The sequence below is a fragment of the Gilliamella sp. LMG 34360 genome (assembly GCF_984568995.1).
In genome coordinates, this window is sequence record NZ_OZ474900.1 from 519,045 (window position 1) to 576,715 (window position 57,671).

The following is a 57,671-nucleotide window of genomic DNA, read 5'->3' on the forward strand; positions in this document are numbered from 1 at the left end:
CCTTGGCGAGTTTCCCATTCTAAGATCGTTAAATAATGTTTGCCATCATCATCGTGAAATAATGCAGGGTCAAAACCAATGGAAGTAAAATAAATAGGATCTGACCAAGGACCTTTTATGTTATCTGCATGAACTGCATAAGCATCAGCATTAAATTCTCTTCCAGCCATGCTAACCATGTGAGAATAAATTAACCAATATTTTTTATTGATCGGATCATAAGATAAATGAGGAGCCCAAATACCCGCAGGTGTATTGGTTCCAGAAAGTTTGATTTCACCATTTTTAAAAATATAATCAATTAGTTTCCAATTTGATAAATCATTAGATTGAAAAATTTGTATTGAAGGGTGCCAATGGAAAGTTGATGTAGCAATATAGTAAGTATCATTGACCCGTATAATAGATGGATCAGGTGACATGCCAGGTATAATAGGATTTTTTATTTTAGGCATTTTTTAAAACTCCTTGCATTATGTTATTGATAAGAGAAAATCTTTATGTTTCTGATTGAACTATAATTTATCTGTTAAAACTTTTTTATTATCAAATTTGGTTTTCAGATTACGATATTTTGTTAATGAGAGATTGATCACATTCCTAGCGTTATGAACATAAATAGGTGGTGAGTTAATTTTAAATTATTAAATATTTTGTCAATTTTTCTAAAAATTGAACGCTGTAGTTAGAATTCTGCATGTTTTTTTCAAGCCGGGTTGATGGGTTTGAATTATTGGTAATAGTGGTAATAACGTTTGACTAAATATCATTTAACTGGTGAAGATGTTTGGTTAGCAGCAGAAAATCATATAAATATGAACTTCTGCTGATTAAATATTAAGGCATTAATGGTTTTAGCTGTTGATAAATTTTTCTAAAAATTGAACGCTGTTGTTGGAATTGTGCATATTTTTTCATGTCAGGTTGATGGGTTTGAATCAGCGGTAATGGCGGTAACAAGGCCTCTAACTGAGTATTTGGATTACACGCAATTTGTGCCAGTTTTGCTGCACCTAAAGCAGGTCCAACTTCGCTTCCTTCACAATATTCAATAGGGTAGCCAGAAATATCACTGATTAATTGTCGCCAATAGCCACTACGAGCCCCGCCGCCAATAATCAAAATTTTATCGGGTGAAATACCTGTTTGATGAACAACATCAATGCCATCGGCAAGCGCATAGCTGACGCCCAATAATACTGCTTTTGCTAGATCTATCTTGTTATGTTGATAAGTTAGACCAAAAAATACGCCTTTTGCTTCAGGATTATTATGTGGCGTTCTTTCTCCTGATAGATAAGGTAAAAAATACACCGGTGGTTTATCGTTAGCTTGTTGTTCTTCAATTGAAGATAATAATGTCGCCACATCTTTAATTTCTAATAATTGGCAGGCCCAATCAAGGCATGAAGCGCAACTCAACATAACCGACATAAGATGCCACCGATTAGGTAGCGCATGGCAGAAACTATGGATTGCTTGTTCTGGCTTGCTGATAAAACGATCCGTAACGGCAAAATAAACACCTGAGGTTCCAAGTGATAACATGGCTTGACCAGATTGATACAAACCGACCCCTACTGCGCCAGCTGAATTATCTCCGCCACCAGCTATCACCGCAATGGTATTAATTCCCCAATCATTGGCAATTTCATCTGTGACATAACCAGTGACTTGAGTACCTTCAAACAGAGTTGGCATATGTTTTCGACTTAAACCACAAACATCTAATAGTAAATCACTCCAATCGCGCTTCTCAACATCTAACCACATTGTACCGGCAGCATCAGCCATATCGGATGCAAATTGATTGGTGATTTTAAAACGTAAATAGTCTTTGGGTAATAGTACTTTGTCAATCTTGGCGAATATTTCTGGTTCATGATTTTGTACCCATTTGATTTTGGGTGCAGTGAAGCCCGCCATCATCAAGTTTCCTGTGATTTGTCTTGACGCCGGTACTTGTTGTTCTAATTGATGACACTCGGCATCACAACGTCCGTCATTCCAAAGTATTGCTGGTCTTAATATTTGTGCTTGTTGATCTAAAAGTACAGCACCATGCATTTGCCCACTTAGACCAATGGCTTTTACAGTTTTTAAATTATGTTGTTGACTAAGTTCACGCATAGCCATATCGGTTGCATGCCACCATTGTAAAGGATCTTGTTCAGACCATAATGGATGAGGGCGTGATACAGTTAGTGGTTTTGTAATAGTGGCAACGATGTGTTGTTGTTCATCCATCAAAATTACTTTGATCCCTGAAGTACCTAAATCAATACCAATGTACATAGTTTTCTCCATTGTGTTGCCATCAGAGCTATCGTTATTACCGAATAATGGTAACTATATAGTAGCTCTGACTTTATTATATTCAACAATATTGCTAGCCAAAAATAAACTTATTAACGAGATTTTCTAATTTCTCTTGTTCTCCACTGTATGGTTTTGGTTGTAAATTGTGGGAAAGACTATATTGAGCAATATCTTGTAGCGTCATATTGCCTTGTAATATCTCTTTACCTAAGTTGTTACTCCAACCTGCATAACGGTCAGTAACTTTTTGATTCAGTGCATTATCCTCAATCATTCTTGCTGCACATTTCAATGACAATGCCATGGTATCCATTGCGCCAATATGTCCATAAAATGCATCATATTTATCAACACTTTGACGGCGGATTTTCGCGTCAAAATTCAATCCTCCCGTTGTAAATCCGCCATTTTTAAGAATTTCATACATGACAAGGGTATTTTCTTCCACACTGTTTGGAAATTGATCGGTATCCCAGCCTAGTTGTGGATCGCCACGGTTAGCATCAAGTGATCCAAATATATCTAAAGCAAAGGCAGAGGCTACTTCATGCTGGAATGAATGGCCGGCAAGTGTCGCATGATTGGCTTCGATGTTTACTTTAATCTCTTTTTCTAAGCCAAATTGTTTTAAAAATCCATAAATGGTTGCGACATCATAATCATATTGGTGCTTAGTTGGTTCTTGTGGTTTAGGTTCAATAAGTAACGTGCCGTTAAAACCAATTTTATGTTTGTTTTCAACGACTAGTTGCATAAATTTACCGACTTGTTCTCGCTCTTTACGTAAATCAGTATTTAACAATGTTTCGTATCCTTCTCGTCCCCCCCATAGTACATAATTTTGTCCACCTAGTTTATGAGTTGCATTCATGGCATGTACAACTTGTGTTGCTGCACAAGCAAAGACTTCCGGATCTGGATTTGTCGCTGCACCAGCTGCATATTTCGGATTGGTGAAACAATTAGCTGTACCCCAGAGTAAGTTAACGCCTGTTTGTTGTTGTTTTTCTAGTAAGATATCGGTCATTATTGATAAATTATTGATATATTCTTGAATCGAATTGCCTTCAGGTGCAACATCCACATCATGAAATGCATAAAAAGGTACGTTCATTTTATAAAAAAACTCAAAGGCAACATCCGCTTTAGCTTTTGCGTTACTTAATGGATCTGCATTAGATTGCCATGGATAGTTAAACGATCCTGAACCAAACATATCCGTTCCAGCCCAACAAAAAGTATGCCAGTAACAGATTGAAAAGCGTAAATGTTCAGCCATGGTTTTACCTAAAATGATTTGGCTTGGATTATAATGCCGAAAGGCGAAAGGATTATCAGTTTGTGCTCCTTCGTAATTAATGCGTTCTATTTTGTCATAGTAATGTTTCATAGTGTTCTCCTTAATATTGTTTTTAAATTAGATTTTGATTTATTTATTCCAGAACTTTTCAAGTTCTTCTAAAGATTTTTCTTTTGTTTCAGGAAGCCATTTCCAGATAAAAATAGCAGCCATTATGCTAATTGCACCGTATAGCCAATAGGCAAAACCGTTATTAAAATGAGATATAAGATAGGTATTTTTATCCATGATTGGAAAAGTCCAAGATACTAGGTAATTTGTGATCCACTGTGCTGCTACAGCAATGGATAAAGCTTTACTTCGGATAGAGTTGGGGAATATTTCTGATAATAATACCCAGCATACAGGCCCCCAGGAGATAGCAAAAGAAGCGATATAAAACAACATTGCAGCAAGAGCAATACTGGCTGATATCTGTAAATAAAATGTTGTGCCTAATGTGATCATGCCTATTGCCATGCCAATGGCACCAATTATTTGTAATGGTTTTCGACCAAATTTATCAACGGTAAAAATAGCAATGGTAGTAAAAGATAGATTGATAATACCAACTACAATGGTTTGTAATAATGCTGAATCAGTACTAGCACCTAATGTTTTAAACACTTCTGGTGCATAATAAAGAACAACATTAATTCCCATTAATTGTTGAAATGCAGATAATAAAATTCCAATGATAATAACCCCTATACCATATTTTAATAATGAGCTACTTTTTTTATCACAGTTGGATGATAGGGAATCGATAATGCTTTTTAATGCTTGATCGGCTTTTTGATTTCCTAAAATGTTAGAAAGAATGTGTTGAGCTTTGTTTGTTTTATTTTGTGCGGTTAACCAACGAGGGCTTTCTGGGACTGTGAATAATAATCCAAAAAATAGTAATGCTGGAATGGCTAAAGATAAAAACATATATCTCCAACCAACTATATTTAACCAAACTTGATCGCCTGAACTTGCTATACCGTAGTTAACACAATAAACTAAAAGTTGTCCAAAAATAATAGCAAATTGGTTAAACGATACTAGCTTACCCCGGATTTCTGCTGGTGCCACTTCAGCTATGTACATAGGTGATAACATAGAAGCTAAGCCAACACCGATACCACCGATGATGCGATAAAACACAAAGTGAGGGACATATTGAGCTAAATAATAAGGTATTTGTTGAGATTCTATTGTACGAAATCCTAGTTCAGGCCAAGCGGATCCAATTGCAGCAATAAAGAATAAAAATGCGGCAATTAGTAATGAATTTCGACGTCCAAAACGATTACTTAAATAACCTCCCATTAAACCGCCAATAATACAACCAATTAAAGCACTTGCTACACAGAAACCTAATAAGGAATTTGCAGCAGTCTCACTTAAATGTTGTGGTTCAACAAAAACTTTAAATATGGATTCAACTGTTCCAGAGATAACGGCTGTATCATAACCAAATAATAGACCTCCTAAAGTTGCAACTAAGGTAATTCGGAAAACATATAGAGAATTATAATGTGTACTCATATTCATACCTGCTTGTTTATCAAATTAGGTTTCAATTAGATCTGAAACTGTTTAATCAATATGCAGGAATATTAAGCACAACAACAATTACTAAATTTTGTACTATTTTTATGTTTTTTAGTTTTTGTGATGCAGATCAAATTAGTTAAAGGAGTGTTTGTTGAATAGGTGAGTTATTGATAATTTGACGTATCCAATTTAATTTAAATGATAACTTCAGATTAAATCATGAAAAACACGTTAATAAATTTTGTGTGTAGCAAGCTTGATGAGGATTAACTGATAGGTTTATTTCTACCGTTATAAAACGGTAGAAATAAAATTGAATTAGTGATGATCAATAAAGATAAATTTTAAAGCAAATAATAGAGCAAAAGTAATAACGCAAAGGTTGAGTTCTTTAAATTTACCTGTACAGGTTTTTAATACGACATAAGAGATAAAACCAAGCGCAACCCCTTCTGTAATCGCGAAAGCAAATGGCATCATTAATGCGGTGATAAATGCTGGTGTTGCATCAGTTAAATCTGACCAATTGACTTTAACTAAGCTTGAAACCATTAAAATTCCAACAAAAATAAGCGCACCAGAGGTAGCATACTTTGGTACAAGGTGAGCTAATGGTGATAAAAAGGTCATCATTAAAAATAATAATCCAACAACCACAGCCGTTAAGCCTGTACGACCACCAACAGAGATACCTGCAGAGCTTTCAATATAGGTTAATACAGATGATGTACCAAATAAGCCACCAAGAGATGAGCTAAAACTATCAATTAATAACGCTTGACGCATTTTTGGAAAGCGACCTTTTTCATCACAAATACCCGCTTTATCGGTTAATGCCAGAATTGTTCCAGATGAATCAAATAAGCTGACAATCATAACTGAGAAGATTACACCCATAATACCGATGTTGAATGAACCGGCAAGGTCAACGTGACCGACAACAGGAGTTACACTTGGTGGGATAGATGCAATACCTTGATAATTAATATCGGGATCTAACCAAAGCGCAAGCAGCGTTACAACAAAAATCGAAACAAGCACTGCTGCATGAAAGTTACGCGCAGCTAAAATTATAATAATAAAAAAGCCCAGTGAACCGAGTAATACTTTTAGCGATAAAATATTCCCCATGGTTAATAGTGTTGCCGGCGAAGAAACGACAATACCCATATTTTGAAAGCCCATAAAAGCAATAAATAAGCCAATCCCGGCACTAATACCGACGCGTAAACATTGTGGAATGTGTTCAATTAACCAATGGCGAACTTTCAATAATGATAATAAAAAAAATACGAGCGATCCCCAAAATATCGCTCCCATACCTATTTGCCATGAGTAACCCATTGCACCACATATTCCATAAGCAAAAAAGACGTTAAGTCCCATTGCTGGGGCTAAAGCAATGGGTAAATTGGCAAATAAACCCATTAAAATAGTGGCAAAGGCTGTAACAACGCAAGTTAACACAAATACAGCTGAAGTATCCATACCCGTTGCAGATAAAATGGAAGGATTGACGAAGATTATATAGACCATTGTAAGAAAAGTGGTACAACCAGCGATAATTTCAGTACCGACAGTTGTTTTTTTTTCTTTCAATTGAAATATTTTTTCAAATATTGAATTCATAAATTAAAGCCCAATTTTGGTTGTCAAGAATGAACGTATTTAACGTTTTGCTATTTATTTTTTACCAAAAGTAAAAAATAAAAAAGATGAGGGCTGTTACTCCACATCTTTTAAAAAAGAAATTTTACTGCATAATTATTGCTTGTTATTTATTTAGGTCAAGCGTTATTCTAGTTTGTGCAGTGCACTCGGCACAGTACTACTCAGATACAGCATCAAGTTTGTTCAAAATAATTTTGACTTTAAGAATACGGTGGCTTTCTATCTCGGCAATTTCGAATAGATAATCACCAATTTGTATCGTCTCACCGATATTAAGCAAATGTTGAGCTTTTTCCATTAGCAATCCTGCCAGAGTATGATATTCACGTTTATCATCAATGGGTATAGGGACAAAACGAATTAATTCTTCAACAGGAATATAGCCATTAGCAATCCAACTATTATCATCTATACATTGAATATCATGTTTAGCATCAATTTCCTCTTCTTCTGTTGGAAAATCCCCCGCAATGGTTTCAATAATGTCTGTTACCGAGACAACGCCTTGCATTGAGCCAAATTCATCAACGACAAAAGCAAAGTGGGTTTTAGCCTTTTTAAATTGCTCGAGTGCAACCAATAAAGATACCGTCTCTGGGAAGATAAGAGGCTGTTTAATCAATGAATTAATATCAATCGATTTTTTGCTTTGGATCATATCTTTTAAAAGATCGTTGACTTGAATGATACCTAGCGGTTCATCAATTGAGGCATTATCCGTGACAACTAAACGTGAATGAGGATTATCAAAAATTTCTTTTAGTATGACTTGATGATCATCATTAATATTAACCATATCAACATCTAATCGTGATGTCATAACACTACTGACTGAACGCTGGGCAAGTCCAAGTACCCGTTCGACCATGCTTAATTCTTGGTGATTAAATACAGAGACTTTTTTATTAGTATCTGATACTACATCAATCGTGTGAGTTTCAGGATCTTCTTCTGCATCACCTTTAAGTAAATGCAAAACAGCTTCGGCGGTACGTTCACGTAATGGTTTTTTGTTTAATATTTTACGACGATTGAAAATAGCCAATTGATTGAAAAATTCAATCATAATTGAGAAGCCTATCGCTGCATATAAATAACCTTTAGGAATAATAAACCCAAATCCTTCTGCAACTAAACTAAAGCCAATCATCAGTAAGAAGCTTAAACAAAGAATGACAATGGTTGGATGTGAGTTAACAAAATGAGCTAAAGGTCCACTGGCAACCATCATAATGGCAATGGCAATACAAACAGCAATAATCATCACTGGAATATGTTCAACCATACCCACAGCGGTAATTACTGAGTCTAAAGAAAATACTGCATCAAGTACCACGATTTGGGCGACCACTGTCCAAAAATGTGAGGTTTTTTTCGGTTTTCCCTCTTCATGGGCAGAGCCTTCAAGGCGTTCATTGAGCTCCATCGTTGCTTTGAAAAGCAAAAATAGCCCTCCAATAAACATAATTAATTGGCGCGCATTGAATGTAATACCAAATTTTGAAAATAGTGGTGTATTAAGCGTAACTAACCAACCAGTTATCATTAATAATAAAACTCGGGTAATTAATGCAAATGCAAGACCGGTTATACGGGCTTTATCTCGTTGGTGAGGTGGAAGTTTCTCGGCAAGAATGGCTATAAAAACAATATTATCAATACCAAGGACGATTTCAAGTACAACCAGAGTGGATAAACCAATCCAGATTGTAGGATCCATGATCCATTCCATATGTCAGGTGATTACCTCTAATGATCACAGCACATGCTGCCGTGTAATTCTGGCTGTAATTGACCAAATAATCAATAAAATATTTATAAAAATTGTTTATTTTGTTAAAAAGTTTCAGGTTAACTATACGTTTCAGTATAAAATCAGCTTCGCCAGAAAGTTGGTGTAAATAAAACAAGTAAAGTAAATATTTCTAACCGACCAAATAACATATCAACTATCATGACCCATTTAACCATGTCACTTACACTAGCAAAATTATCACTTACACTTCCAAGGCCAACACCTAAGTTATTGAGTGATGATGCCACAATGTAGAAAGAATCAGAAGCTGTGACGCCTGTTGCCATAATGATAAATAGGCTGACTAAAAAGACTAAGGCATAGGCCGAGAAAAATCCCCAAACAGCTTCAATAATTCGTTCAGGTACGACACGATTGTTTAGTTTCAATGTATAGATAGCATTGGGGTGAATAAGGCGTTTTAGCTCTCGTGAACCTTGCATAAATAGTAATAGTACTCGAACGACTTTCAAACCCCCGCCCGTTGAACCAGCACATCCACCAATAAACGATGCACATAGTAAAAACAGGGGAAGTAATGACGGCCAGGTATTGATATCATCAATGGTAAATCCTGCTGTTGCTGCGACAGAGACAACTTGCAATATTATTTTGTCTATACTTAATTTGTGTTTTACCTGATAAAAGTAAACTCCACATGCACAAATCACAATTAAAATAAGCAAAATAAAGATAAACGTTCTAAACTCTTGGTCTCGCCAATATACCTTAAATGATAATCCGTTTAATGAGGCAAAATGTAACGCAAAATTGCAACCCGATAAAATTAGAAAAATAGTGATAATATAGTTGATGGTCGCGCTGTTAAAATAAGCAAGATTATCATCGTGAGTAGAAAATCCGCCCATCGATATAGTTGAAAAACTGTGTGAAACAGCGTCAAAAATATTCATTCCGGCAGCCCATAAGCAAATTGCACAGAGCGTTGTGAGTAAAATATAAATTGACCACAGTGTTTTTGCCGTTTCGGCAATACGTGGACGCATTTTGCTGTCTTTTTGTGGACCAGGGATTTCAGCACGATAAAGCTGCATGCCCCCAACACCTAATAACGGTAAGATTGCAACCGCTAAAACGATAATACCCATACCTCCCAACCATTGTAATAATTGCCGATAAAAAAGTAGGGCTTTAGGTAGGTGATCGAGATGTACAATCGTTGTTGCACCTGTTGTCGTTAAGCTGGAAAACGATTCGAAAAATGCTGTGGTTAAATTTAAATTGATATGGGTGTCGAAAATAAAGGGAAATGCTCCAATTGTACCGAGTACAACCCAAAATAATACGACGATAAAGAAACCTTCTCGAGTACTAAGTTCATGGCGTTGGTGACGATTGGGTAACCATAGCAAACAGCCTAATATTAATGCAGCGAAGAAAGAGCGAACAAATATAGCACCTGCACCATCACGATAGATGAGAGCAATCAGTGCCGGTAGTAACATAAATATCGACAAGAGTGCTATTAATAGACCTATAATTCTAAGAATTGAGCGCCAGTGCATCATATTGATCGTCTCTATTTAAAACCACGAGAGGCTTTGATTAGATCATAAGCCGCTTGAATTTCTTGTGCTCGTTTTTTAGCGGCTTCAAGCATCTCTTTTGGTAATCCTTTAGATACTAACTTGTCAGGATGATGTTCATTCATTAATTTACGATAAGCTCTTTTTATTGTCGCAATATCATCAGATGGTTCAACGCCAAGAATTTTATAGGCATTTTGTAAATTTAGTTGTGAAGAGTTGTTTTGATAACTACCATAGCTATTATTACTGTGTCGATATTGATTATATTGTTCCTCTTGGTAGTTATAATTTTGTTGATGGAAATGGTAACTCCCCATCATCATTTGAATGTAAATCGCCATTTGATGCCGTGGAATATTGAATTCCTCGGCAACAATAAAGAGTATTTCTGACTCTTTATCATCTAAACGACCATCGATTAATGCTGCTTGGATAAGCTGCTCACAGAAAATATTTAAAACATTACGTCTAGAACGATATTGATTATATAACTCTCTTAAACGTGCCCTGAGTGGGTAATCACTTGCCTTACCGCGATTAAAGGAGTCTTGAGCAAGTTGACGACTATTGCTATCAAGCTGCAATTGGGTCATAAATCTACGAGCCAGATTAATATCATCTTGCGTTACAACGCCTTTAGATTTACCTAAATGACCCAGTACTTCAAAAACGACGGTTAAGTAGAGTCTTGGGTTTCCTTTGGGGCTTTGGTCAGTTAATTTATTACAAAATGCATGGTAGAGTTTTGGACCAATAAATAGCCCAAGTAAAAACCCCCAATTTGATTTTAATATAATGCTTAAAACAAAGCCTGTAATTATTGCCCAAATAAAAGACATATTATTAAATTACCTCAATTCGATCTATTTTTTGTAATCCACGTGGTAAAGACGTTCCTTTACGCGCGCGTTCCGCCTTAAATTTTTCTAAATCAGCCGGATTGAGCGTAAGTTTGCGTTTACCAACATATAAGGTTAAGGATGTTTCTGGTGTGATTAATCGTATATAAGCAAGGCTGTCTTCTGCACCTGATAATGATATGATTTTATTACCTTTACCTTTTGCAAGCTCTGGTAAATCTTTTACAGGGAAGACGAGCATTCGTCCTGCTTGAGTAATGGATAATAATAAGCTATCTTCAGATAGAATCTCAATTGGCGTTAGCACTTTAGCACCGTTTGGTAAATTGATTATTGCTTTACCATTACGATTACGAGTAACTAAATCATTGAATTGACAAATAAAGCCATAACCAGCACTAGAGGCTAACAAGAACTTTTGATTTTCATTCGCTGACATTAACATGTGCTCAATTGTGGCTCCAGCAGGAAGTGCTAGTTTACCCGTTATTGGTTCACCTTGTCCGCGCGCTGATGGTAGTGTATTTGGCTCAATAGCATAACTTCGACCAGTTGAATCAATGAATACAACTGGTTGATTGCTTTTACCTTTGGCTGCAACTTTAAAACTATCGCCAGCTTTATAACTTAAACCAACAGGATCGATATCATGGCCTTTTGCTGATCTCACCCAGCCCATTTCAGATAACACAACAGTGACAGGTTCTGATGGTGTGAGTTCTTGTTCTGTAATAGCTTTAGCTTCACTACGCTCAACAATCGGTGAACGACGCTCGTCACCATATTTTTCGGCATCTTGTTGTAGCTCTTTTTTAATTAAATTATTTAATTTTCGTGGCGAAGCCAATAACGCTTGTAACTGATCTCGTTCTTTAGCAAGTTCGTTTTGTTCACCTTTAATTCGCATCTCTTCCAATTTGGCTAAATGACGAAGTTTTAACTCTAAAATAGCTTCTGCTTGAATTTCGGTCAGAGCAAAGCGACGAATTAACTCAGCTTTTGGATCTTCCTCATTACGGATAATTTCAATCACTTCGTCAATATTTAAGAAAGCAATTAATAGACCGTCTAAAATATGTAGTCGCTTTAACACTTTGTCTAAACGATAATTTATGCGACGTATGACAGTTGCTCGACGGTATTCTAGCCATTCAGTAAGAATTTCAACCAAACCTTTTACTGATGGGCGATTGTCTAGCCCAATCATATTCATATTTACCCGATAGCTTTTTTCAAGATCGGTGGTGGCAAAAAGGTGATTCATTACTTGTTCTAAATCAACACGATTAGAACGAGGTACGATAACCAATCGAGTAGGATTTTCGTGATCAGACTCATCGCGTAAATCTTCAATCAATGGTAATTTTTTAGCCCGCATTTGCGATGCAATTTGCTCTAAAATTTTTGCACCAGAGACTTGATGTGGTAGATCGGTAATAACAATATCACCGTCTTCTTTTTTCCAAACTGCACGCATGCGAATCGAACCGCGACCTGTTTTATATATTTTAGCAATATCCTCTGGTGAGGTAATAATTTCGGCCTCGGTTGGAAAATCCGGCCCTTGAATGTGAGCCATCACTTCACTTAAAGTTGCATTAGGGTTATCAGCCAACATAATGGCAGCATTTGCTACTTCACGGATATTATGCGGTGGAATATCTGTCGCCATACCAACAGCAATACCCGTAGTACCATTTAATAAAATATTTGGTAATCGAGCTGGTAGCATTTTAGGCTCTTGCAATGTACCATCAAAGTTAGGTGTATAATCAACGGTACCTTGCCCTAATTCACCCAATAATAATTCCGCATATTTTGATAAACGTGATTCGGTGTAACGCATAGCAGCAAATGATTTAGGATCATCTGGTGCCCCCCAGTTGCCTTGACCATCAACTAGTGGGTAACGGTAAGAAAATGGCTGTGCCATTAACACCATCGCTTCATAACATGCACTATCACCATGCGGGTGATATTTACCGAGCACATCACCAACAGTACGTGCTGATTTTTTAAATTTTGCTTGAGCATTTAGCCCTAATTCGGACATGGCATAAACAATACGTCGTTGTACGGGTTTTAGACCGTCACCAATAAAAGGTAATGCCCGATCCATAATGACGTACATTGAGTAGTTTAAATAAGCACTTTCTGTAAATGTACGTAGTGACTGGATTTCTACTCCGTCATGAGTTATTTCACTCATTATTGTTCCTCTAAATCATTCTTTATGTTAGACATCAAGTTCGACTTGATCACCTTTTTCTTGTAACCATTCACGGCGATCTTCTGAACGTTTTTTGGCTAGTAGCATATCCATTAATGCCATGGTTTCTTCTGTATTATCAAGTGATAACTGAACTAATCGGCGGGTATTAGGATCCATTGTTGTTTCACGTAGTTGTAATGGGTTCATTTCACCCAGTCCTTTGAAACGTTGGACATTCGGTTTACCTTTTTTACGTTTTAGTTGATCTAAAATACCTTCTTTTTCTTCTTCATCTAAAGCGTAATGTACTTCTTTGCCTAGATCGATGCGATAAAGAGGTGGCATTGCCACAAAGACATGTCCTTGTTCAACCATAACACGAAAATGACGAACAAATAGCGCACAAAGCAAAGTGGCAATATGCAATCCGTCTGAGTCAGCATCAGCTAAAATACAGATTTTACCATAACGTAATTGGCTTAGGTCATCACTATCAGGGTCGATGCCAATGGCTACTGAAATATCATGAATCTCTTGTGAACCTAAGACCTCGTCAGATGAAACTTCCCAAGTATTTAATATTTTACCTTTTAAAGGCATGATCGCTTGATATTCACGATCTCGTGCCTGTTTAGCGGATCCTCCCGCTGAATCCCCTTCGACTAAAAACAGTTCTGTACGACTTAAATCTTGTGAGGAACAATCTGCCAATTTACCTGGCAGAGCTGGGCCACTCGTGAGCTTTTTACGAATAACTTTCTTTGATGCTCTTAAACGTTTTTGTGCACTGCTAATGACCATTTCTGCCAATGATTCAGCGATCTGTACATTTTGGTTTAACCATAAACTAAATGCATCTTTAACAATCCCAGATACAAATGCTGCACTTTGTCTTGATGATAGGCGTTCTTTGGTTTGCCCAGCAAACTGTGGTTCTTGCATTTTTACTGATAATACATATGCACAACGTTCCCAAATATCATCCGCAGTAAGTTTTAAACCGCGCGGTAATAAATTTCGAAATTCACAAAATTCCCGCATAGCATCAAGCAATCCTTGGCGCAAACCATTAACATGTGTGCCACCTTGTATGGTTGGAATTAAGTTAACATAACTTTCTGTTAAAAGTTCGCCACCTTCTGGTAACCAAAGTAAAGCCCATTCGACAGCTTCAGTTTCACCCGTGTGGCTACCTGTAAATGGCTCTTCAGGTAATAGTGTGTAACCACTAACAGACTCCATTAAATAATCTTTTAAGCCATCTTGATAACACCAGCGTTGTTCCGTATTGTTAATTTTGTCTTTGAAAATAATTTCCAGACCTGGACAGAGTACCGCTTTCGCTTTAAGCAAATGAGTTAAGCGGGGCACTGAAAATCGAGGTGAATCAAAATACTTTTCATCTGGCCAAAAACGTACTTTAGTACCCGTGTTACGACGACCACATGTACCTATTACATGTAAATCTTCAACTTTATCACCATTTTCAAAAGCGATTTGATAAACTTGACCATCGCGATTAACAGTAACTTCTACCCGTTTGGATAAAGCATTAACCACGGAAATACCTACACCATGCAAACCACCAGAGAACTGATAATTTTTGTTCGAGAATTTACCTCCGGCATGTAAACGGCAAAGTAGTAGCTCAATGGCTGGCACCCTTTCTTCAGGATGAATATCAACCGGCATTCCTCGTCCATCATCAATGACCTCAAGAGAATTATCTTCATAAAGGGTGACTTTCACTTGACGAGCATGTCCCGCAATAGCTTCATCGATACTGTTATCAATGACTTCTTGCCCTAAATGATTCGGGCGAGCCGTGTCAGTATACATTCCAGGGCGATGTCGAACTGGATCGAGCCCCTTTAAGACTTCAATATCAACGGCATTATAAGTAGATTGTGACATAGCGTTTCTATTTCATTTAAATAAATGGGATGTATTATACCAATCTTTCTTTAAGATGCATGATATTAAATTTATAATGAAATACAAATAGCGTTTTAAGATAGTGCATTAGTTGATAATAATTATTATTTAGTTAATTTATTTGAAATTAATCATGCTTTATACTGCTTTTTTAGTTTTAATATTCCATTAATAGTAATATGATAAATAAATCCCATATAAAAAGTAAGGGAATGCAATGAGTAAGTCAAAAAACAATAAAATTAGTCGACGTGATTTTTTACAAAAATCGATAGCAATCGGAAGTATTGCAGCATTAACAAGTAATATGCAAATGCCTTTTGCTTATGCGGAATCGGATAAAAATACCAGTAGTAATGAAATTCCTAATCCTACTAACCAAGAAAAAATCTTTTATAGCGCCTGTTTAGTCAACTGTGGAAGCCGTTGCCCACTAAAAGTTCATGTTAAAAACGATATCATTACTAAAATTTCTGCTGAAGATGGTATTAACGATCCTGTTTTTGGACTGCATCAAATTCGCCCTTGTTTGCGTGGACGATCTGTCCGCTGGCGAACTTATGATCCTGATCGTTTAAAATATCCAATGCTGCGAGTTGGTAAACGGGGTGAAGGTAAATTTAAGCGAATTTCATGGGAAGAGGCGATTAATTTATTAGCTGATAAACTCAAATATACTATTGATAAGTATGGTAATGAGGCTATTTATTATCAATATGGTACAGGTACTACTGGCGCAAATATCCCCGGACGTAATGCCTGTAAGCGGTTTTTAAATACGATTGGTGGTTTTTTGAATTATCATGGTGATTATTCAAGTGGGCAAATAACAGCGATTCAACCTTATATTTATGGTAATGCCAAAGAATCTTTGTTAGACCAAATAAAACATTCTGATTTGGTTGTGATGTTTGGTCAAAATATTGCCGAAACTCGAATGTCAGGTGGTGGACAAGTTACGGAGTTATTTAATGCTTTATCACAAAGTAAGGCAAGGGTCATCATTATCGATCCTCGACGTAGTGAAAGCGTAGTTGGTTATGATGCTGAATGGATCCCCATCATTCCCGGTACTGATGCCGCTTTGGTTGCCGCAATTGGATATGCTTTACTTGAAGAAGATCGCATTGATGATGAAATGCTCAATCGATACTGCGTGGGTTGGAATGCTGACTCACTGCCTGATACTGCACCGCCTTTTAGCGATTTTAAATCTTATATTCTTGGTTTGGGGGATGATAGAACCCCAAAAACACCTGAATGGGCAGCTCAAAAAACTGGCATTCCAGCAAATCAAATTCGAAAATTGGCGATCGACATAGTCAATGCTAAGGCTGCATGGATTTCCCAAGGTTGGGGGCCTCAACGTTGGCAAAATGGTGAACATACCACAAGAGCGATCATGATATTACCAATCATCACAGGTCAGTTTGGTAAGCGTGGAACCAATATAGGAACTTGGGGGGGCAGTGTGACTTATTCTGTTCCAAGTTTAAGTCTAGTTAACCCAATTAAAACCAGTATTCCTTTCTTTTTATGGACTAAAGCCATTGATGAACCATTTAGCATGACTGCCAAAAATTCTTATATAAAAGGTAAAGATAGATTAGATGTTGGTATTAAATTTATCTGGAGTTATGCAAGTAATGTTATTGGTAATCAGCATGCAGATCTCAATCGAACTCACCAAATTTTACAAGATGAATCAAAATGCGAATTTATTTTAGTTTGGGACACTCATATGACCGCGTCGGCTAAATATGCCGATTTATTATTACCAGATGTATCATCGGTGGAAAGTAATGATCTGATTAACAATTCTTATGCATCAGGTGCTTATCATTATATTATTCGTATGCAACGAGCAATTAAGCCTCTTTGGGAAAATCGTTCGTCATACGATGTGTTAACTGATTTATCTGAAAAGATGGGGGTAAAAGATAAATTCACACAAGGTCGTACTCAAGATGAGTGGATAGAGTATTGCTATGAAAAACTCCGCAAACAAGAGCCTAATTTACCAAGCTTTGATGAAACTGATGGTATGGGAGTCATTGATCGTAAGTTAGCTAATAGTGATAACCACGTTGCTTTACAAACTTTCAGAGATGATCCTTTTAAAAATCCATTAAATACGCCATCAGGAAAAATTGAACTTTATTCTGAAGCATTGGCTAAAATTGCCAATGAATGGGAGTTTGATGAAGATGATAAACTTTATCCTATTCCAGCTTATTTACCTGCTATTGAAGGCAGTGAAGATAAACAACAGAAACAAAAATATCCATTACAATTAATTGGTTTTCATATTAAAGGTCATTGTCATTCAAGTTACAGTAATCTACCGCAATTACGAGAAGCTGTGGCGAGCAGTATCTGGATTAATCCATTTGATGCAGAGCCAAGACAGATTAAGCATGGACAGTTAGTTGAGGTTTATAACGATCGTGGTCGATTGTATATACCTGCTAAAGTCACACCACGTATATTGCCTGGTGTTATTGCAATTCCTCAAGGTTTGTGGGCAAAAATTAATGAAGCAGGGATTGATATTGGTGGTTGTGTCAATCGCCTAACTTCAATGCGCCCATCCGTTCTGGCTAAATCCAATCCACAACATACAAATTTGGTTGAAATTAAACCATTGTCAGCTATGTCAACGGCATCGTAATTACAGGGAGATGATAAAAATGCAATATGGATTCTATATTAACTCTTCTAAATGTACGGGCTGTAAAACTTGCCAATTGAGTTGCAAAGATGAGAAAGATAACTCTTTAGGTATCCATTTTCGTCGTGTTTATGAATATGGCGGTGGTGATTGGCAACAAGTTGATGGTCTTTGGCAAAATAATACTTTTACTTACTATTTGTCGATTTCTTGCAATCATTGTGAACAACCGACTTGCGTTCAAGGATGTCCAACTGGTGCAATGCATAAACGTGAGCAAGATGGCTTAGTTGTTGTGAATCAAGATGTTTGTATTGGTTGTCGATACTGCGAAATGCGTTGTCCTTATGGCGCACCACAATATGATCAGCAAAAAAAAGTTATGTCTAAATGTGATGGATGTTATGAGCGTGTAGCGGAAGGATTAAAGCCTGTATGTGTGGAATCATGCCCACAACACGCTTTAGATTTTGATGAGATTGGTAAGTTACGTGAGCAATATGGTGATGAACGCAATATTGCACCATTACCAAATTCACAATTGACTAAACCCAATATTGTTATAAAACCACATGCACAGGCCAAAGCATCCGGTGATACACTTGGTAAAGTGCTTAATCCGGAGGAGGTCTAAAATGCATGAATTACCACTGGTATTTTTTACTATATTTGGGCAACTATCTGCGGGGATGGTGCTTTTAGGCAGTCTAAATTATTTATTTAATCGATCAACTCATAATACGCTGATTATCGAAAAAATTAATTTGGTTGCTTTAATTTTCATGGCATTAGGTATGTTACTGGCTTCATTTCACTTAGGTAAACCTTTCCGTGCTTTGAATGTGATTTTCGGTATTGGCCGTTCACCAATGAGTAATGAGATTTTTACCTTTGGGGTATTATTTGGTGTGACATTTGGTTGTGTCATACTTGCTTACTTTTCGCACCTTAACAATTCAAATCGATGGGGCTTTATTAACACTTTATGCCAGCGCATTAATCAAATTCCACATATCGGTAAAATGCTTGCTCTATTGTTGGTGATCTTAAGTTTAGTTTTTGTGTGGACAATTGTATTAACTTATATGTTGCCGACGGTTAAAACTTGGGGTACTTACTACACGGCAATTCAAATGTACACCACAATGTTGGTATTGGGTGGGATTATGGTTGCAATGTTAGGATTCTATCGGACGGGTAGTATTGCCTTTTTTATTGGTGCTTTATTGATACTGTTATTAAAGTTCCCCTATATTAACTTAATGATCGAAATCGCTCCCCAGTTGGCTTATGATCAGTATCATTGGGTTGCAATACAGTGTGGGTTATTGCTGGTAGCATTGATTTTGATTGCCTTAAATAGTTGGCTTAGCAAAAAAATAATGATGATTTATTTGCTTGGTTTTGTATGCACTTTAGTAGCTGAACTTTGTGGGCGCATTGCCTTTTATAATTTATGGACGATACCGTTATAATAATCGTAAATATTACTAATTAGCGATAATATATAAATAAGAGATTAAGTAATTTGGATAACTTAACTTCAGTCACATTAGCAAAATTATTGGGTGCATTTTTCTATTATTCACCCAATAGCGAAACAGTTAAACCATTGATTGATGGGCTACTGCATATCGATGAGTTAGCAAGCTGGACAGATAATAAATTAATTAATAAGCAGTGCCAAATATTAGCCGATCAAATACAAAACCCTGATCTTGATTTTCAGTTTTCACTGTTATTTGAAGGGCAAGGTAGTATGCCTGTCCCTCCTTGGGGTTCGGTATATCTTGATCAAGAAAAGTTATTAATGGGAGAATCCCAAGAGCGTTACCGTCAATTTTTACAACAAAATGGTTTAATGCTTAATAGTGGTATGAATGAACCAGAGGATCAGTTTGGGTTAATGCTAATGGCTTTTGCTCTATTAGCAGAAAAAAAACAATTAGTGGCAGCAAAGCAACTCATTACTGATCATCTATCAATTTGGAGTTCGACCTATTTAAATCGCTTGAAACACAATGAGATTAGTTTTTTTTACCAAGCTTTAGCTGTGATTACGGAACAGTATTTACAGATATTATTAACCAATATTGAATTAGATCTATTATAACTATTTAAAAAATTAAATTCTTGTTCAAACAGATATTTTTATACCTTATACCTAGCATTGCAGCTTTTAGGATAAACGGTATAATTCTCCAATAATTTATCAGGATAAACTCTATTTATGCTAGCTTATTTACAACTAATGCGACTCGATCGTCCAATTGGCTCATTGCTATTATTATGGCCAACATTTTGGGCTATTTGGCTTGCGACCCATTATCCTCCGGTTTATATCATTGTTGTATTTACTTTAGGGGTACTGGTCATGCGTTCAGCTGGATGTGTTGTGAATGATTATGCTGATAGGCATTTGGATGGTCATGTTGATCGTACTAAGGATCGTCCATTGGCTCGCGGGGCATTAACTGAAAAAAATGCATTGTGGACGCTATTAATACTGTTAGTTGTAGCATTAGGTCTTTTGTTAATCTTAAACAAACTATCATGGTTTATAGCCTGCTTAGCATTGTTAACGGCAATGGTTTATCCTTTTATGAAACGTTACACCCATTTTCCTCAAGTTATCTTAGGTGTCGCCTTTAGTTGGAGCATTCCTATGGCATATGCAGCAACAGTAGAACAATTCCCATTAACGTGTTGGTTACTTTGTGTTGCAAATATTTGTTGGACAGTTGCTTATGATACGGAGTATGCCATGGTTGATCGTAATGACGATGTAAAAATTGGTATTAAGTCGACCGCCATTTTATTTGGTCACTATGACAAGCTAATTATTGGAATGCTACAGGCAATTATGCTTATTAGCTTATTGGCTATTGGTAAAATCAATCAGTTATCTGCTTTTTATTATTTTGGTCTACTATTGACGGTATTGCTGTTTATTTATCAACAATGGTTAATTAAAGATCGTGACAGAACAAATTGTTTTAAAGCTTTTATGAATAATAATTATGTCGGTTTGGTTGTATTTATTGGGATATTTGCGGCATAAATATTTATTAAAAGTAATGTTGTTATCGATTTTTACTTCAAAATGAGTAGTAAAATAAATAATTACAATAAGATAAGAAGTTAGTGAAAGTAATGATATCTATCTAACGTCATTTATCTAATTATTTTTTCATTGTCTATTGATTTCTTTATTAAAAAGACCAGAATTAATTTCAATCCTGTTTCTTTTTTAATAAGTTTGATTCAAATAGTATACAATATTGGCAGATAGAATAAGTAGTATGAACAAATTCTAATATAGGCATAAATATTTTAGATTGAATAATATTAGCCATTCTAAACTTGAGTATAGTTAATCATAAAAACTATTATGATATAACAATAAAATTTTAATTTATCGAACTTGATAGAAATTAAAAAAAGATATCAATAGGTAATATTATTCACTTTTCAATTCATTTTGGTTTTAATTTAATCTTGTTCAGCTAAGGTTGCTTGCACAATTCGCAGTGCATCAAAAGTTTCTTTAACATCATGAACACGAATAATTTGTGCCCCTTGCATAGCTGCAATTACGGCACAAGATACACTACCAATCATACGTTCTTGAGGGGCAACATTTAAGACTTGTCCTATCATTGATTTCCGTGACATACCGACTAATAACGGTAAACCAAAATGGTGAAAGTTGTTTAATTTAGCTAATAATCGATAGTTGTGTTGTAGAGTTTTACCAAAACCAAATCCCGGATCGAGTATGATTTTTTCACGCTCTATTCCTGCATTTACACAACGGTTAATATGTTGAGTAAAAAATTGATCCACTTCTTGATATATGTCTTGTTGATAATGTGGCGCATTTTGCATGGTTTTTGGATCACCTTGCATATGCATAATACAAACCGGTAATTGTGTCTTTGCTGCGGCTTCAATGGCACCAGGCTCGGTTAGTGCTCGAATATCATTAATTAAGTGAGCACCGGCTTTTGCTGACTCTGTCATTACTTGTGGTTTAGAGGTATCGACTGAAATCCAAACATCGAAATAACGTGCAATTTTATCAACCAAAGGTATAACACGATCCAATTCTTCTTCAACCGATACTTCAGCCGCACCTGGACGAGTTGATTCACCACCCACATCAATGAATGTTGCACCTGATTGAATCATACTGTCAACTCGGCGCATAGCATCATCAAGATTATTGTAATTGCCCCCATCAGAAAATGAATCGGGTGTCATATTAACAATGCCCATTACTTGTGGAAATGAAAGGTCCATTATCTGATTTTTAAATCGAATTTCCATAATTGTGCCTTATTTAATTGAATCTTGATAATAATTTTTTTTAACTATAGTGTTATAAAATTTTTAACTATGAAAAACGCGCCGTAGCGCGTTATGTTTATATCTTATGAGCAAATTAACTTTCTGGTTGAGGTGGGGTTGTACTGCCCTCATTTGGAATTTTGTTTGCTGCTTTTTCATCACCTTCTGTCCAATCATCTGGGATAGAAACTGGACGGCGTGCAATTAAATCTGCAACTTGTTTTGAACCAATAGTTTCATATTTCATTAATGCATCTTTCATTGCATGAAGTACATCAATATTATCCGTTAATATTTGGCGAGCTCGTTGGTAATTACGATCGATTATCGCTTTGACTTCTTCATCAATGATTCGAGCTGTTTCATCTGAAATATCTTTAGGACGCCCATAGGCTGAATTTTCATCCATTTCATAAAATAATGGTCCTAAACGCTCAGAAAAGCCCCACTGTGTTACCATTGCCCTCGCATACTGAGTTGCAACTTTAATATCATTTGATGCGCCTGTCGATACTTTATCTGTACCATAGATTAACTCTTCTGCAAGTCGACCACCATAAAGTGTTGCAATATCACCCTCTAATTTTTCTCGACTTTCACTTACTCGGTCACCTTCTGGTAAAAAGAAAGTCACACCTAAGGCGCGTCCACGAGGAATAATGGTCACTTTGTGGATTGGATCGTGATCAGGCATTAAATAGCCAATAATCGCATGTCCAGCTTCGTGATAAGCCGTTGAGACAAGTTGTTCTTGGGTCATGGTTAATGAACGTCTTTCTGTACCCATATTGATTTTGTCTTTGGCTTCTTCAAATTCATCCATGGTGACAAGACGTTTATTACGTCGAGCAGCAAATAAAGCAGCTTCATTAACTAAATTGGCTAGTTCTGCACCTGAATAACCTGGTGTACCTCGCGCTAATACCGATAAATCAACATCAGACCCTAGTGGAATTTTACGCACATGTACGGCTAAAATTTGTTCGCGTCCTTTCATGTCAGGTAAACCAATTTGTACTTGTCGGTCAAAACGACCAGGACGGAGTAAAGCTGGATCAAGTATATCCACCCGGTTAGTTGCAGCGATAATGATAATGCCACTATTGGTTTCAAACCCATCCATTTCAACCAACATTTGGTTTAATGTTTGTTCTCGTTCATCGTGGCCACCCATTGAACCTGCACCACGTTTGCGTCCAACGGCATCGATTTCGTCGATAAAAATAATACAAGGAGCGTGTTTACGAGCTTGATCAAAGAGATCTCTTACACGGGATGCTCCTACACCGACAAACATTTCAACAAAATCAGAACCTGAAATACTGAAGAATGGTACATTGGCTTCGCCAGCTATCGCTTTTGCCAGTAAGGTTTTACCTGTACCTGGAGGCCCAACCATTAGAATTCCTTTTGGAATTCGCCCCCCTAATTTTTGATATTTACCAGGATCTCGTAAGAAATCAACGACCTCAGTTACCTCTTGCTTAGCTTCTTCGCTGCCAGCAACATCAGTGAATTTGGTTTTGACCTGATCGGGAGTTAACATGCGGGCTTTACTTTTGCCGATCGCCATTGGCCCACCTTTACCGCCCCCATTCATTTGGCGAATGACAAAGAACCAAAGACCAATAAATACTGCCATTGGAAACCAAGAAATTAATACATTGGCTAATAAGCTTGGTCTTTCATCAGGTTGGCCATATACAGCAACTTTATTGAGCACCAAATCATCCATTAATTTATCATCATAATAAGGGATATAGGTAACATAATTTTCATTACCGTTGGTTGTAGCAGTAATCTCACGTCCATTGATATGCACTTCTTTGAGCTTTTTGTTGGCAATATCAGAATTAAATTGAGTATAATTAACTTGAGGGAGACCATTAGATATAGCGCTAAATTGGTTAAATACAGCGATTAACACTATAGCAATTACTCCCCAAATCAGTAAATTCTTTACCATGTCGTTCAAAAGAAAAACCTCTCATAAAAATAATAGTTACGACCAAAATTAACGAAGTATGGTACTACAAATTTATTAAACTGGCTACTTCATACCCATTGCAACAATATAAACTTCTCGAGATCTTGCACGAGAAGCTTCAGGTTTACGAATTTTGACTGTTTTAAACATAGCGCGTACTTGTTTTAAATATTCTTCAAATCCTTCTCCTTGAAAGACTTTCACGATGAAATTGCCATTATGTGCAAGCACATCTCTACACATATCAAGTGCAAGTTCAACTAAGTACATTGCTCTAGGTATATCAACAGCTGGTTGACCACTCATATTTGGTGCCATATCAGACATAACAACTTGGACTTTTTCTTCTCCAACTCGTTCTAATAATGCTTTCAAAACGAGTTCATCTCTAAAGTCACCCTGTAAAAAATCAACACCAACGATAGGATCCATAGGAAGTAGATCACATGCAATAATGCGCCCTTTATTACCAATCAATGAGGCAACATATTGTGACCAACCACCGGGCGCTGCACCTAAATCAACTACAGTAATACCTGGTTTGAATAATTTATCACTTTTTTGAATTTCTTCTAATTTAAACCATGCTCTTGAGCGTAGTCCTTTTTTTTGTGCCTGTTGCACAAAGCGGTCATTAAAATGTTCATTGAGCCAACGCGTTGAACTTGCTGAGCGTTTTTTGTTACTCACAGATAATAAATCCTTAGTATAAGATGGTTACTTCAATTGATTACTCATATATATAAGGGTAAAATAACCAAATTACAACTTAATGTGATAAAAAATTAATGAATTTATCGAATAAACAAAAACAGTATTTAAAAAGTGAAGCTCATCACCTTAAACCTATTGTGATGATTGGTGCTAATGGATTTACCGAGGGCGTTTTAGCCGAAATTGAAAATGCCCTGAATTTCCATGAATTAATCAAAATTAAGATATCTGCAGAAGACCGTGAAACTAAAAAGTTAATTTGTGAAGCCATTATTCGCGAAACAGATGCGCTAGCTGTTCAACAAGTTGGATCGATTTTCACTATTTTTAGACCAAGTGAAGAGAAGAAAATCTCATTACCTAAATAATTGTAACAGGGCGTGTAAGCCCTGTACATTTTTTAATTTAAATATATTCAACTTTAACAATATCAAATTCGACATCACCGCCAGGTGTTTTTATTTGTACTGTATCACCATCTTCTTTGCCTATTAGTCCTCTTGCAATCGGAGAGTTGACCGAAATAAGATTTTGTCTATAATCAGCTTCATCATCACCAACGATTCGATAGGTGGTTTCTTCATCCGTATCTACATTTATTACTGTAACCGTTGCACCGAAAATTATTCTTCCAGTATTTTTCACTTTAGTAATGTCGATAATTTGCGCTTGTGATAATTTACCTTCGATTTCTTGAATACGCCCTTCGCAAAAACCTTGTTGTTCTCTTGCTGCATGATATTCGGCATTTTCTTTTAAATCCCCGTGTGCTCTAGCTTCGGCAATGGCGGCTGTAATTTGCGGTCGTTTAACGTTTTTCAGCTCTTCCAATTCCGCACGTAATAATTCTGCTCCCTTTACCGTCATTGGGATTTGTTTCATCTCTGTTTCTCCCGTTTTACTTTTTAACAAATAAAAAATAGCAAGCCTACCTCTTTATATACAGTAGAAAAGTTATTTATTTTATTTTAAATACACTCATTTTTATATATTAACTTTAAAACTGACTTAATCACAAATCATTTGTATCGAAATCAGATGCTATTTTGATTAAAATGAGGTATCGTAATGTAATTATTAAATAATTTATTTTAGTGATTAGTCTATTTATGCGACGATTAAAACTTTTTATAATTATTTTATCGACAATTGTTTGTTTTTTGATTTTTTTACCTTATTTTTTTCTACAGACTTCATTTGGCGCAAAATTAGCCAGTCAACAATTGTCAAAATTAAGTTCTTATACTATATCAATTGATAATATGCATCATTCATTTGCAAATTTATATGAATTATCATTTGATAATGTAATTATTAGTGATGAAAAACAGGAAATAGTTAGAATTCCTAAATTAGTTATTGGATTAGATAAAAATAATCTTTGGCAATTGAACCATTTTAAGTATATTACTGTTATAAATGGTGTAATTAATTATGATCCAGATATTAAGCATGATAATTTTACAGCAGATACGTTAAAACTCATTGATTCTACCGTTAATACCTCCTTTAATAATGGGCAAATAAATTTATCTTTTCAACAATTAAATGGTGGTATTAAACCATTTAGTTCATCCGGTGATGGAAAGTATCAGTTTGATCTGACTTCACAATATGTTTCCCTTAACCAGCTACCAATGAATAAAGTTCTTATTCAAGGATTTCATCGCGATAATATTACATCTATTACTAATTTAGGTGGGAATTTTGATAAAGGCTTTTTTGTGAGTAAATTAAAAATATTATCAGATAATAGTTTGGATATTGATCAATTAAAAGTAAGCAATATTCATTTCCAAACAACGGATGATAATTATTTTGATGAATATTTATCAGCATTACCAAAATTAACGCTTCGCCAGTTGTCTATTTTTGAAAGCAGTATACAGTTGCCGTCTTTAATTATTGATAAAGGTAATCTTGAAACAGCTAACCTACGATATGATGATCGATGGCATGTTGAGGATGGTTCTATTATTTTTAATGCTGATAGTGTTGTCTGGCATAATAATACGTTTTCATCCGTATTGCTTCAATTAGCTTTAAATGATCAACAGGTAGATATCCAAAAAGCAATGGCAACTTGGAATAATGGCAATGTGAATTTTTCGGGTATATGGAAGAATAACTCATTATATTTAAGTAAGTTATTATTAGCGGGCGTTGATTGTAAAATAACCGAAAAATTAGAGCAATTTTTATTGCCAGACATTTTTAGTCAAGTTGTAATCAATGAATTAACAGTGTTACCAAGCATGTTAATTAATACTAATCGAACTTATCCATTTACTTTAATTAATTTCGAAGTTTCTGGCTCTGATGTAATTTTAGTCAAAGATAAAAAATTGGGCTTATATTTTGGAACTTTATTTTTAAAAGCCGAAAAAGGTTCGATTAATGGGATCGATGTTAACTATCCTGATCTGGTAGTAAAATTTGATCCACAGTATAATACCTTATTGAATTTTAGTTCATTAGTAAGTGGTGGAATGGTTGAGGCTGTTGCCAAAGTTAATCCATTGCAAACTGAGTTTTTATCATTGCACATCTCAGCATACGGTATAAGCAGTTTACTTCTTGACGAATGGAAGTTAGTTAAAGAACCCCCTAACGCTTTCAATTATAATGCCGATTTACATGGCGACATTTCACCATTTGGTTTATCTGGTACATTTTTAACAAATGGTAATGAGTTTATTGTTAACCCACAACATTGATTTTAAAAAAAGCAATCTTATATAATTTGTAACAAACTATTTTATTGGTTGTATCAATTTTAATATCAAACTGGCTTTGATAATAAAATTACATGAGGTGGTGATGGAGTTAGTAAGATTAGATAAATGGCTGTGGGCTGCAAGGTTTTATAAAACCCGTTCTTTAGCCAGAGAAATGATTGATGGTGGTAAAGTTCACTACAATGGGCAACGTGCTAAACCAAGTAAAATTGTTGAAGTTGGGGCAATGTTGACACTTCGTCAGGGTTCTGAACAAAAAACGATTCAAATTTTGGCTATTAGCAGTCAAAGAAGAACTGCCGCTGAAGCCCAATTTCTTTATCGAGAAACTCTCGATAGTATTGCTAAGCGCGATAAAATGGCAGAAGCACGCAAGCTTAATGCATTAACTATGCCGCATCCTAATAGAAGACCAGATAAAAAAGAGCGACGAAATTTGCTTAAATTTAAATATGATAGACAAAAAGGTGACAACAACTAATATGGATACTCTAAATCGATTTTTATTTGATAATCATCCTATTCGCGGTGAAATTACCCATCTTGAACAGACATACCAAGCTATTTTAGATAATCATAATTATCCAATAGCAGTACAAAAGTTATTAGGCGAATTATTAGTTGCAACCAGCTTATTAACTGCCACTTTAAAATTTGAAGGTGATATTGCTGTACAATTACAGGGTGATGGACCTCTCACTTTAGCTGTAGTTAATGGTAATAATCAGCAAGAGTTGCGTGGTGTTGCTCGAATTAATAGTAGTATCGCTGATAATGCTTCACTTAAAGATATGGTAGGTAATGGCTATATAGTTATCACAATTACACCTAAAAATGGCGAACGCTATCAAGGCATAGTTGGTTTGGAAAAAGATTCATTAATAGGCTGTATAGAAAACTATTTTATGCAGTCAGAACAGTTACCAACTAGGCTGTTTGTTAAAACAGGTTTATTTGAGGGTAAGTTAATGGCTTCAGGAATTTTACTGCAAGTTTTACCTAGTAATGAAAATGCAACCGATTCATTTGAGCATCTTAGCGCTTTGACTGAAACAATTACTAGTGATGAGTTATTTGGGCTATCAACTGATGAAATTTTATATCGTCTTTACAATCAAGAAGAAGTTAGGCTTTTTGAAACTCATAATATTATTTTTAAATGTGGATGCTCTCGTCAACGTTGTGAAGATAGTTTAATGACTTTACCCGCTAACGAAATTGATGAAATTCTAAATGAAGATGATGGAAAGATTGATATTCATTGTGATTATTGTGGAAAGCATTACATCTTTGATGCAATTGATATCACTCAAATGAGAAATAAACAAAATCCTCAATACCATTAATATTTCATTTAAAAGAACCACTAAAATTTATGAAATTTTAGTGGTTAAGGGAAATATAGGGAAATTAAACCCATATTTAATGTATCAAAGTTATGTAAATATACCAGTCTTTTTTGTTTATTTAGATGATATTTTTGTAAATCATCTTTACAAATAAATTTTTAGTTAAGTATCTTAAAACAAGGTATTAATTTGAAAATTTTTCACAAAAGTTAATACTTTATTATTTAATAGGCTATTATATTTATCGCCAATTATTAAAAGTTATTCAAAGCTGATACCTTTGTTCTTTATCAATAAAAAGTGACAAGTTTTAACTATTTCTTCTTATCTATAGTGATATTTTCAACAATTGCGTGTTGGTTACTGATTTTGCATTTTATATTAAATTGATAAAGTGTCAGTCCATATTCTCGTTGCTCAATATTATTTTGTTTATATGCAGGTCTTGGATCTTGAGAAATAACCTGCGTAATTAATTCTGTAAGGTGTGGGTAAGTTGATAGGTGTGAAGTTAGAATCAATTGCGCTTGCGGTGAAAATTCAACTGTGATTTTTCTCTCTGGTTCTGATTGAGCATAACCAGCAATAGCTGTAGGATAACTATCACAATAAGGTAAGTAAGGTTTAATATCGATAATTGGCGTGCCATCAACTAAATCAATACTGCCTAATTTCAAAATAATTTGCTTATTTTTAATGACAATATCTTTTAATTCGACCGCTGAAAGTCCAATATGATTGGGGCGAAAAGGTGATCTGGTGGCAAATACACCTAATGTTTTATTACCGCCTAAGCGCGGTGGACGCACAGCTAAACGCCACTTTTCTGGCTCAATATGATGAAACTGAAATAATAGCCATAAATGTGAAAATTGTTCTAATCCTTTAACACTAACAGGATTATTATATGGTGCTAATAGATGAAGTTCGCCTTGGCCTGCGGTAACTAAATTGGGTTGTCGAGGGACCGCAAATTTTTCGCTGTAGGGGGAGTGAATAATACCGATAGGTTTGATTTGATATGTCATTATTTAAGATTTTTATTCATTGATGGCAAAATTTAAATAGTTTTATTGATTCTTTATTATCTTTCCGCTGATTTATTGGTCAGCGGAAAGATATTTATAGTTGATAATTCATAAATCATTACCAACCGCGAATTGCACCGCCATTGAAAATTTGATCGGCTTTTTGTGCTACTGCATCGGTTTGATAGGCTTTAACAAAGTTTTTGACGTTCTCATTATCTTTGTCAGCTTCTCGGGCTACAATAATATTAACATAAGGTGATTCTTTATCTTCAACAAATATACCATCTTTGCTTGGTGTTAAATTTGCTTGTCCTGCAAAGGCATTATTGATAATAGCAAGATCAATCTGTGCATCATCTAATGAACGCGGTAGCATTGGTGCTTCAAGCTCAACAATTTTGTAATTATAAGGATTACTTGTGATATCAAGAACGGTTGGTAGTAAACCTTTGGTTTCATCAACAGTAATCATTCCTTCGTGTTGTAGTAAGAGTAATGCACGACCTAAATTGGTTGGATCATTTGGAATAGCAATAGTTGAATTAGCAGCAATAAAGAAAGTTTCACCACGAGGTGAAGTTACTTTTACACCTTCACCTGTTTCAGTTGTGTTATCAATTGGTTTTAATTTATGGGAATAGCTAGCAATAGGGTAAACAAATGAGTTACCGACAACAGCGAGTTTATAGCCGCGTTCTTTTATTTGTTCATCTAAATAAGGTTTATGTTGAAAAGCATTAATATCGATTAAGCCATCATTTAATGCTTGGTTTGGTGTAACATAATCATTAAAAATAACCAGTTCAACATCTAGGTTATAAAGATCTTTGGCTTGTTGCTTAACAACTTCTGCAACTTCTTGTTCAGGACCAGAAATCACACCTACTTTAACCATGCTAACTTTAGTCGGTTCTTCTGATTTATTATCTGAAACTGTTGATTGCTTATTATCGCAACCAGTTAAAAAAAATGAACTTACCAATGTGGTAATAAGTGCTAACTTTTTAATAGACATAAATTCCTCCAAAATTAGTGATGCGTAACGCGTTTGACAATCCTATTGCCGATAAATTGTATAATAAAAACAATAACAATTAATATAATTAAAACCGTATTCATTATAGCAGGCTTATAGCCATTGTAACCATATTGAATCGCAAGTTGACCTAAACCACCGGCACCAACGGCTCCAGCCATAGCAATATATCCAGTAAGAGTAATTAATGTGATTGTCATGCTGTTGACTATTACCGGTAATGATTCAGGTAATAGAACTTTATATATAATTTGTAATGGGGTTGCGCCCATTGAGCGAGCCGCCTCAATTAGTCCTTTAGGTACATCCAATAACGCATTTTCAATCATACGTGCAATTAATGGAGAAACACCAATACTTAATGGAACCACCGCTGCTTGTTTACCGATAAAAGTTCCCATTAAAATTGTAGTAAATGGAATAATCCAAACAATTAATATAATAAAAGGTATGGAACGAAACACATTAGTAATAAATGAAAGCGTGCTATTGGCTGTATAACAATCTAAAATTTGTCCTTTACGGGTGGTATAAAGTAATATACCAATAGGTAAACCTATTACTGCCCCCCAAAAACCGGACAGAATAACCATATATAATGTTTCATCGGTTGCTTGTGCCATTTTGAATAGCATAGCTTCATTAAATCCATTAAATGAAGAACAAAATGCCACAAAGTTTGCCCAAAAGTCGTGTCCTGCTAAATATCTAAATAATGACTCAAAAGGCTTAAATGATGGAATAAAATTAAACATAGCCAAGCACCTCTACTTTAGTGTTATTTTTTTCTAAAAATTGAATTGCTGATGCTGTGCTTTTGGGGTTTCCTCTTATTTCAGCTAACATTAATCCGAATTTAACACCTCCTGCATAATCCATTTGTGCACTAATAATATTGCTATCAATATCAAACTCTTTAGAAATTTGTGATAATAACGGTAAATCAACTGAAACACCGGTAAACTCAAAACTAACCAAAGGATTAAGTCCTTCTTTATATTCAGACGATAGTTTTACTAAATAATCTTCAGGAATATTAAGGTGTAAAGTTGATTGAATAAATTGACGCGCAATATCTGTTTTTGCATGTGAAAACATTTCTCCGACCGATGATTGCTCAACTAATTCTCCATTACTAATAACGGCAACTTGGTCACAAATTTGTTTAACAACATCCATCTCGTGGGTAATTAATAAAATGGTTAAACCTAATTTTTGGTTGATATCTTTTAATAATGCCAAAATAGAACGCGTTGTTTCAGGGTCAAGTGCACTGGTTGCTTCATCACACAATAAAACTTTGGGATCACTAGCTAACGCTCTTGCTATAGCAACACGTTGCTTTTGACCACCCGATAAATTAGCTGGATAGGCATTAGTCTTTTCAGTTAATCCAACTAAATCAATAAGTTCACTAACTTTTTGTTTAATTATGGCTTTAGGTGTTTTATTCAGCTCAAGGGGAAATGCAATATTATCAAATACTGTGCGTGAAGAAAGCAGATTGAAATGCTGAAAAATCATGCTAATTTTTCGACGTACTTCTATAAGCTTACGATTTGATAAATGAGTTATCTCTTGATTATCAAAAAATATTTTACCACTGGTCGGTCTTTCTAAAAGATTGACACAGCGAATAAGCGTGCTTTTTCCTGCACCCGACTTACCAATAACACCATAAATTTTGCCTTTGGGTACATGAATTGTAATGTCCTTTAATGCATGAATTGGCGAATTATTATGTTCAAATATTTTCGAAATATGTTGTAGTTGTATCATAATATATAAAGACAATGTGTGAATAGGTGAATATTAAGACGTCTAGACATCTAAGTCAATCAATAATATGCTATGTAAATTCGCGGAATATCTAAGCAAAAGGGAAAAAAGTTAACATGAAACCAGCTATTTTTTTAGATCGAGATGGAACCATTAATATTGATTATAATTATGTGCATACAATTGATAAATTTCATTTTATTGATGGTGTCATTGATGCAATGCAAGAACTGAAAAAAATGGGCTTTTTATTGGTTATTACAACTAACCAATCTGGGATTGCAAGAAATAAATTCACAGAAGAACAATTTAATGTCCTAACAGAATGGATGGATTGGTCATTACAAGATCGAGGTGTAGATTTAGACGGTATCTATTATTGTCCGCATGATCCTTTATTAGATACATGTGAATGTCGAAAACCAAATCCGGGTATGATTCAAACTGCAGCTAAAGAGCTAAACATAGATATCACTAATTCATATATGGTTGGTGATAGAATTTCTGACTTATTATCAGGTAAACGTGCTGGTGTTAAAAAAACAGTACTAGTAAAGACTGGGGATATAGTTACGGATGAAGCATTAGCTCAAGCTGATTGGGTCATCGACAGCTTAGCGGATTTACCAAAAAAGATAAAAGCAGAATCTTAGATTAGTGATTATTTGAATGCAGCATTTAGAATGAATGCTGCATACTTTATATATTAATTTAATCATTACTGATTCTTTTAGTGATAGGCAATATAGTTTATACAAGTAAATAAAAACAGCGATTTGATATAAAATGTCTAGTTTTAGTATGCTTTGAATGCATTTAGACCAAAAAAAACACAAACAGAAAAAAAATAGCAATAAACACTTGCAGTAAAATTTAAAGTGCCTATAATGCGCATCCACTGACACGGCGTCAGCGATAAGCAGACGAAAAAGGTGTGAGTGAGCAAGGTCAAAAATTTTGAAAAAAGATCTTGACGAATAAAAAGGTGTAGCGTAGTATACGCATCCCTTGAGACAGCAAACTGAGCGATAAGCTTAGTTAACTTAAAAAAGCTGTCAGCTCTTTAAAAAGAAGAAACAGACAATCTGTGTGGGCACTTGCGAGACGAAAGATTAAAAGTCTACGGACTAAAAAATTAAGTCTTGATAAGTGACACTGAAGATTCATTTGAATTATGTCAGAGACAGTTATTGAGCATCAAACTTTAAATTGAAGAGTTTGATCATGGCTCAGATTGAACGCTGGCGGCAGGCTTAACACATGCAAGTCGAACGGTAACATGAGTGCTTGCACTTGATGACGAGTGGCGGACGGGTGAGTAAAGTATGGGGATCTGCCGAATGGAGGGGGACAACAGTTGGAAACGACTGCTAATACCGCATAAAGTTGAGAGACCAAAGCATGGGACTTACGGGCCATGCGCCATTCGATGAGCCCATATGGGATTAGCTAGTTGGTAGGGTAATGGCTTACCAAGGCGACGATCTCTAGCTGGTCTGAGAGGATGACCAGCCACACTGGAACTGAGACACGGTCCAGACTCCTACGGGAGGCAGCAGTGGGGAATATTGCACAATGGGGGGAACCCTGATGCAGCCATGCCGCGTGTATGAAGAAGGCCTTCGGGTTGTAAAGTACTTTCGGTGATGAGGAAGGTGGTGTATCTAATAGGTGCATCAATTGACGTTAATTACAGAAGAAGCACCGGCTAACTCCGTGCCAGCAGCCGCGGTAATACGGAGGGTGCGAGCGTTAATCGGAATGACTGGGCGTAAAGGGCATGTAGGCGGATAATTAAGTTAGGTGTGAAAGCCCTGGGCTCAACCTAGGAATTGCACTTAAAACTGGTTAACTAGAGTATTGTAGAGGAAGGTAGAATTCCACGTGTAGCGGTGAAATGCGTAGAGATGTGGAGGAATACCGGTGGCGAAGGCGGCCTTCTGGACAGATACTGACGCTGAGATGCGAAAGCGTGGGGAGCAAACAGGATTAGATACCCTGGTAGTCCACGCTGTAAACGATGTCGATTTGGAGTTTGTTGCCTAGAGTGATGGGCTCCGAAGCTAACGCGATAAATCGACCGCCTGGGGAGTACGGCCGCAAGGTTAAAACTCAAATGAATTGACGGGGGCCCGCACAAGCGGTGGAGCATGTGGTTTAATTCGATGCAACGCGAAGAACCTTACCTGGTCTTGACATCCACAGAATCTTGCAGAGATGCGAGAGTGCCTTCGGGAACTGTGAGACAGGTGCTGCATGGCTGTCGTCAGCTCGTGTTGTGAAATGTTGGGTTAAGTCCCGCAACGAGCGCAACCCTTATCCTTTGTTGCCATTGGTTCGGCCGGGAACTCAAAGGAGACTGCCGTTGATAAAGCGGAGGAAGGTGGGGACGACGTCAAGTCATCATGGCCCTTACGACCAGGGCTACACACGTGCTACAATGGCGTATACAAAGGGAGGCGACCTCGCGAGAGCAAGCGGACCTCATAAAGTACGTCTAAGTCCGGATTGGAGTCTGCAACTCGACTCCATGAAGTCGGAATCGCTAGTAATCGTGAATCAGAATGTCACGGTGAATACGTTCCCGGGCCTTGTACACACCGCCCGTCACACCATGGGAGTGGGTTGCACCAGAAGTAGATAGCTTAACCTTCGGGAGGGCGTTTACCACGGTGTGGTCCATGACTGGGGTGAAGTCGTAACAAGGTAACCGTAGGGGAACCTGCGGTTGGATCACCTCCTTACGAAGAGCTCGTAAGTGTTCACACAGATTGTTTGTTTATAAAGAAGAAGTGATTAAGTCCCCTTCGTCTAGAGGCCTAGGACATCGCCCTTTCACGGCGGTAACAGGGGTTCGAATCCCCTAGGGGACGCCATAAAATGTGATGAAATTGCTTCTTATAAAAATTATGTTTGTATTTACTTGAAATCGCGAGATGGTAAAGTGAATAGAAGTATAAAGCTCTTTAACAATTAGGAACAAGCTGAAAGAAACGAGTTCTCGTTTTTATGTTGAGCTGATGTATGAAGATATGTTGGTTTGGTATAAGAAAGAGAAAAAAGCGTAATGAAAACCAAGACAACTGTGAGTTGTAAGGTTAAGAAATTAAGCGTACACGGTGGATGCCTAGGCAATCAGAGGCGAAGAAGGACGTGTTAATCTGCGAAAAGCAACGGTGAGTCGATAAAAGGCACTAATAACCGTTGATGTCCGAATGGGGAAACCCAGTGCAGGCGACTGCACTATCATCTGATGAATCCATAGTCAGATGAGGCGAACCGGGAGAACTGAAACATCTAAGTACCCCGAGGAAAAGAAATCAACCGAGATTCCCTGAGTAGCGGCGAGCGAAAGGGGAGCAGCCCAAGCGGGTAGCATGATGTATTAATGGAAGCGTCTGGAAAGTCGCACGATAGAGGGTGAAAGTCCCGTACATGAAAATGCATTATGTGGAAGCTTATAGAGTAGGGCGGGACACGTGATATCCTGTCTGAAGAAGGGGGGACCATCCTCCAAGGCTAAATACTCCTGATTGACCGATAGTGAACCAGTACCGTGAGGGAAAGGCGAAAAGAACCCCGGGAGGGGAGTGAAATAGACCCTGAAACCGTGTACGTACAATCAGTGGGAGCTGTTACCGTAGGGTAATGGTGACTGCGTACCTTTTGTATAATGGGTCAGCGACTTATATTCTGTAGCGAGGTTAACCGAATAGGGGAGCCGAAGGGAAACCGAGTATTAACTGTGCGTTAAGTTGCAGGGTATAGACCCGAAACCCGGTGATCTAGCCATGGGCAGGTTGAAGGTTGGTTAACACTAACTGGAGGACCGAACCGACTAATGTTGAAAAATTAGCGGATGACCTGTGGCTGGGGGTGAAAGGCCAATCAAACCGGGAGATAGCTGGTTCTCCCCGAAAGCTATTTAGGTAGCGCCTCATGAGTAACTGTTGGGGGTAGAGCACTGTTTCGGCTAGGGGGCCATCCCGGCTTACCAACCCGATGCAAACTACGAATACTGACAAGTTTAATCATGGGAGACACACGGCGGGTGCTAACGTTCGTCGTGAAGAGGGAAACAACCCAGACCGCCAGCTAAGGTCCCAAAGTCATAGTTAAGTGGGAAACGAAGTGGGAAGGCTTAGACAGCTAGGATGTTGGCTTAGAAGCAGCCATCATTTAAAGAAAGCGTAATAGCTCACTAGTCGAGTCGGCCTGCGCGGAAGATGTAACGGGGCTAAAACTATGCACCGAAGCTGCGGCAGCGCACGTAAGTGTGTTGGGTAGGGGAGCGTTCTGTAAGCCGTTGAAGGTATATTGTGAGGTATGCTGGAGGTATCAGAAGTGCGAATGCTGACATAAGTAACGATAAAGCGGGTGAAAAGCCCGCTCGCCGGAAGACCAAGGGTTCCTGTCCAACGTTAATCGGGGCAGGGTGAGTCGACCCCTAAGGAGAGGCCGAAGGGCGTATCTGATGGGAAACGGGTTAATATTCCCGTACTGGCTATAACTGCGATGGGGGGACGAAGAAGGCTAGGTTTACCACCTATTGGATGGTGGGTTAAGCGTGTAGGGGTGTGATTAGGCAAATCCGGTCACTGAGACCCTGAGGCGTGATGACGAGCTACTAAGGTAGTGAAGTAATTGATGCCCTGCTTCCAGGAAAATCCTCTAAGCTTCAGGTTATAGTTAATCGTACCCGAAACCGACACAGGTGGTCAGGTAGAGAATACTAAGGCGCTTGAGAGAACTCGGGTGAAGGAACTAGGCAAAATGGTGCCGTAACTTCGGGAGAAGGCACGCTGATTGTAATTGAAGTCCCGCGCGGACGGAGGTGAACTCAGTCGAAGATACCAGCTGGCTGCAACTGTTTAATAAAAACACAGCACTGTGCAAACACGAAAGTGGACGTATACGGTGTGACGCCTGCCCGGTGCTGGAAGGTTAATTGATGGGGTTATGCGTAAGCAGAAGCTCTTGATCGAAGCCCCAGTAAACGGCGGCCGTAACTATAACGGTCCTAAGGTAGCGAAATTCCTTGTCGGGTAAGTTCCGACCTGCACGAATGGCGTAATGATGGCCAGGCTGTCTCCACCCGAGACTCAGTGAAATTGAAATTGCCGTGAAGATGCGGTGTACCCGTGGCAAGACGGAAAGACCCCGTGAACCTTTACTATAGCTTGACAGTGAACATTGAGCCTTAATGTGTAGGATAGGTGGGAGACTAAGAAGTGTGTACGCCAGTATGCATGGAGTCGACCTTGAAATACCACCCTTTAATGTTTGATGTTCTAACCTATACTTCTGAATCGAGGTAAGGGACACTGTCTGGTGGGTAGTTTGACTGGGGCGGTCTCCTCCCAAAGAGTAACGGAGGAGCACGAAGGTTAGCTAATCCTGGTCGGACATCAGGAGGTTAGTGCAATGGCAAAAGCTAGCTTGACTGCGAGAGTGACGGCTCGAGCAGGTACGAAAGTAGGTCATAGTGATCCGGTGGTTCTGAATGGAAGGGCCATCGCTCAACGGATAAAAGGTACTCCGGGGATAACAGGCTGATACCGCCCAAGAGTTCATATCGACGGCGGTGTTTGGCACCTCGATGTCGGCTCATCACATCCTGGGGCTGAAGTAGGTCCCAAGGGTACGGCTGTTCGCCGTTTAAAGTGGTACGCGAGCTGGGTTTAGAACGTCGTGAGACAGTTCGGTCCCTATCTGCCATGGGCGTAGGAAAATTGAGAGGGTTTGCTTCTAGTACGAGAGGACCGAAGTGAACGCACCGCTGGTGTTCGGGTTGTGATGCCAATTGCATTGCCCGGTAGCTACGTGCGGAATAGATAAGTGCTGAAAGCATCTAAGTACGAAACTAGCCTCGAGATGAGTTTTCCCTGATGAGAATCAGTAAGGTCCGTTTGAGACTAAGACGTAGATAGGTCAGGTGTGTAAGTGTAGTGATACATTGAGCTAACTGATACTAATGAACCGAGAGTCTTAACCTTACAACTCGGAGTTGTTTTGGTTACGCGAATAATTGATTATGAGATAATCGAACAGTTTGTTCTTGATTGAGAGATGAGTGCAGATGTGAGATAATGCACTGATTGAGAGAAAGAGAAGACAGGATATGTCTGGCGGTAATAGCGCGGTGGTCCCACCTGACCCCATGCCGAACTCAGAAGTGAAACGCCGAAGTGCCGATGGTAGTGTGGGTATTACCCATGTGAGAGTAGGGAGCCGCCAGACTTTTAAATATAGAGAGAGCCCAGCAGGAATGCTGGGCTTTTTTGCATATAGAGATTATAAAACTGACTGAAATTTATATAAGTGTTATATTCAAGTATATAACTAAACATAAAAATCAACGTTATATTTATCTTACACATCATACATAACCTTAAATATTTCTTATAAGTATCATTATTTTAACTATATTAATGATATACAATTCTATTCTATTGAAAACTAAAATTTGTTTTTTTACTAAAACTATATTGGTATTCAATGAAAATACATATAACATATTCGTTAGTGATGATAAGGAATTTATATGGATTTATTGGAATTACGCGAACAATATAGAAGTGGTAAACAATACAAATATATATACTTTTGGGGGCATGTAGAAAAGCAACCTTCTATCATAACAAAGAGTTGTTTTAGCCAATGGTATCCAAGTCGTTTTGAGGTTGATAATATTGACTATGCAACAGCAGAACATTATATGATGGCTGAGAAAGCAAGATTATTTGGTGGTGAGCAAATATTATCAAAAATACTTACTGCTAATTCACCTGGATTAGCAAAAGCATTAGGGCGTCAAGTAAAAGGCTTCATACCGGATATTTGGGATGCACACTGTTTAAATATAGTCATAAATGGTAATTTTGCTAAGTTTTCACAGAATCCAAAGTTAACTGATTTTATATTATCAACCAAACAAAGAATATTAGTAGAAGCAAGCCCCGTCGATAAAATATGGGGGATAGGTTTGTCTATGGATGATCCTAATATTGATAATCCGTTAATGTGGCGTGGAAAAAATTTGCTTGGATTTGCTTTAATGAATGTTCGACAACAGTTACAAAAAAAATTATGAAATTATTTAACTAATCTTGGATAAGAAGCAATATTCTGCTAATAAATATTGCTTCTTGATTTATTAACCTAATAATAAGGCATCGTCAGTTACTTTTTCACCACGAGTTTTTTCAAACATAGCGAGCAAATCGTTTACTGTTAGCTTTGAACGTTGTTCTCCAGAAACATCAAGTACGACCTGACCTTGATGAAGCATTACTGTTCTATTGCCGTACTCTAATGCTTGTTTCATAGAATGGGTAACCATCATGGTAGTTAAATGATTTTTAGAAACAATTTCATCGGTTAGGTCTAAAACAAATTGTGCTGTTTTAGGATCGAGAGCTGCTGTGTGTTCATCAAGTAATAATATCTTGGATGGTTGTAATGTTGACATGAGTAGACTGACGGCTTGTCTTTGTCCACCAGAAAGCAATCCCATCATATCGGACAATCGATTTTCTAAACCTAAATTCAGCGTTGCTAGTTTTTCTTTAAATATTCCGCGTAACTTTTTATTTAAAGCAGGAGATAATGTAAAGCTATGACCCCGGTTATAAGCAATAGCAAGATTTTCTTCAATGGTTAAGTTTTCACAAGTCCCAATCATTGGGTCTTGAAATACTCGAGCAACTAAACCAGCCCTTTTCCATGCAGGCCATCGTGTTACATTTTTTCCATTAATAATGACACTGCCTGAGTCGGCAAGTAAATCACCACTAATTACATTGAGTAATGAGCTTTTTCCAGCTCCATTACTACCTATAATTGTAACAAATTCACCTTCGCTTATATTAAGATTTAATCCTCGTAATACATGATTTTCGATAGGTGTCCCTTGATTAAAAGTTAATTGTAATTCTCCAACTTTAATCATGCTTACTTCCTCTTTTCTTTGCACGTTTTTTTAACTGTTTAGGTAAAACTAAAGCAAGTACTACCAAGATTGCTGTAATAAGATTTAAATCTTCGGTTCCAACACCAATCGCTTGTAAAAATTCATTACTGAGTGCAAATGCAATGAATAAGCGATATAAAATCGAACCAAAAATAACCGCCAGCATAACAGCCCAAATACGCTTAGTTGGAAAAATACTTTCACCAATAATAATTGATGCAAGCCCTATAACTATAGTACCTACGCCAATCGTAATATCTGCTCCGCCTTGGGTTTGTACGAATAATGAACCGCCAAGAGCAATTAAGCCATTCGATATTGCCATACCAAGAATCGTGATACCACCAGTTGGAATACCTTGAGATTTAGCCATTCGTTGGTTGGTTCCTGTTGCTCTTAAAGCTAATCCCATTTTAGTATTTAAAAAGAGATTAAGTAATAACCAAAATAGAATTACAAAACCTAATATCATAAGTGGTTGTACAATATATTGGTTACTGTAATCCTCAGCAATAAATGGTGAAAATATTGTTTTGGCATCAAGCAAAGAAAGATTAGGCGAACCAGCCAACCTTGGTGTTTCGTCCATAATATAAGGTCCAATACCTAATATTCTTAAATTGATAGAATAAAGACCTATCATGACGATGATACTTGAAAGTAGTTGTAGTATATTGAGTTTAACATACAATATTCCAGTCATTGCTCCAGCAATACAACCTGCAAACATACCTAACAATGTCGCTATCCATGGATCAATACCTACGTAAATACATAGACCACAAATAGCCCCTCCAAGCGGAAAACTTGCATCAGCGGTAAGATCCGGAAAATCGAGTAAACGGAATGAGATAAAAACACCTAAACTAACCAGTGCATAAATAAGTCCAATTCCAATAGAACTTAATAAAAATTCAAAAGACATGAAAACATCCACTAAAAATTAACCGCCAAAATGGCGGTTTAGTTATCAAAAGTTACAATTATTTTTCAACAATTTTGGCTGCTGATTTTAATACATCTTCAGATAAAGTAATACCTTGGCGTTCAGCAGCTTTTTTATTAATTGTTAATTGAGTAATATTACCAACTTGTGGTGGAATATCCCCCGGTTTTTCGCCATTAAGTATACGAATAACTATTTTACCAGCTTGGCGGCCAAGATCATAATAACTCATTCCTAAAGCTGCAATTGCACCACGTTCGGCTGATTCAGGATTTGATGCAACAAGAGGAATTTTACTTTCATTAGCAATTTTAGCTAAAGCTTCATAAGATGAAACAACGTTATTATCGGTAGTCGTATAAATCATATCAACCTTACCTTTTAAACTTCTTGCCGCTGTTGATATATCAGAGGTTCGCTGTGCAGGAGCTGCGATAATTTTCATCCCTCTTTTTTCAAGTTCGATTTGCAATTGTTTTAATATAATCGTTGAATTAATTTCACTTGGACTATAAACATAACCAATATTTTTAGCATCAGGTTTAATTTTTAACATCATCTCAATTTGAGAATCTAGAGATAAGGCATCGGATACGCCTGTCACATTAGTTTTTGATGCATCCCAACTTGGTGTTAATTTAGCAGCCACAGGATCAGTAACAGCGGTAAAAACAATAGGAATAAGTTTTGTTGTTGCAACTAAAGTTTGTGAACTTGGTGTTGCGATACCAACAATTACATCAGGTTTATTTGCGACAAATTGTTTCGCTATTTGAGCTGCATTTGCACTGCTACCTTGTGCACTGGCAAACTGAAGTTTTAAATTTTCCCCAGCAATATAGCCATTATCTTTAAGTTCATCTTCAACACCTTTGCGTACATTATCTAGTGCTGGATGTTCAACAATGGCAGTAATGGCTACAAATTTTTGTTCGGCTTTTGTATCTGCGTAAGAATAAAATGCAGCGAACGGTAAACTGAGAAGCATAAAAAGTTTTATAATATAATTACGCATAGAGAGTACTCCTGTACTGTTTTTTTTACAACCAAGCTAAATTTTGACTTACTATAAAGCAAAATTAAATATTTTTCCAGAATAAAAAAAGAACTCGCAAGTGTAAATATTTCATTACACTGTGAGTGATGATTGGCTATAAATAGGATGTTATTTGTAATATCACACTCTGCTCATACCATTAAGCAAAATTATTCTATACTATTTTTAATAAAATTTTAATTAATTATTGCCCAATTATTTTATAAGCTGATTGAATAATTTCGGGGGATAAATTTACTCCTTGTTTTTTTGCTGCGTCAGTATTAATTACAAGATGTAAGGTTTGTCCAAGTTCTGGGGCAATACTTCCAGGTTTTTCACCATTTAATATCCGAACAACAAGCTTACCTGATTGGCGGCCAACATCATAATAACTCATACCGTAAGCAGCAACAGCTCCTCGTTCGATTGCATCAGGAAACGATGCTAAAAGGGGGATTTTATTTTCATTGGCAAATTTTACTAACGATTCATAAGCGGAAACAACATTATTGTCTGTTGTTGTATAGATTAAATCTACTTTACCTTTTAAAGTATTGGCTGCTGTTGAAATATCAGCAGTTCTTTGTGCGGGAACAGCTACAAGTGAAATATTTTGTTTGGATAAATGAATTTGTAGATTTTTTAGAACCACGGTAGAGTTAATCTCACTTGGACTATAAATATATCCTACAGATTTAACATTCGGCACAATTTTCTTCATAAAATCAATTTGAGGAATAATTTCTTGATAATCTGAAACTCCAGTAATATTTGTGCCCGTCGGTTGCCAGTTTTTAATTAATTTTGCAGCAACGGGATCAGTAATTCCTGCAAATATAACAGGGATTTGTTTGGTTGCTGCAGCAGTTGCTTGTGCGCTAGGAGTTGCAATGGCTACAATGGCATCAGGTTTTGCTGAAACAAATTGTCTAGCTATTTGAGCGGCAGTGGCACTACTTCCTTGTGCACTTTTATATTGTACCGTTAAGTTTTCGTTTAACTTATAGCCACTATCTATTAATTCATCTTTCACGCCATCACGGATTTGATCTAATGATGGATGTTCAACGATTGCTGTAATTGCTACATGTTTAATCTTATCAGCGAAACTAAGCTGCGGGATAAATAGCATTATTATCAAAAAAATAAAGCGTCTCATAAAATACACTCATAAACTAGTACATTAGTTCAATTCTAACCTTATTAATATAAAATGTTAAGATGTATTTTATTCAAATGATAAATATCGCTAATCAAGGCTCTCGTTTGCAAATAAAATTGATTGTGAAATTAATAATATTGATAAAAATTAGTTTAAAACTATCAATGTCAATTAACGCTGTTATTGCGCAAATATAAAAGGATTTATGCCACTTTTAGCAAATCCTTCCTCTTCTGTTTTGATATCTAAGATCAACGAAGCGATATCATCTGCAATAATTTCAATACGAGGATCTTTATCTTGATCTAGAATTTTTAGATAACTATGGCAAGCATCACAACATTCTGTTTTTGTTGCAGATAGCTCTTTATCCAGTGAAAAATATTGAATGTCTTGCATATTATCACAACAAGTACACTTTATTCGAGGTACGTACCATTCACTTTCACATAAGCTACAGTGTAAATAACGTAACCCATTGTTACTTCCAAGTTGAATAATACTGGCAACGGGCATACTATTACACACTGGGCATAACCAGTTTTTATCGGTGCTCTCTGCGATAGCCTTACCTTTGATTTGACTTGCTAGCTGGCTATAGTAAACCGATAATGCTGACCAAATAAACATAGCTTCATTACCTTCTACACAATTAAATTCACCATTAATTAAATGGGTTGCTTTATCTTGTAGTTGTTCTGAACTATTTTGTCTGAGTTGTTCTATCACTAATCGAATTTGTTCTGTGGTTGCGGTAACTGAACTTAATAGGTCGCTTAAATATGTCTGCCAAAAAGTGGATAAAGTAAAGTTATATAAACTTAAAGGTGGGTGTTGACCATCAAGGATATTAGGTAAATCTATGTTCACTGGTTTTTGTTTTACAATATTGGCTTGTACTTCAGCAATTGTGGCACAAAATTTCAAATATTCACTAAATGGACTACTTGTTGCCAGGTCTTTTAAACGTTCCGCGCGATGAATATATAGTGTTTTCGGAGATGGATAAAAGAGTAGTGGAATTTGTCGAATAACTGAATTTGTTGTTTGTTGTTCGAGTTGCTCTTGTGGGATGATTTTTATACTCATTATTGATTACCGTTTACTATCGTTTTATCCATAATTTTTCATAATTAAATGTTATCGGTTAATTGAAATTAACGGATAACATTTATTTGATGTAATGAGTTATTACGCTGGTTTATGCTCTACTTTTGTTGTTTGTTCTGTTTCTGCTTGGGTATTAGCGTTAAGTTCTTTCTGATATATTTTTGCCATTTCTTCTTCATACCATGCGGAATGGTTTTTACGAGCCCAAGCACGTGATACATAACCTGTTATCATGCCTTTAATTGATCCTTTAACCCAAAGAGCCATATAAGCATGGCCAATAGCGAGTAAAATTAATCCTATTGCAGCAAGCGAGTGGAAGAATATCGCGATACGGACAATTTTAACTGGAAAATAGTCAGAAACATACCTACGCCACATAATCATTCCAGTGATAAATAACACAGATATCAGGCTCATAATACACCAGAATAAAAACTTCTGACCAACATTGTATTTACCAATTGGAATACCTTCTTCTTTACCCATAATTACATGCTTAAAGTTCTTTATCCATATAATATCTGCTTTATTTGGAATATTATGGTGTGCAAGTTTCAGAAACATAAACATTAATAGTACGAACACAACACAGCCAATCATTGGGTGCAATGCTCTAACTAATTGAGGGGTTCCGAGTACTAAACCAAACAGTTTAATTGATGGAAAAAATAAAAATAGGCCAGATAGTGCAGTTAGAATAAAAAGACACACCATGCACCAATGACAAAAGCGAACAATAAGTGGTGTTCTTAATATCATGTCTTTTTTATTCATGACGATTCTCCTGTTGTGCTGAATTAGTGCTATTTTTACGTTCAAAAATTGGTAATCCTAGACGTTTTCTAGCTTGTTTATCAGCTTCTTTTTCATGCTCTATATCTTCTTCATCAACTTCAATTGCACCAACACCCATATAATGGAATAGTAGGCCTCCAAATGTTGCAATGAATGCAGCTGCGGATAACGGTTTCCATGCACCTTTCCAGAATTTAACAATTTCACTAATGTGAGGATCTTTAGGCAAACCGTGATATAGTTCTGGTTGATCTGCATGATGTAAAACATACATTACATGAGTACCGCCAACACCTTGAGGATCGTAAAGACCAGCGTGTTCAAAACCACGTTTTTTAAGATCCTCAATGCGATGTTCTGCATGACGAATCATATCTTGTTTTGTACCAAAATGAATTGCTCCCGTTGGACAAGTTTTGACACAGGCGGGCTCTTGTCCCACTGAAACGCGATCGACACATAATGTACATTTGTACGAGTGATTATCCTCTTTACTGACTCGTGGAATATTAAATGGACAGCCAGCAATACAGTAACCGCAACCAATGCAGTGTTCTGATTGAAAATCTACAATACCATTTGCATATTGAATGATTGCACCTTCTGATGGGCAGGCTTTTAGACAACCTGGATCAGAACAGTGCATACAACCATCTTTACGAATCAGCCATTCAAATTTACCGTTTACTTCGACTTCAGAATAACGCATTACTGTCCAAGCTTTAGGCCCTAAGTCTGCTGGGTTATCATAAACACCAACAGTATGACCGATTTCTGCACGTAGATCGTTCCATTCGCTACATGCAACTTGGCAAGCTTTACAGCCGATGCAGGTAGTCACATCAATCAGTTTTGCCACTTCCTGTTGATAATCTCGAACTCGAGGAGCTGGAGTTAAAGCATTCGTTGCTGAGCGGCGGATAATATCTTGAGTTTGTAATGACATATCTTTTATTCTCCCTAACTTATGCCGCTGTAGTTACTTTTTCGATATTCACTAAGAAAGATTTGTATTCCGGTGTTTGCGAATTAGCATCACCTAAATGAGGAGTTAATTCGTTAACTAAAAATCCTTTCTTTGTTTGCCCAGTAAAACCCCATACGATTGGAATTCCAATGGTTTCAACTTCTTTACCATCAACGGTTAGTGTAGGAAGGCGCTTAGTCACAACCGCTTTTGCTTTGATGTAACCGCGGTATGACGTTACTTTAACGGTATCACCAAGTTTTATTCCTTTTTTATTTGCTAAATTCTCACTTAGCTCAATAAATTGTTCCGGTTGTGAAATAGCGGCCAACCTTGCATGTTGCGTCCAAAAATGGAAATGCTCTGTTATGCTGTAAGTTGTTCCGACATAAGGGAATTGGCTGGCATCTCCTAAGCGAGCCAAGTCTTCTTTAAATGCACGAGCTACCGGATTGTTGATCTGGTTAGGATGTAATGGGTTATTGGTAATTGGTGTTTCAAAAGGTTCATAATGTTCTGGGAATGGCCCATCGACTAACCGATTCAAACAAAATAGTCCGCCTAAACCATCATTATTCATAATGAAAGCTCCTGCGCCAGAACTTGGCGATAATGTTGCGGTGAAATCGGCAACGTCATTGCCATCCCAACTTGAACCATTCCATTTTACTAAGACTCGTTTAGGATCCCATGGTTGACCATTTTCATCAGCAGAGGCTCGATTATAAAGTATGCGTCGATTCATTGGCCATGCCCAAGCCCAGCCAGCGTGAATACCTTTACCTGATGGATCGCTTGGATCGCGCCGAGCCATTAGGTTGCCCTGCTCTGTCCAAGAACCGCAGAATATCCAAATACCTGATGATGTTGTACCGTCTGCTTTTAATTGAGAAAAACCACTTAATAATTGTCCTTTTTTAAGAATAATATTGCCATTCGCATCAGTCATATCTGCCAGTGCTCGGCCATTACACTCTTTTGCTAGCTCTTCAGCGGATGGCCCTTCAGGATCTTGATAATCCCACGATAAATTATTAATTGGTTCGTGATAAGCACCACCTTCTTCTTCATAAAGTTCTTTGATTCTTAAATAAATGCGCGCAATAATTTCTGGATCATAAAGTGAATCATAAGGTGGTCTTGCCGCTGCCCAGTGCCATTGCAATAAACGTGATGAGTTAACGATTGTACCGTTTTCTTCAGCAAAACAGTTAGCAGGTAGTCTAAATACTTCGGTTTGAATTTTGCTTGGATCTACATCATTTGATTCGCCATGATTTTTCCAAAATTCAGCCGTTTCTGTTGGCATTGGATCAATGTTAACCAGAAATTTTAGCTTAGATAATCCTTCACGAATACTATTTTTATCTGGTAGCGCAGCAAGCGGGTTAAAACCTTGACAAATAAAGCCATTGGCTTGACCATCACGCATCATTTTGCTGAATCTTAAAACATCATAGGTTTTATCCCATTTCGGTAACCAATCAAATCCCCAATTATTGTCAATAGTGGATTTATCACCATACATAGTTTTCATGAAACTGATAAAAAATTTAGGGTAATTCCCCCAGAAATTAACTTCATTAGGACCGAGTGGTTTTGGTGTTTTTTCATCTAAATATTGTTGAAGTGAAACTTGAGAATCTTTAGGGAGTTCAAGATAGGCAGGTAAACGATTGGATAATAAACCAACATCGGTTAAACCTTGAATATTCGAATGTCCACGTAGGGCATTAATGCCGCCACCCATCATACCAATATTACCTAAAATTAGCTGGATCATCGCGGCCGTACGAATAATTTGTGTACCGTAGCTATGTTGCGTCCAACCTAATGCATATAAAAAGGTTGCAGCTCTGTCATTTGTTTTGGTACTCGCTAAGGATCGGCAAACATGTAAAAATCCTTCAATAGGACTACCAGTTACTTTATTAACCATTTCAGGTGTATAGCGACTTACGTGCTGTTTGAGTAGATTCCAAACACAACGAGGATGATTTAATGTTTTATCACGAAGTGCAAAACCATTTTCATCTTTTTGATATGCCCAACTGGTTTGATCATATTGTTTGGTTGTTGCATCGTAGCCACTAAAAAGTCCACTGTTTGCATCAAAATTAAAATCATCACGAATAATTAAACTTGCGTTACTGTGAGTAACTAAATAATCATAATTAACTTCATTATGTGTAATAAGATAATTAATGATACCGAGCAGAAACGCAATATCCGATCCTGCTCTAATCGGTACATAATGATCAGCAACAGAAGCAGTTCGGTGAAAACGTGGATCAATGGCAATTAATTCTGCGCCGTTAGTAATTTTCGCTTCAATCGCCCATTTAAAGCCAACCGGATGTGCTTCTGCGGCGTTCCCTCCCATGACAATAACAACATTGGCATTTTTAATGTCATTCCAATTGTTGGTCATTGCTCCTCGTCCATAAGTTGCTGCTAAGCTTGATACTGATGGGCCATGACAAACTCTTGCTTGGGTTTCAAGACTTAACATACCTAATGAACGTGCCACTTTAAATGCTAGCCAACCTGTTTCATTGCTAGCGGCAGAAGTAACAAGCCAGCCTGTTGTTGTCCAACGGTTTACTGTTGTACCTTGTTCATTTTTTTCAATAAAATTTTTGTCACGATCTTCTTTCATCAAACGAGCAATGCGATCAATCGCTTCATCCCAACTAATACGTTGCCATTTATCCGAGCCGGGTGCACGATATTCTGGATATTTAACGCGTTGTTCACTTTTGATGTAGTCAAGTACTCCTGCACCTTTTGGACAAAGCGAGCCACGACTAACAGGATGGTCAGGATCACCCTCTACATGAAATATTGATGATTCGGCATTTTTGGCGCCATCTCCCCGGCTATAAAGCAACATTCCACATCCAACAGAACAATACGTACAGTTATTGCGGGTTTCTTTTGATTTTAGTAATTTAAATTGGCGCGTTTGTGCAAGCGCTACATTCGGCATTAAACCCAGTGTAGCTACAGTTGTTCCTGCCATGCCACCAGCACAGATCTTAAAGAACTGCCTACGGTTAAATAGCATATAGACTCCTTAGAAAGCAGACATTACATTATTAAATTTATTGTATTGGAGGCGATAAATATCCTTATTGCTATTAATAATAATCGTTTATTGAACAGAAATAAAGGGAAAAACAAATAGTAATTGTTAAAATTTGATGTTTGTCAAAAAATAAATTGATGTATATATTTAATACGATGAATTTAAGAAAAAGAAAGGTTATATCCTAGTGAAAAAGCTTTAGGAATACATAATGGTTAAGCATATTTATCGCTACTTATTTAATAGTGTATCAAATAAAAATAATTATATATTCCTAAAAACAATACATTTTTAATCTTTTATTAATGGATTGATTTCATCAATAGTTTGCATGACTCGCGCGGTAATTAAAGGTTTAAGTATTTTGTTCATAATTTCAATTTTTGGCAAATTGGCTTCATCTTTATCATCTAAGTAGCCTTGTTCACGTAGTGATGCGACTAATATTGAAAATACGCCTTTGTCAAAAAATTCAGGCGCATTAATACCATGTAAAACAGACAATCTTTCAGCAATTAATCTACCTTCTTTTTCCAAAGTAGCACGACTGATAGATGGATCCTTTTGTAACAAAGAGAATGCAATCATATAGCGCTGTAATGTATCTTTCGATGATGAAGCAAGTAATTGCAATCCTAAAATTTTTAAATAGTTTAACGTTAATTTATCCGGTGAATAATTGATTAAATTTAGTTCAGCATAAGTTGCAATTATATTATTCACATATTCAGTGAGCTGTTCATCATTGTGGTAAAGGAATAATTCGGATTTTATCAATGGGAAAAGTAATTTTACTTGTTCAATGACCTCTTGTGATGAAATTCTATTATGCTTTAACAATATTCTGGCTACTATTGCAGGAATAATGAGTAAATGTTGGATATTATTACGGTAATAGGTCATTAATACCGCTTGTTCGGGTGTAAGACCAACCATTTCACCAACTTCATCTGTTGTGATAATAAATTTTCCCATCTGTTTTGCATGTTCAAACAGCTCTTCGGGAGTTTGATCTGGGATAGTAACTAAATCAGAATAGGGCACTTTGTTTAATAATTTTATGAGATAACCAATATGTTCAATTAATCTAACTTTCGTTAATGCACACTGATCTGCTGCTAATAATATTGAGCTACATAAATTCATTGCATTAATTGCTGCTGATGAATTAATGCGTTCCATTATCTCCTTGGCAAGTAAGTTGGTTGTTGGTGTTAACCAGTGTGGGCGTTGAGAGCCTGTTGGTTCAATTTCATCACGCCAATTAGGGATATGTTGATTTAAAAATTGATTTAATGGGATAGGTTGCCCAAAATTAACATAACCAAAACCTAATTTTTTTAGTTTAAAAAAGGCTTTAATGGTCCGCCATAAACTCTCTTTTTCTTTTTTGGCTCCTCGCAATTCATTTGCATAGGTTGCAACTTCTAAAACATGTTCATAACCAATATAAACAGGAACAATCGTAATTGGTCTGCTATCGCCACGTAATAAGGTCTGTACTGTTATTGTTAACATGCCTGTTTTAGGATCGAGTAATCGTCCTGTACGAGAGCGACCACCTTCAATAAAATATTCAACAGAATAACCACGAATAAATAGTTCAGCTAAATATTCACGAAAAACAGCGGTATAAAGTTTATTTCCTCGAAATGAACGACGAATAAAAAAAGCACCTAAACGTCGAAAAATGGGACCAGCTGGCCAGAAATTTAGGTTAATACCTGCGGCAATATGTGGAGGAACTAATCCTTGACGATAAAGAACATAGGATAACAACAAGTAATCCATATGACTACGATGGCAAGGCGCATAAACAATCTCGTGCCCGTTTTGTGCTAACTCCCGAATTGGGTCCGCATTGGTAACTTTTAATCCTTGGTAAAGTCTATGCCATGCCCAAGTCAGAATAAAGTCAGTTACTCTGAGCATACGATAAGAAAAATTAGCTGCAATTTCATTTAAAATGGATAAGGCATTTTTTTTAGCTTTATCAAGATTAATGTTTTTGCTTTTTGCTTCTTCTTGTATGGCTTCTGAAATGTTTGGATTATGTAATAATTTATTAAGCATTTCTTGTCGAACAGGCAGTTTTGGCCCAACTGATGCTGTTCTTTGTTTAGCAAAATGAATTCGAGCAACACGTGATAATTTGCGTGCTAATGTTGAAATATCTTGGTTATTGTCAAGTTGGAGCGTTTTAAATGAAACGGTTCGAGAAAAGTGAGTATAACAATCTCGCCCAGAAACAATTATTTTATATAACTTATACGTTGCACCCACCACTTGCAGTGATGGCATTTTTTTGCCTTCTTTATCTGGTCTTCGCCCAAACATTACCGAAACTGGTAACATTTGCACATCCAGATCATGATTTTGCTGATGTGCAGAAATATAATCTCTTAGAATCTCAATAGCTTTAGTTTGTTGTCGATAAGAGGCAAAAATACCCGGTCCTTTATCAATATAAATATACGACGGTACGATCTTTCCATTGATTTCAATGCCTGTCAGGGGATCAGGTAAATGATATTTTAAACAAAGAGATCTAACGACCATCAAATCAATTTGTGAGTTATAAGGAAGTACATATAAAATAGGTTTACTTGAATCCAGATTCAGTTCTTCTATTGGATCGGTAGGAATCGGTTTACTTTTAACAAAAAGTTTGACTAAGATTTGGATAAGCAAAAAATAGACTTTAGTCCACCATGAAAACATAAAAAAATAAACCTCAGAATTTTACACTATTGATATACTTAAATAAATTTAATTATAAGCTTGTTAATTAAACAGAACTATTTGTTAATCTTATAAAACTAAACGTTTTTTAAATAAAGAGATAACTTAAGTATATACTCGTTACTAATTAATTGTTAGCAATTTTGCACGATCTTTAGGCTATGCGATTTACTGAACGTAATTAATTTTTAACGAAATATAAACTTATTATAAGTGGTTATTAATCTCAACTCTACAAATCAAATCTATTCGGTACTATTTTCAGAAAAATATTGAAAAATATTAAATTTAACTACCCATGTAACCACACTTAAATCATTATTTAAGCCAAACTCACTTAACCTCATAAATATGACGATTTATTCTATTTTTAATGATGTTTACTTAAACAGTATTTTTTATTGATTAGATTGAATTACATAATTTTATTAAGCTTTACTTCGATACAAGACATTTAAAATATATCGTAACTCTTTCACATCTAATTGACCTGGCGCGGATGCATTTTTAGCTGCACCAAATGTCATTGAAGATCCAAAGGTTATTCCAGACACTCGACTGATTGCGCCAAGACCTGCCATCGACATAGTAATAATAGGTTTTTCAGCGTAGTTTTCGTTCATTTCGGTTGTTGCAGCAAGTAATGTTAAAACATCATCCGTTGTTTTTGGCATAACTGCAATTTTGGGAATGTCTGCACCTAAATCTTGCATTTTTCGTAACCGGTAGATGATATCGCTTTTAGGAGGTGTTTTGTCAAAATCGTGATTGGATGCTACTACAAAAACATTGTGCTTATGGGCAACATGAATCATCTCTTTTACATAATCATCACCAATAAACACTTCAACATCAATAAGATCGATTAAACCACTATGCACCATTTGTTTATTTAACTCGATATATGAGGTTAATGGCCAAGGTTTCACGCCACCTTCGTTTGCGGTTCTGAAAGTAAATAAGATCGGCTTATTAGGTAAAAGTTCTCGAATTTGTTTTGCTGTTTGTTTTACAGCATTGATATCGTCAACTTGAGTAAAGTGATCAACACGCCACTCTAAAACATCAAAATCGATTGATTGTAAAAACTTTATTTCGTCAAGTAGTTCTGCTTCGGTTTTACCGACAACAGGAACGATAATTTTAGGTGCGCCTGAACCTATTTCAAGTCCTTTAATATTAATGGTTTTCATTTTATATCCTGTTAGTAAAAAATCATATTAATTCAAACTAGTTAAATAAATTTTATCACCAATTATGGTGGTGGTATTTAAGTCTAAAAAACAAGTTTAATTATCTATTAATCATTAAATCCCATTTTTTCTTTTACATATTCAATCGGAGCTTCTTCGCCAGTCCAAATTTTAATTTGTGCAGCACCTTGCCATAGCATCATGCCAATACCATTGAGTATCTTACAACCTTGTTGCTCTGCTATTTCAAGTAATTTTGTTTTTCTAGGACTATAAATACAATCAGTTACCACAAGATCAGTTCTTAGCATCGTTGGATCGGTTATTAAACTTTGGCCTTCTAATGGTTTCATACCTACGCCAGTAGCATTACAAAGTACGACACTTTCGGCAATCTCTTTACGTAATTGCTCTTTATCATCAAGATCCGTCACATAAACTTTACATTGAGTATTTTGGTTTAATTTTTTTGCTACTGCTTCGATTTTTTGGTAACACTCGTCTTTTTGGTTAAATATGGCAATCTCTTTTACACCATCTAATGCCGCTTGTACAACAATCGCTGTTGCCGCACCACCCGCCCCCATAATTGTCATTTTTTTACCAATAACCTCAACGCCAGCCTCTTTGAGCATACGCATATAGCCTATACCATCGGTGTTGTAACCTGTTAGCACGCCATTGTCATTTGAAATTGTGTTACAAGCACCGCTCATTTCGACCGCTGGGGTTAATTTATCTAAATATTGGCAAACCAATTGCTTATTTGGCATCGAAACGGCACTTCCACGCAGCCCTAATGCCCGTAAGCCTTTTATTGCGCCGGGTAATTTTTCTTGATCTACTTCGAAAGCTAAATATACATAAGGTACATTCAATTTAGAATAGATTGTATTTTGCATTTGTGGCGATAAACTGTGGCGGATTGGGTAGGCCATTAATCCGATTAATAAAAAATGACCGTCGATATTATCTCTCATTGAAATTCTCCAGAATAACCTTATTGATACGCAACGTTTTATAAAATAGATATTTTTATACAAATTGTGTAAGTCATGCGCAAATATTTTCAATATACATTATAGCGCGTTTAATGAGTGATTTTGACAGGGATAGTTCATCATTACAACATTCAATTTAACTAGTTATTTAAATAATGGTTTTAATAATGACACAAGATCAATTTTTATAAACCCCATTAATAAATGATAATTACGTGCTTGGTAAAGTCATTCTTTTCTATCTTTTATTTTTTTATGTCATGGTAACGTTGCATATATCATTGATAATGATTTTTTTAGATTTTTAGGTGAGTTTGCGTCATGATGAAAATTAAGTAAATTGGTTATCATGCCTCAATTATGGTGGTATGCTTCTTTCAGTTGTTCATTACTGGTATTAATATTTGGCATATCTTTCTTCTTAATTAAAAATTTAATTCATATAAAATATAAATTCTATGTAATTTTTAAATTAGCCTAAGTATGATTTGTCATGATATTTGTATAAATATTTATTGTTTAAATTAAAGTGATAATGTTCACTTAGTAAGTTAAAAAAGGAATTTTTATTAAAATGGGATCTATATCAAAAAATTAAAAATCAGTAGATTAAAAGTGATGTTGCACAAATATAAGACAATCTATTGATTTTATTTTTAATTAAAATATTTTTAGAAATGTTGCAAATTTGTTCAAAAGTCAACATGTTTTGCGTTAACGTTATTTACAATCTATGTATTACGCTATCAATTGCACTTTCCATATCTATAGCCTAAAATGTTAAACTTTGCTTCTTAACCCAGAATCTTCTTATGAATACAGTGCTTGATTTGTTCTCGTCCATAAATGCAGTTGTGGTCGCGGTAATTTGTATGTTAATTTTGTCTCTTTGCCGTGTTCATGTGGTAATCAGCTTAATTATTGGTGCATTTGTCGGTGGATTATTTAGCCATTTATCATTGAAAGAAACGATCGATGCCTTTAATACTGGTATTAGTAATGGTGCCAATATTGCGCTTTCTTATGCTATGCTCGGCGCTTTTGCTGTGGCGATTTCAAAATCAGGCTTACCTGAATTATTAGCAGATAAGGCGATAAAACAGCTTACAACCAGTAGTGCCAAAAAGCGTATTAAATGGTTATTAATTATCATTATTGCACTAGTTAGTATTTCGTCACAAAACATTATTCCTATACATATCGCTTTTATTCCTCTCTTAATTCCGCCACTTTTATATGTAATGTCGCGGTTGCAATTAGATAGAAGAATGATTGCTTGTATTATGACCTTTGGTCTTATTACTCCTTATATGTTCTTACCAGTTGGTTTCGGTAATATCTTTTTAAATCAAATATTATTAAAAAATATTATTTCATCGGGTATGGATGTCAGTCATGTTAATGTCATGCATGCGATGGCGATTCCTGCATTGGGCATGTTTCTTGGCTTATTATGGGCTATTTTTGTCAGTTACCGCAAACCAAGAGAATATAAAATTATTCGTGAAGAAACCAATTTAGACGCACTAAACAATGTGAATAAGCGTTCACTTATTGTTTCGTTATTAGCGATTGTTTTATCGTTCACGATTCAACTTTACACAGGATCAATGATTTTAGGCGCATTAGTTGGTTTTATTTGCTTTATTGTATCAGGCTCTATTAAATGGGGTGAAGCAGACGGCGTATTTACCGATGGCATCAAAATGATGGCAATGATTGGTTTTGTGATGATTTCAGCCCAAGGCTTTGCCGAAGTTTTAAAACAGACTCACGAAATTGAACCTTTAGTTATCAATAGTGCTGAGTTGTTTGCGGGCAATAAAGTTATTGCTTCATTTATGATGATGCTCGTTGGACTGGTTATTACCTTAGGTATTGGCTCTTCGTTTTCAACTGTACCAATTATTGCCGCTATTTATGTACCGCTTTGTGTGCAACTTGGTTTTTCTCCTATTGCTACCGTTTGTTTGATCGGTGCATCTGGAGCGATTGGTGATGCGGGTTCTCCACCTTCCGATACCATTTTAGCAACATCAGCAGGTTTAAATAGCGATGGTCAGCATGATCATATCCGTGATAGTGTTATTCCAACATTCACCCACTTTAATATTCCATTATTTATTGCGGGTTGGGTTGGATCATTAATTTTATAATCATTTAGGTAGATGAGTTAAGGTCATTATTAGTTATGAATAAAAAGTTACACTCAAATATTCGAGCTATTTGTGCGCAAGCGATTTTTAATGTACTTGAAGATGGGCAATCGCTAAGTACGGCCTTAACGTTATCGAGCCATAAAATAGCGGAAAAAGATCGCGCATTAGTACAAGAGATCTGTTTTGGTGTGATGCGAGTTTTGCCTGAACTTAACTTTTATATTCATACTTTGATGAGTAAAGTACTTACTGGCAAAAATCGAGTTCTTCACTATTTATTGTTAGTGGGTATTTACCAAATTTTATATACCCGAATACCTGAGCATGCTGCAGTAGGTGAAACGGTTAATGCAGTAAATGATTTAAAAAAGTCAGCGCTCAAAGGGTTAGTAAATGGTGTATTGCGTGAATTTTTACGCCAACAGGCATCATTACAGCAAAAATTTATACAGGATAACAAACAACAGACAAGTCAAACCTTGCACCCAAGTTGGTTACTTAACCGTCTTAAGCAAGCTTATCCACAGCAATGGCAAAATATTATTAATGCAAATAATCAAAAACCACCAATGTGGTTACGGGTTAATCTTAATCACTATTCTGTCAGTGAGTACCA

42 protein-coding genes, 1 tRNA gene and 3 rRNA genes (2 of these 46 cut by a window edge) are annotated in these 57,671 nt (G+C 36.4%); 17 read left to right on the plus strand and 29 right to left on the minus strand.

Annotated elements, in window-relative coordinates:
• From AC5LW9_RS02395 to parE, 10 genes are all read right to left on the minus strand, one after another.
• On the minus strand, positions 1–455 hold the start of the coding sequence (locus AC5LW9_RS02395; protein WP_493456268.1) for a glycoside hydrolase family 43 protein. 1,195 nt of this gene lie to the left of the window's left edge; only the first 455 of its 1,650 coding nucleotides appear in the window; it begins with the start codon at positions 453–455; the stop codon falls past the left edge of the window.
• 382 nt (positions 456–837) lie between these two features.
• On the minus strand, positions 838–2,295 hold the full coding sequence (gene xylB / locus AC5LW9_RS02400) for a xylulokinase (protein WP_493456269.1): 1,458 nt from the start codon (positions 2,293–2,295) through the stop codon (positions 838–840).
• A 94-nt stretch (positions 2,296–2,389) separates the two neighbouring features.
• A complete protein-coding gene (gene xylA, locus AC5LW9_RS02405) occupies positions 2,390–3,709 on the minus strand; it encodes a xylose isomerase (protein WP_039128402.1) in 1,320 nt (439 codons plus the stop codon).
• Between the two features lie 39 nt (positions 3,710–3,748).
• Complete coding sequence (gene xylE / locus AC5LW9_RS02410) at positions 3,749–5,191, minus strand: D-xylose transporter XylE (RefSeq protein WP_493456270.1); 1,443 nt, start codon at positions 5,189–5,191, stop codon at positions 3,749–3,751.
• A 327-nt stretch (positions 5,192–5,518) separates the two neighbouring features.
• A complete protein-coding gene (locus AC5LW9_RS02415; RefSeq protein ID WP_039128408.1) occupies positions 5,519–6,829 on the minus strand; it encodes an NCS2 family permease in 1,311 nt (436 codons plus the stop codon).
• A 199-nt stretch (positions 6,830–7,028) separates the two neighbouring features.
• Positions 7,029–8,603 carry a TerC family protein gene (locus AC5LW9_RS02420; protein WP_493456271.1) on the minus strand — a complete coding sequence of 525 codons (1,575 nt, stop codon included), beginning with the start codon at positions 8,601–8,603 and terminating at the stop codon, positions 7,029–7,031.
• Positions 8,604–8,746: 143 nt separating this feature from the next.
• The gene (locus tag AC5LW9_RS02425) at positions 8,747–10,192 is read right to left on the minus strand and encodes a TrkH family potassium uptake protein (RefSeq protein WP_493456272.1); all 1,446 of its coding nucleotides are present in this window, start codon (positions 10,190–10,192) and stop codon (positions 8,747–8,749) included.
• Positions 10,193–10,206: 14 nt separating this feature from the next.
• Entirely contained in the window at positions 10,207–11,055 is an 849-nt protein-coding gene (gene djlA / locus AC5LW9_RS02430; RefSeq protein ID WP_039129285.1) for a co-chaperone DjlA, read from the minus strand.
• Positions 11,056–11,059: 4 nt separating this feature from the next.
• Positions 11,060–13,285, minus strand: coding sequence for a DNA topoisomerase IV subunit A (gene parC / locus AC5LW9_RS02435; RefSeq protein WP_493456273.1), 2,226 nt, complete (start codon positions 13,283–13,285; stop codon positions 11,060–11,062).
• A gap of 27 nt (positions 13,286–13,312) precedes the next feature.
• Complete coding sequence (gene parE / locus AC5LW9_RS02440) at positions 13,313–15,202, minus strand: DNA topoisomerase IV subunit B (RefSeq protein ID WP_493456274.1); 1,890 nt, start codon at positions 15,200–15,202, stop codon at positions 13,313–13,315.
• 238 nt (positions 15,203–15,440) lie between these two features.
• Here parE and AC5LW9_RS02445 point away from each other — a divergent pair, with 238 nt between their 5' ends.
• The 5 genes from AC5LW9_RS02445 (at position 15,441) to ubiA (ending at position 20,955) form a co-directional block, all read left to right on the plus strand.
• A complete protein-coding gene (locus tag AC5LW9_RS02445; RefSeq protein WP_493456275.1) occupies positions 15,441–17,894 on the plus strand; it encodes a DMSO/selenate family reductase complex A subunit in 2,454 nt (817 codons plus the stop codon).
• Positions 17,895–17,913: 19 nt separating this feature from the next.
• On the plus strand, positions 17,914–18,528 hold the full coding sequence (locus tag AC5LW9_RS02450) for a DMSO/selenate family reductase complex B subunit (RefSeq protein ID WP_216355799.1): 615 nt from the start codon (positions 17,914–17,916) through the stop codon (positions 18,526–18,528).
• A 1-nt stretch (position 18,529) separates the two neighbouring features.
• Positions 18,530–19,369, plus strand: a complete 840-nt coding sequence (locus AC5LW9_RS02455; protein WP_493456276.1) for a dimethyl sulfoxide reductase anchor subunit family protein — start codon at positions 18,530–18,532, stop codon at positions 19,367–19,369.
• Between the two features lie 53 nt (positions 19,370–19,422).
• Positions 19,423–20,007 carry a TorD/DmsD family molecular chaperone gene (locus tag AC5LW9_RS02460; protein ID WP_065737952.1) on the plus strand — a complete coding sequence of 195 codons (585 nt, stop codon included), beginning with the start codon at positions 19,423–19,425 and terminating at the stop codon, positions 20,005–20,007.
• 117 nt (positions 20,008–20,124) lie between these two features.
• Positions 20,125–20,955 carry a 4-hydroxybenzoate octaprenyltransferase gene (ubiA, locus tag AC5LW9_RS02465; RefSeq protein ID WP_334322171.1) on the plus strand — a complete coding sequence of 277 codons (831 nt, stop codon included), beginning with the start codon at positions 20,125–20,127 and terminating at the stop codon, positions 20,953–20,955.
• 431 nt (positions 20,956–21,386) lie between these two features.
• Here the strand turns inward: ubiA and folP are convergent, their stop codons facing one another.
• The 3 genes from folP to rlmE form a co-directional block, all read right to left on the minus strand.
• Complete coding sequence (folP, locus tag AC5LW9_RS02470; RefSeq protein WP_493456277.1) at positions 21,387–22,223, minus strand: dihydropteroate synthase; 837 nt, start codon at positions 22,221–22,223, stop codon at positions 21,387–21,389.
• A gap of 115 nt (positions 22,224–22,338) precedes the next feature.
• Positions 22,339–24,219, minus strand: a complete 1,881-nt coding sequence (gene ftsH, locus AC5LW9_RS02475) for an ATP-dependent zinc metalloprotease FtsH (RefSeq protein WP_442899937.1) — start codon at positions 24,217–24,219, stop codon at positions 22,339–22,341.
• A gap of 75 nt (positions 24,220–24,294) precedes the next feature.
• The gene (rlmE, locus tag AC5LW9_RS02480; protein ID WP_086327270.1) at positions 24,295–24,921 is read right to left on the minus strand and encodes a 23S rRNA (uridine(2552)-2'-O)-methyltransferase RlmE; all 627 of its coding nucleotides are present in this window, start codon (positions 24,919–24,921) and stop codon (positions 24,295–24,297) included.
• A gap of 98 nt (positions 24,922–25,019) precedes the next feature.
• On the opposite strand from rlmE, the gene yhbY reads away from it, so the two are divergent.
• Entirely contained in the window at positions 25,020–25,313 is a 294-nt protein-coding gene (gene yhbY, locus AC5LW9_RS02485; protein WP_065737947.1) for a ribosome assembly RNA-binding protein YhbY, read from the plus strand.
• A gap of 37 nt (positions 25,314–25,350) precedes the next feature.
• Here the strand turns inward: yhbY and greA are convergent, their stop codons facing one another.
• Positions 25,351–25,827, minus strand: a complete 477-nt coding sequence (greA, locus tag AC5LW9_RS02490; protein ID WP_065559646.1) for a transcription elongation factor GreA — start codon at positions 25,825–25,827, stop codon at positions 25,351–25,353.
• Positions 25,828–26,054: 227 nt separating this feature from the next.
• Between greA and AC5LW9_RS02495 the strand changes: the two genes are divergently transcribed.
• The 3 genes from AC5LW9_RS02495 to hslO all read left to right on the plus strand — a co-directional run bounded on the left by AC5LW9_RS02495 (position 26,055) and on the right by hslO (position 29,029).
• Positions 26,055–27,662: a hypothetical protein gene (locus tag AC5LW9_RS02495; RefSeq protein WP_198227151.1), complete on the plus strand. Its 1,608-nt coding sequence runs from the start codon at positions 26,055–26,057 to the stop codon at positions 27,660–27,662.
• Between the two features lie 103 nt (positions 27,663–27,765).
• Positions 27,766–28,164 (plus strand): ribosome-associated heat shock protein Hsp15, encoded by a 399-nt coding sequence (gene hslR, locus AC5LW9_RS02500; protein ID WP_198227149.1) that lies wholly within the window; start codon positions 27,766–27,768, stop codon positions 28,162–28,164.
• Positions 28,136–29,029, plus strand: coding sequence for an Hsp33 family molecular chaperone HslO (gene hslO / locus AC5LW9_RS02505; protein ID WP_370528572.1), 894 nt, complete (start codon positions 28,136–28,138; stop codon positions 29,027–29,029). Before hslR ends, hslO begins: the two co-directional genes overlap by 29 nt.
• Positions 29,030–29,346: 317 nt before the next feature.
• Here the strand turns inward: hslO and tsaA are convergent, their stop codons facing one another.
• From tsaA to metN, 4 genes are all read right to left on the minus strand, one after another.
• On the minus strand, positions 29,347–30,063 hold the full coding sequence (gene tsaA, locus AC5LW9_RS02510; RefSeq protein WP_198227463.1) for a tRNA (N6-threonylcarbamoyladenosine(37)-N6)-methyltransferase TrmO: 717 nt from the start codon (positions 30,061–30,063) through the stop codon (positions 29,347–29,349).
• A 115-nt stretch (positions 30,064–30,178) separates the two neighbouring features.
• Entirely contained in the window at positions 30,179–31,078 is a 900-nt protein-coding gene (locus AC5LW9_RS02515; protein WP_198236526.1) for a MetQ/NlpA family ABC transporter substrate-binding protein, read from the minus strand.
• A 14-nt stretch (positions 31,079–31,092) separates the two neighbouring features.
• Entirely contained in the window at positions 31,093–31,734 is a 642-nt protein-coding gene (locus tag AC5LW9_RS02520; protein WP_198227461.1) for a methionine ABC transporter permease, read from the minus strand.
• Between the two features lie 112 nt (positions 31,735–31,846).
• On the minus strand, positions 31,847–32,878 hold the full coding sequence (metN, locus tag AC5LW9_RS02525) for a methionine ABC transporter ATP-binding protein MetN (protein ID WP_198227143.1): 1,032 nt from the start codon (positions 32,876–32,878) through the stop codon (positions 31,847–31,849).
• Positions 32,879–32,994: 116 nt separating this feature from the next.
• Between metN and gmhB the strand changes: the two genes are divergently transcribed.
• The 6 genes from gmhB (at position 32,995) to ybiA (ending at position 39,971) form a co-directional block, all read left to right on the plus strand.
• Positions 32,995–33,531 (plus strand): D-glycero-beta-D-manno-heptose 1,7-bisphosphate 7-phosphatase, encoded by a 537-nt coding sequence (gene gmhB, locus AC5LW9_RS02530; RefSeq protein ID WP_198227141.1) that lies wholly within the window; start codon positions 32,995–32,997, stop codon positions 33,529–33,531.
• Positions 33,532–34,084: 553 nt separating this feature from the next.
• A 16S ribosomal RNA gene (locus tag AC5LW9_RS02535) occupies positions 34,085–35,622 on the plus strand.
• A 56-nt stretch (positions 35,623–35,678) separates the two neighbouring features.
• A tRNA-Glu gene (locus AC5LW9_RS02540) sits at positions 35,679–35,754 on the plus strand.
• Positions 35,755–35,974: 220 nt separating this feature from the next.
• Positions 35,975–38,874, plus strand: a 23S ribosomal RNA gene (locus AC5LW9_RS02545).
• A 128-nt stretch (positions 38,875–39,002) separates the two neighbouring features.
• Positions 39,003–39,118: ribosomal RNA gene (gene rrf / locus AC5LW9_RS02550) — 5S ribosomal RNA — on the plus strand.
• The 16S, 23S and 5S rRNA genes sit together here with 1 tRNA gene alongside, the layout of an rRNA operon.
• 304 nt (positions 39,119–39,422) lie before the next feature.
• Positions 39,423–39,971 (plus strand): riboflavin biosynthesis intermediates N-glycosidase, encoded by a 549-nt coding sequence (ybiA, locus tag AC5LW9_RS02555; RefSeq protein ID WP_493456278.1) that lies wholly within the window; start codon positions 39,423–39,425, stop codon positions 39,969–39,971.
• 63 nt (positions 39,972–40,034) lie between these two features.
• Here the strand turns inward: ybiA and AC5LW9_RS02560 are convergent, their stop codons facing one another.
• The 11 genes from AC5LW9_RS02560 to AC5LW9_RS02610 form a co-directional block, all read right to left on the minus strand.
• Positions 40,035–40,829: an ABC transporter ATP-binding protein gene (locus tag AC5LW9_RS02560; protein WP_198229020.1), complete on the minus strand. Its 795-nt coding sequence runs from the start codon at positions 40,827–40,829 to the stop codon at positions 40,035–40,037.
• On the minus strand, positions 40,822–41,775 hold the full coding sequence (locus AC5LW9_RS02565; protein ID WP_198229019.1) for an ABC transporter permease: 954 nt from the start codon (positions 41,773–41,775) through the stop codon (positions 40,822–40,824). Before AC5LW9_RS02565 ends, AC5LW9_RS02560 begins: the two co-directional genes overlap by 8 nt.
• 58 nt (positions 41,776–41,833) lie before the next feature.
• Complete coding sequence (locus AC5LW9_RS02570) at positions 41,834–42,811, minus strand: ABC transporter substrate-binding protein (RefSeq protein ID WP_232352594.1); 978 nt, start codon at positions 42,809–42,811, stop codon at positions 41,834–41,836.
• Between the two features lie 226 nt (positions 42,812–43,037).
• Positions 43,038–43,994: an ABC transporter substrate-binding protein gene (locus tag AC5LW9_RS02575; protein ID WP_198229018.1), complete on the minus strand. Its 957-nt coding sequence runs from the start codon at positions 43,992–43,994 to the stop codon at positions 43,038–43,040.
• Positions 43,995–44,177: 183 nt separating this feature from the next.
• On the minus strand, positions 44,178–45,086 hold the full coding sequence (fdhE, locus tag AC5LW9_RS02580; protein WP_198229017.1) for a formate dehydrogenase accessory protein FdhE: 909 nt from the start codon (positions 45,084–45,086) through the stop codon (positions 44,178–44,180).
• Between the two features lie 102 nt (positions 45,087–45,188).
• Positions 45,189–45,884 carry a formate dehydrogenase subunit gamma gene (locus AC5LW9_RS02585; protein WP_493456279.1) on the minus strand — a complete coding sequence of 232 codons (696 nt, stop codon included), beginning with the start codon at positions 45,882–45,884 and terminating at the stop codon, positions 45,189–45,191.
• Positions 45,877–46,851: a formate dehydrogenase subunit beta gene (gene fdxH / locus AC5LW9_RS02590; RefSeq protein ID WP_493456280.1), complete on the minus strand. Its 975-nt coding sequence runs from the start codon at positions 46,849–46,851 to the stop codon at positions 45,877–45,879. The genes AC5LW9_RS02585 and fdxH overlap by 8 nt, the downstream gene beginning before the upstream one ends.
• 19 nt (positions 46,852–46,870) lie before the next feature.
• Complete coding sequence (gene fdnG / locus AC5LW9_RS02595) at positions 46,871–49,939, minus strand: formate dehydrogenase-N subunit alpha (RefSeq protein ID WP_198229016.1); 3,069 nt, start codon at positions 49,937–49,939, stop codon at positions 46,871–46,873.
• 312 nt (positions 49,940–50,251) lie between these two features.
• Complete coding sequence (gene plsB, locus AC5LW9_RS02600; protein WP_198236810.1) at positions 50,252–52,681, minus strand: glycerol-3-phosphate 1-O-acyltransferase PlsB; 2,430 nt, start codon at positions 52,679–52,681, stop codon at positions 50,252–50,254.
• A gap of 449 nt (positions 52,682–53,130) precedes the next feature.
• The gene (aroD, locus tag AC5LW9_RS02605; RefSeq protein WP_493456281.1) at positions 53,131–53,895 is read right to left on the minus strand and encodes a type I 3-dehydroquinate dehydratase; all 765 of its coding nucleotides are present in this window, start codon (positions 53,893–53,895) and stop codon (positions 53,131–53,133) included.
• A 107-nt stretch (positions 53,896–54,002) separates the two neighbouring features.
• Positions 54,003–54,875: a shikimate dehydrogenase gene (locus AC5LW9_RS02610; protein ID WP_198236812.1), complete on the minus strand. Its 873-nt coding sequence runs from the start codon at positions 54,873–54,875 to the stop codon at positions 54,003–54,005.
• An 833-nt stretch (positions 54,876–55,708) separates the two neighbouring features.
• On the opposite strand from AC5LW9_RS02610, the gene AC5LW9_RS02615 reads away from it, so the two are divergent.
• Positions 55,709–57,052, plus strand: coding sequence for a Na+/H+ antiporter family protein (locus AC5LW9_RS02615; RefSeq protein WP_198236813.1), 1,344 nt, complete (start codon positions 55,709–55,711; stop codon positions 57,050–57,052).
• Between the two features lie 35 nt (positions 57,053–57,087).
• Positions 57,088–57,671 carry the 5' portion of a 16S rRNA (cytosine(967)-C(5))-methyltransferase RsmB gene (gene rsmB / locus AC5LW9_RS02620; RefSeq protein WP_493456282.1) on the plus strand. Its footprint extends 709 nt past the window's final position, so the window shows 584 of its 1,293 coding nt (coding positions 1–584); it begins with the start codon at positions 57,088–57,090; its stop codon lies beyond the right edge, outside the window.

What these genes read in the sequence shown, in the direction of transcription:
- xylE (WP_493456270.1), bottom strand. Translation starts at nt 5,191, where the DNA reads ATGAGTACACATTATAATTCTCTATATGTTTTCCGAATTACCTTAGTT.
- ubiA (WP_334322171.1), top strand. Translation starts at nt 20,125, where the DNA reads ATGCTAGCTTATTTACAACTAATGCGACTCGATCGTCCAATTGGCTCA.
- AC5LW9_RS02575 (WP_198229018.1), bottom strand. Translation starts at nt 43,994, where the DNA reads ATGAGACGCTTTATTTTTTTGATAATAATGCTATTTATCCCGCAGCTT.
- xylB (WP_493456269.1), bottom strand. Translation starts at nt 2,295, where the DNA reads ATGTACATTGGTATTGATTTAGGTACTTCAGGGATCAAAGTAATTTTG.
- AC5LW9_RS02495 (WP_198227151.1), top strand. Translation starts at nt 26,055, where the DNA reads ATGCGACGATTAAAACTTTTTATAATTATTTTATCGACAATTGTTTGT.
- metN (WP_198227143.1), bottom strand. Translation starts at nt 32,878, where the DNA reads ATGATACAACTACAACATATTTCGAAAATATTTGAACATAATAATTCG.
- aroD (WP_493456281.1), bottom strand. Translation starts at nt 53,895, where the DNA reads ATGAAAACCATTAATATTAAAGGACTTGAAATAGGTTCAGGCGCACCT.
- AC5LW9_RS02455 (WP_493456276.1), top strand. Translation starts at nt 18,530, where the DNA reads ATGCATGAATTACCACTGGTATTTTTTACTATATTTGGGCAACTATCT.
- AC5LW9_RS02570 (WP_232352594.1), bottom strand. Translation starts at nt 42,811, where the DNA reads ATGCGTAATTATATTATAAAACTTTTTATGCTTCTCAGTTTACCGTTC.
- plsB (WP_198236810.1), bottom strand. Translation starts at nt 52,681, where the DNA reads ATGTTTTCATGGTGGACTAAAGTCTATTTTTTGCTTATCCAAATCTTA.
- AC5LW9_RS02610 (WP_198236812.1), bottom strand. Translation starts at nt 54,875, where the DNA reads ATGAGAGATAATATCGACGGTCATTTTTTATTAATCGGATTAATGGCC.
- AC5LW9_RS02520 (WP_198227461.1), bottom strand. Translation starts at nt 31,734, where the DNA reads ATGCTATTCAAAATGGCACAAGCAACCGATGAAACATTATATATGGTT.
- parC (WP_493456273.1), bottom strand. Translation starts at nt 13,285, where the DNA reads ATGAGTGAAATAACTCATGACGGAGTAGAAATCCAGTCACTACGTACA.
- fdnG (WP_198229016.1), bottom strand. Translation starts at nt 49,939, where the DNA reads ATGCTATTTAACCGTAGGCAGTTCTTTAAGATCTGTGCTGGTGGCATG.
- folP (WP_493456277.1), bottom strand. Translation starts at nt 22,223, where the DNA reads ATGGAAATTCGATTTAAAAATCAGATAATGGACCTTTCATTTCCACAA.
- AC5LW9_RS02565 (WP_198229019.1), bottom strand. Translation starts at nt 41,775, where the DNA reads ATGTCTTTTGAATTTTTATTAAGTTCTATTGGAATTGGACTTATTTAT.
- fdhE (WP_198229017.1), bottom strand. Translation starts at nt 45,086, where the DNA reads ATGAGTATAAAAATCATCCCACAAGAGCAACTCGAACAACAAACAACA.
- AC5LW9_RS02425 (WP_493456272.1), bottom strand. Translation starts at nt 10,192, where the DNA reads ATGCACTGGCGCTCAATTCTTAGAATTATAGGTCTATTAATAGCACTC.
- djlA (WP_039129285.1), bottom strand. Translation starts at nt 11,055, where the DNA reads ATGTCTTTTATTTGGGCAATAATTACAGGCTTTGTTTTAAGCATTATA.
- gmhB (WP_198227141.1), top strand. Translation starts at nt 32,995, where the DNA reads ATGAAACCAGCTATTTTTTTAGATCGAGATGGAACCATTAATATTGAT.
- hslO (WP_370528572.1), top strand. Translation starts at nt 28,136, where the DNA reads ATGATAGACAAAAAGGTGACAACAACTAATATGGATACTCTAAATCGA.
- yhbY (WP_065737947.1), top strand. Translation starts at nt 25,020, where the DNA reads ATGAATTTATCGAATAAACAAAAACAGTATTTAAAAAGTGAAGCTCAT.
- AC5LW9_RS02445 (WP_493456275.1), top strand. Translation starts at nt 15,441, where the DNA reads ATGAGTAAGTCAAAAAACAATAAAATTAGTCGACGTGATTTTTTACAA.
- fdxH (WP_493456280.1), bottom strand. Translation starts at nt 46,851, where the DNA reads ATGTCATTACAAACTCAAGATATTATCCGCCGCTCAGCAACGAATGCT.
- AC5LW9_RS02450 (WP_216355799.1), top strand. Translation starts at nt 17,914, where the DNA reads ATGCAATATGGATTCTATATTAACTCTTCTAAATGTACGGGCTGTAAA.
- parE (WP_493456274.1), bottom strand. Translation starts at nt 15,202, where the DNA reads ATGTCACAATCTACTTATAATGCCGTTGATATTGAAGTCTTAAAGGGG.
- greA (WP_065559646.1), bottom strand. Translation starts at nt 25,827, where the DNA reads ATGAAACAAATCCCAATGACGGTAAAGGGAGCAGAATTATTACGTGCG.
- AC5LW9_RS02515 (WP_198236526.1), bottom strand. Translation starts at nt 31,078, where the DNA reads ATGTCTATTAAAAAGTTAGCACTTATTACCACATTGGTAAGTTCATTT.
- AC5LW9_RS02560 (WP_198229020.1), bottom strand. Translation starts at nt 40,829, where the DNA reads ATGATTAAAGTTGGAGAATTACAATTAACTTTTAATCAAGGGACACCT.
- ybiA (WP_493456278.1), top strand. Translation starts at nt 39,423, where the DNA reads ATGGATTTATTGGAATTACGCGAACAATATAGAAGTGGTAAACAATAC.
- AC5LW9_RS02615 (WP_198236813.1), top strand. Translation starts at nt 55,709, where the DNA reads ATGAATACAGTGCTTGATTTGTTCTCGTCCATAAATGCAGTTGTGGTC.
- hslR (WP_198227149.1), top strand. Translation starts at nt 27,766, where the DNA reads ATGGAGTTAGTAAGATTAGATAAATGGCTGTGGGCTGCAAGGTTTTAT.
- AC5LW9_RS02415 (WP_039128408.1), bottom strand. Translation starts at nt 6,829, where the DNA reads ATGAATTCAATATTTGAAAAAATATTTCAATTGAAAGAAAAAAAAACA.
- AC5LW9_RS02585 (WP_493456279.1), bottom strand. Translation starts at nt 45,884, where the DNA reads ATGAATAAAAAAGACATGATATTAAGAACACCACTTATTGTTCGCTTT.
- AC5LW9_RS02420 (WP_493456271.1), bottom strand. Translation starts at nt 8,603, where the DNA reads ATGGAATGGATCATGGATCCTACAATCTGGATTGGTTTATCCACTCTG.
- xylA (WP_039128402.1), bottom strand. Translation starts at nt 3,709, where the DNA reads ATGAAACATTACTATGACAAAATAGAACGCATTAATTACGAAGGAGCA.